The following is a 57671-nucleotide window of genomic DNA, read 5'->3' on the forward strand; positions in this document are numbered from 1 at the left end:
AGGATCGGTGTGACGAGCAGCATGATGATGATGGCACTTGCCGACCCCACGCCCCAGTCATTGGCGCGGAAAAGCTTGTCGTACATGTAGTTGGCCAGAACCTGGGTCTCCCACTGACCGTTGGTCATGGCGAAGACGATGTCGAACACCTTGAGCACGGTCAGCGTGATCGTGGTCCACACCACCACGATGGTGCCCATGATCTGCGGCACCTTGATCTTGAAGAAGATCTGGAACGGGTTGGCACCATCAACAATGGCGGCTTCCACGGTTTCCTCCGGAATGCCGCGCAGAGCCGCCGACAGGATCACCATGGCAAAGCCGGTCTGGATCCAGATCAGCACCACCATCAGGAAGAAGTTGTTCCACAGCGGCAGCGTCAGCCAGGTTTGCGGTTCGCCGTATGGCACATCCGTAATCCAGAGGCTGAGCGCGGAATTCAGAGAAATCCAGATCAGCCAGACCCCGGCGACCGCGATCAGAAGGCGCAGCGGCAGAAGCCAGACCGACTTGTCCTGACCCTGCGCAACGATCCCGCGCACAAAGGTCCAGGCCACATAGGCGACGACCAGGGCGAAAGCCAGCAGAAGAAGGGTTGGCAGGAGCTGGAGAAAGACAATGGAACCGATGCCGCCGTCGAACTTCAGCCAGATCGCGTTCAGAACACCGATCTGGTTTTGATCGGCTGCGCGCGTGTCATAGATCAGCTTGAAGATGACCGACGCGCCAACGAAGGAGATCGCCATCGGCATGAAGATCAGAGACTTGGCGAAATTGCCCCATCTGATCCGGTCCGTAAGCTGGGCAACCAGCAGACCGAAGGCTGTGGAGGCGGCAGGAACCACGATGAGCCACAGCATGTTGTTGCGCACCGCTTCCCAGAACTTCGCCTCGTTCATCATCTGACGATAGTTGGCAAGTCCGACGAAAGCGCCCCCTTGCGAACGGTCCGTCAGCGACAGGCGCAAGGTCTCGAACACCGGATAGGCAAGGTATAACGTCAGCGCGAACAAGGCCGGAAACAGAAACAGCCACGGCCGGATCATGTTGGCCCGGTTGATGTTCCTGCCAGCATTGGGGCCACGGGCCGGAAACAGAACCTTGTCGATGAAGACATTCGAGAAGAAGAAATAGGCAAGGCAGGCGCCAACGCCAATTACGATGGTTGTGAGCCCTAACAGTGCCGGATTATCCGATAGCATGGCCGTTCCCTCCCATTATTGATTATGGGGTGGCACCCGGAAGACCGGGGGCCTCCTGCGTTTAGGAACTGTGTTTCTTGACCGTTTCGCCCATCCGTCAGAAAAACGGCCAGTCTCCCTGAGGAGACCGGCCGCCTGGAGGATTACTTGAGGGCGTCCCAGCTTTTCTGGATTTCCTCGGCGACGGCTTTTGCGTCCTTGCCGCCGGTATAGTCGACCATCCCGGTCCAGAACGTCCCTGCACCGACGGCGCCTGGCATCAGGTCGGAACCGTCAAAGCGGAAAGTGCTGGCATTGACCAGGATTTCGCCCTGCTTGCGCAGCGTGTCGTCCTTGTAGGCTTCGGGGTTGGCCCCCTTGTGCGGCGTAAGGAAGCCGGTCTGCGCCATCATCACTTCATGGGCGAGCGGCAGTTCGAAGAACTTCATCAGTTCGTTCGTCGCATCGGACGGATTGGTGATCGCCATCAGCGTACCACCGCCAAGAACCGGGTTGCCGAGGTCCTTGTCCGCATAGGCCGGGAAGTAGAAGAAGTCGACATCGGTGCCGAATTCCACACCATCCGGGAAGAAGGCCGGCACGAAGGACGCCTGGCGGTGCATGTAGCACTGCGGCGGTGAGGAGAAGAGGCCTTTCGGGCTGTCGCGGAAATCGGTGGAGGCAACTGCGCCCGCACCGCCGGCAACCTTGGCATCGTCGCGGGCAAACCAGCCGAATTCTTCGATAGCGGCCACGACGCGGTCATCATCGAAGGGGATCTCGTTGGTGGTCCACTGGTCGTAGACTTCAGCAGGCTGCGTGCGCAGCATCATATCCTCGACCCAGTCAGTCGCCGGCCAACCGGTGGCCGCGCCTGACCCCAGGCCGATACACCAGGGCGTTTCGCCATCGGCGACGATCTGCTCCGTCAGCGCCTTCAGCTCTTCCATGGTTGTCGGCACTTCATAGCCGGCATCCTCGAAGTTTTCCGGAACATACCAGACAAGGCTCTTGACGTTGACGTTATAGAAGAAGCCGAACAGTTGATCCTTGCCGTCCGCATCCTTGTAGGTGCCAAGGTCGACCCAGCTTTCACCGGCACCGTAGTTGTTGGCAATCCAGTCGCCCATTCCCTCAGGCAGCGGCTTAAGGAGACCGCGCGCGGCCATGTCGGCAGCAAGGCCCGGCTGCGGGAAAACGGCAATGTTCGGAGCTGCGCCGGCTTCGGCATCAATCACGATCTGCTGCTCGAAGGAATCCGACCCGGTGTAGATGACTTCAGCGCCGGTGGCTTCGGAGAAATAGGCAAGCACGTTCCGGAAATAGCCGTCTTCAGGCTGCAGCCACGGACCGGCGATCGTCACGGTCTGACCCGTGAGGTCAGGAGCGCTCTTTGCCCACTCGTTGTAGCTGTCCCAGTTAAAGGGGCCTTCCCCCGGAGTGAATTTCAGGTCAGCCGCGAACGCAGCGCCCGCGCAAAGGCCAATAGCCAGCGCGAGGCCAGCCGTGCAGGCTTTCAAACGTAATTTCATATCTGTCCTCCCAGATTGTCCCTATTCCGGAACGCTCCATTCAAGGTGGCACACCTTGCCACCTTGCAGCAATACCCGCCCGCATCACCGGGCCGGCAATTCTACCAGAAACCTCCATCCAAACCGCTTTGGATTTGGCCCTAACCATGTCTTCAGGCTTCAGTCTTGTCAAGCGTGCTGCTCGCGAATTAATGTTGCATTTCAATAACAGCCTGTCGGGAGGGCGCTTTCAAAGCGTTTTGGGCCAAAATGAGCAATGGCGTGAACCTGAAAGAACTGTCGCAACGGCTGAACCTGTCTCAGACAACGGTCAGCCGCGCGCTTAACGGCTATCCCGAAGTCAGCGAGGAAACCCGCAAGCGCGTGAGCGAAATGGCCGCCAAGCTCGGCTATGCGCCCAACAGCCAGGCACGGCGGCTTGCGACCGGACGCGCAATGGCGATTGGCCACGTCATCCCCCGCTCAATTCACGAGATGATGAACCCGATCTTCCTGGAGTTCATCGCAGGGGCCGGAGAGACCTATTCGCGTCATGGCTACGACATGATCATTTCTGTGGTCGATGACGACCACGAGGAAGACGCCTACCGGCAGATTGCCTCGCGCAAGAAAGCGGACGGCGTGATCATTCACGGCCCTGCCAACGAAGAGCATCGGCACAAGCTTCTGAAACAGCTCAACCTGCCCTTCGTCGTCCACGGCCGCATTCCCGGCGCGGAGCAGGAAACCTCATGGATCGACATGAACAACAGGCGCGCATTCGAGCGCGCCACCAACCTGCTTCTGGACCTTGGTCACACCCGGATCGCATTGCTGAACGGCCTTGAACACATGGATTTCGCCAACCGGCGCCGCCGCGGGTTCGAGGGAGCGTTGGCCGCCCGAGGACTGACACCAGACCCTGCCCTCATGCGCAGCGCCGATATGACGGAGCCCTTTGGCTGCGACAATGCGATGGAAATGCTGAAGAGCGACAATCCACCGACCGCCTTCCTGATCTCATCCATGATATCGGCGATCGGCGTTGCACGCGCGGTCGGCCAGTGCGGGCTGACAACCGGCAAGGACGTTTCCATCATCACGCATGACGATGCCTTGTCCTTCCTGCCGAACAGCGGCGAGGTGCCTATTTTCACCTGCACACGTTCCTCGGTCCGTTACGCCGGGGAGAAGGCCGCCGAACTGCTCCTGAACATGATCTCCAATCCGGCCAGCAAACCGGTGTCCATGCATCTGGACGCGGAGCTGATCATCGGCCAGTCCACTGGCCCGGCGCCTGCAGCATCGCGATGATCAGACGTGGTTGAGACCGCAGTTCTGGAGCAGGTCTTCCATCCGGGCCAATCCGTTGAGACGGTGAATCCGCGCCAGTTCCGTGGCCTTGTCTGATTTGCCTTCCCGGATCGCCTCGACGATCACGCGATGGTCGGCAACATTCGCGGCCGGGGCCTTGTTCAGACGCAGCAACACGAGGTTCGCCCGGTACACCTGATCAAGAAGACCTTCGATCTTCGACTCCAGACGCAAATTGCCGCTCGCCCTGGCAATCAGCCTGTGGAACCTGTCGTCGCAAATCGCCCAGGCCTCGATATCTTCACGTTCCAGTGCCTCGTCAGCGCGGGTCAACACACCCTGGATTTCTTCAAGGGTATCAAAGCTCATCTTGCCGCATGCATTGCCTGCTGCAAGCGCTTCAAGCGCTGAAAGGATCTGGTAAATCTCGCAGATATCCTGCCGCGAAATCGGCAGGACCTTGGCACCGCGGCGCGGCACAAGATCCACAAGACCATCTGCTTCCAGTCGGATCAGCGCTTCGCGCACCGGTGTCCGGCTCATGCCCAGCCGGGTTGCAATGTCCGGTTCCGGCGCCTGAAAGCCCGGCGGCAATTGTCCACTCAAAATCTCTGTTTTCAGCCGCTCATATGCGTTGTCGACGCGGGTGAATCTGGCTTTCGTTGACATTGCGGGGTGCACCCGTTCTCCTGACGTGTCTTAAAATATTTGTGTTATCCCGCACCTCTCGAATGAGGTCAGCGCGGCTTGCCCAGGGCGCCGAAGGCAATTCCCTCCGACGCGGCCGCCCTTTTCTGAAAGCAAATCAATGCCGTATTGCTAATTAATTCGATAGAATTTTAATCACCGACCTTCCGTCAGAGCACCCGAGGTGAGCGCTCCCATCGACAGACCGCGCATTTCCTCGATTTCTTGCAGATTTGCGGCTTTCTTCCGGCGGAAAAAATACTGTCAAAAATTACGGTGACAGCCGAACAGGCCGCCATTTCCTTAACGTAATCTCAGCTCTATCCAACCCGATAGCGTCCGAAAAACCCGGTGAAATTGCAGCAATCGTTTACCGTTTCTCCGAGTCGGATGACCTTGGATGCGGACCCTCAAGAGACTCGCGGCCATTTCAATTCTTCGACCGCCCTCCTTCCGGGTCGAAAGGTCGAAGGTTCAACATTTCATAACGCACCAAAGAAACCGAGCCGATTCCGGCAACCGCAGATCACGTAACAGGTCGCGTCAGCAAGGGAGAAATCCCTGTAAACAAAACATCTACCGCCTGCAAAGGTGAAAAAAATTCTTTCAAGACGAAATCGAAAAGAAGCCAGCATTCCCTCAGGACGGAGAGAAATTTCCCAGGACTACTCTTGAGATAATCCGCCGGCATAAAAATTCATAAGTAATTTCCAAATATTACGCTAAGTGACAAACAAAATCGCAAACGCGACCGCCGGTCTCAACTTACCTTTGATTAACTATAAAATTTTAGCTTGGGCACTGACAATAATCGTGGTGCCACTGTGACGACTGCCCCTGCCAAAATGATGCACGGATTGAAAGCCCGTCTTGCCAGTCTTCTGGCGAGTGCGTCAGTTGTCACCCTGTTTTTCGCCGGTGCCCCCGTATCCGCACAGTCGCTTGAAGAAGCCATGAGTGCCGCCTATGCCATCAATCCGGGCCTGAAGGCGGAACGCTCGCGCTACGAAGCGATCAACCAGGATATCTGGACCGCAAGGTCCGAGTTCTTGCCCACCGTGACCGGCACCTATGTGGGTGAACAGAATGCCCTGCTAAGTGATCGGAATAACAACAGCGACAGATCGTTTTTCCACGAACTGGGCATTTCCATGTCCCAGACCGTGTTTCAGGGATTTGCCGGCGTCAACCGGCTGAACCAGGCGCATGAAGAAGCGAATTCGGGTCGCAACCAGCTGATTGGCACCGAGCAGACACTGCTTTTCAACACGGCCGATGCCTATCTGCGCGTCGTTCGCGACAAGGCCATCCTGTCTCATCTGCGGGCCTACACCAACGTGGTGCAGCGGGAGGTGACTGCCGCCCGCGCACGGTTCAAATCGGGCGACGCCACCCGCACCGATATCGAGCAGGCCCTGGCCCGCCTGGGCGAGGCACAGGGAAACTCCGACCAGGCCACCGGCGATCTGGAAGCTTCTGAGGCGGCCTATGAGCGCCTGACCGGCCAGAAGCCGGGCAAGCTCGGCTGGCCCGGCATTCCGCGAACGATCGAACCCGATGGACTGGACGATGCGATCTCCGTCGCGCTGCAGAACAACCCCTCCATCCGCGCTGCGACTGCCGATGCCCGGGCAGCACACTATGCCGCGCGCGCCGCAGTCGGCGACATGCTGCCGCGCGTCTCGCTGGAAAGCGAATGGCAGACCGGATACCGGGGCAACCTTGGCAATCAGGACGAAGAGGATTTCCGCTTCGGCGTGCGCGTCACGGCCCCCTTCTTCACTGGTGGCCGCAACATCGCCGCCGTCAAGCGCGCGAACCATACCGCCGCGCAGCAGGAATACGAACTGGACGACACCCAGCAGATCATCCGCGAGAACGTTGTCCGCGCCATGAAGCAGCGAGCGGCCTTGAGGCTCAAGGTCAAATCGGTCAAGCGCGCAATTTATGCAAACAAGCGTGCGGTCAAGGGCCTGCAGGTGGAATTCGACAGTGGCCAGCGGTCCCTGCTCGACGTTCTCAACGGCGAACGCGAACTGCTGCTCAGCAAGGTTGACTATGTGAGGGCGCGCTACGACAGCCGCATCGCGGATTTTTTCCTGCTGGCCAACATCGGTCGCCTGGCACCTCAGCATTTCGGGATCATCGAGGAACGACCAGCGCCGATCCCCCGTATCATCCCCGAATTCAATACCTGGGACCTGCGCCTCGGGCCGTCGGAGAACGATCTCTTTCAGTCAGGCACCGTGGAAGTCGCGACCGGCGACACCATCGTGATCGAAACCCAGCCGTTGCCTCCGGTCAAATAACAAGCCGTACACGAAAAAACCCCGAAGCAAGCTCCGGGGTTTTATTGTTTTCAGACGTCGGCGGCTCAGTGAGTTGCCGGGGTCACCATGGCACTGATGGTGTCCTGAACGTTCAGAACGCCAATCGGCTTGCCGTCATCATTGACCACCGTCGCTTCACCCTGACCGCTTTCGGCGAAGGACTTGGCCGCCTCTTCCAGCATGATGCCGCTGGAAATGGTCAGCCCGCCGTCCAGCGTCCGCGACGTGTCCATGACCGTATCGACCAGGATCACCCGGCCACGGTTCACTTCCCTGACGAAGTCGGAAATATAGGCATCTGCGGGCCGGAGAACGATCTCCTGGCCTGTTCCCTGCTGGATCACTGCCCCGTCGCGCAGCACCGCGATCCTGTCGCCGAGACGCAGGGCCTCATCCAGATCGTGGGTGATGAAGACGATGGTCTTCTGCAGCTCTTCCTGAAGATCCAGAAGCACGGTCTGCATGTCCATGCGGATCAGCGGATCGAGTGCCGAGAACGCCTCGTCCATCAGCAGGATGTCGGCATCGTTGGTCAGCGCGCGGGCAAGGCCCACACGCTGCTGCATGCCACCGGAAAGCTGGTTCGGATAATGATCCTCGAAGCCTTCCAGTCCCACCCGCGCGATCCAGCGGGCTGCACGCTCCTCGGCTTCCTTGGCCGGCACACCCTGGATCTCCAGGCCATAGACGGCATTCTTCATGACGGTGCGATGCGGAAGGAGAGCGAACTTCTGGAACACCATCGCGGTCTTGTGCCGGCGGAATTCCCGCAGTTCCTTCTGCGACATCTTGCAGACGTCTTCACTGCCGTAGAGCACTTCACCCGCCGTTGGATCGATCAGCCGGTTGATGTGCCGGATCAGCGTGGACTTACCGGATCCCGACAGCCCCATCACCACCTGGATCTTGCCACCCGGCATGGAGATGTTGATGTCGTTCAGGCCAAGAACATGGTTGAACTTCTCGTTCAGCTCGGTCTTGGACATGCCGTCCTTGACCTTCTGCACCATCTCCTCTCCGCTCGGGCCGAAGATCTTGTAGAGGTTCTTGACCTCGATACCCTTAGCTTCAGCCATGGACCACCTCCGAATGCTTCTGAAGGCGCTTGCCGTAGGCCTGAGTCGCGCGATCGAAGATGATGGCGATGGCGACGATGGCGAGGCCGTTCATGATACCCATGGTGAAATACTGGTTGTTAATGGCGTTCAGAACTGGCTGGCCGAGCCCCTTCACGCCAATCATCGACGCGACAACCACCATGGCAAGCGACATCATGATGCACTGGTTGATACCGGCCATGATGGTGGGAAGTGCCAGCGGAAGCTGCACGTTGAAGAGTTTCTGACGTGGGCTCGAACCGAAAGCGTCGGCCGCTTCCAGAACATCGGGGTCGACAAGCCGGATACCGAGATTGGTAAGCCGTATCATCGGCGGGATCGCATAGACCACCACCGCGATCATGCCCGGCACCTTGCCCAGACCAAAGATCATGACGACCGGGATTAGGTAGACAAAGACCGGCATGGTCTGCATGAGATCCAGCACCGGATTGAAGAAAGCCTGAACCCGATCCGACCGCGCCATGAGGATACCGATAGGGATACCCAGGACAATCGAGAGCAAGGTGCAGACAGTTACCATCGCGATGGTGCTCATCGTATCTTCCCACATGCCGAAAAGGCCGATCAGAAAGAGTGCGATGGTTGCTCCCGCGGCAATCTTGATGCTGCGGCTGAGGAGGTAGACAAGTCCAATAAGGACCGCCAACACGATCGGCCAGGGAGAATCGATCAAGAGATGCTCGAGGGAGACCAGAAAATGCTTCAGCGGGTCGGTGATCCTCCCAAGGAAATCGCTGTAAGCGTTGACAAAGGCCTTGAACTCACCGTCGATGGTAATCCTCATGTCCCGCAAGGTGCCCCTGCTGAGCGAGGGAAATTCTATCCAGTCCATCTTTATTGTCCCGATGGTTTATTGTGTGCCCCTAAGTGAAGAGCCCGCACCAATGTGCGGGCCCTGTTATCGAGTTCGGCAGATCAGAGGGCTGCCTTCACTTTTTCCGCCACCTCTGGGCTGACCCACTTGGTCCATACGTCCTCGAAGTTTTCGAGGAAGTAGTAGGCGCCGTCTTCGTTTGTCGCCTGGTTTTCCTGCATCCAGGCCAAGACCTTGCCTGCAGTGCGGTTGTCCCAGGTACGGCCCTTGACGTAGTCCATGGTCGGTCCGGCCTTTTTGGCGAAATCATCCGTCACGACGGTAAAGACTTCGGACTTCACCCAGGAGTTCGGCTTCGGATCCGGGCAATCTTCCACGACCGTGCAGTTGTCCCATTCTGCCTTGTCGTGCGGGACTTCGAAGTCGAGCAGTGTCATGTCGTATTTGCCGAGGAGCGCGGTCGGCGCCCAGTAATAACCGAGCCAGCCTTCCTTGCGTTCGTTTGCGCGCGCCATGGAACCGTCGAGACCAGCGGCGGAGCCGGAATCAACAAGTTCAAAGCCGGCATCCTCGAAGCCGAAGGCGCGGAACAGGTTGCCGGTGGTGATACGGCAGTTCCAGCCGGTCGGGCAGGTGAAGAAGCCGCCCTTGCTCTCGTCTTCCGCACCCGGGAACAGCTCGGGATGCTTCTTGGCGTCCTCGACCGTGTAGATGTCGTGCTCTTCGGCGATATAGGTCGGAATCCAGAAGCCTTCGATACCGCCTTCGTTCAGGATTTCGCCGCCGATGATCAGGGATCCTTCCGCAACGGCCTTGTCGAGCGGTTCACGCACGGCGTTGATCCAGAGTTCCGGCGCCATGTCCGGCTCGCCCTTGGAGTTCATGGACGTGAAGGTCGGCATGGTGTCACCGGTGACCAGTTCGACGTCGCAGCCATAGCCATTTTCAAGAATGATCTTGTCGATCTGCGCGATAGCGCCGGCCGACGCCCAGTTCATTTCCGCAACGGTGACCGTGCCGCACTCTTCTGCCATGGCAGACGAGGCCATGCCGATAAGGGCGGTCGCGGCGACCGAGACAAACAACTTCTTCATGAGGGTGCTCCTGTGCAGTCTGTTTGCTTGAGTTTGAATTGGACGCGGCGCGCGAAAGCTTCCGTGAAAGCAATCACCGTCCTGCGTACCCAATGGAAAAGAATAACGAGCTGAGAACAGAAGTTAGCCGAGAAGGCTTTTAGATTAACTATTATTAGTTCTGCCTTCATTTGACGCATATACGATGTTCTTGCTCGAAACAGCCGTAACCATCCTCTCGGATTGAAAAGAAGGTCATACCCGGTATTTGCACCGAGCTCAGGCTCAACGGCCAATACAATTGCATTAAGACGCCACTAGCACAACAGCATAGTCTCAATTCCTATGTCATTCATACGGCATATTTCGCAGCAAAGCCTGTAGGCGACATATTAGTGCTCGTATTCGTCAAATAACCTAATTTTCTTACTATCGAAGCGATTCTTTTTTCCCCTAAAAAGTGTTTAAACTCAATAGCATCAACTATTGAGTGCTGCATATGGGATGTCACGTCACGACCTGTTGGCGCAGCACCTCGTGCACGAGGTCAGCAAGCACCGGCGCGGCACAGGCGTGTTTCCGCAAGAAGACCATTTCGCGGCCTGTGCCGCCCGGAAGGTCTTTCAAGGTCATCGCGGGGCCGTGCATCCGCAAACCCTGCCAGACGGGTAAAATCGCTTGCCCTGCTCCTTGTGAGACCATCTGAGCAATCGTTTCAGGGGCATCGAGTTCGCACAGGATGTGCTCTTCACCAACCAGCCCGCCAAAGTCGGACCAAAGTTTCCGGCCGCCCCACGACTGTCTGTCGTAGACGATCCAGGGCAGGTCCTCGGCGGGTGCAGAGGTGTCGCGGCCTGGCGGCAAGGCGTGAACGGCTGTTTGAACCTCCAACGTTCGGCTGATGATGTCCTTGGGCAAATCAAAGGGAGCGGCAACCGCAATGACCGCGTCCAGTCCCCCACTGCGCAGCCCCTCGTAAAGGTCTGCCGACGTCCCGGGCCGGACCGTCAGCACCGCCTGAGGCGCCTTCACCCGGAATTGTTGAATGACAACAGGCACCGTGTCTGAAAGTGCCGTGGACACCGCCCCCAGCCGAAAGGGGCCCCTTAGGCCGGTGGCATCTATGTCACTGGTCAGCTTTTGCGCGTCCCGCACCAGACGGCGCGCCGCCGGCAAAAGCCGGAAGCACGTTTCGGTCGGCAAGGCCGCATGCGCTGTTCGGTTGAGCAGCGCCGCTCCGAATTCGGCTTCCAGGACACGGATGCGCTGGCTTACGGCAGCTGCCGTAAGTCCTTGCTGTCGGGCCGCCGCGGCAATGGAGCCGGTTTCGGCGACGGCCAGCAAGCTTTCGAGAAAACGGATATCCAAAACAATTTCCTTCGCTCAGAAGCAAAAAAACATCTTAAATGTTTTGGACAGGATCTGCTACTCAACACAGGTTTTCAAAGGAGCCGATTGATGCAACCCTGTTTCCATCTTGCCTATCACGTAACCGATCTGGACGAAGCCCGAGCTTTCTACGGCGGCCTGCTGGGCTGCAAGGAGGGTCGCAGCACGGACACCTGGGTCGATTTCAATTTCTTCGGTCACCAGGTTTCGCTCCATCTCGGCAAACCTTTCGAGACGTCCAACACAGGCAAGGTTGGGGATCACATGGTGCCGATGCCGCATCTGGGGGTGGTGCTGGACATGGAGACCTGGAAGGCGCTTGCGCAAAAACTGACAGACGCTAACCTCGCCTTCGTCATCGCCCCGACCGTCCGGTTCGAGGGCCAGCCCGGCGAGCAGAGCACCATGTTTTTCAGAGACCCTTCCGGCAACCCCATCGAAATAAAAGGCTTTGCAGATGAAGCCGGGGTTTTTGCCGCATGAGGCCGGTTGTTCCTTTCGTGTCTTCCGCCAGTCCCGATGAGCGCCAGGCCTGGCGCGAGGCCCTGCCGCAGGCACTTGACGGCATCGCCGACGTCAAGCCGTTCGAGGACCTGACGGACGACGAACGCACCGCTGCGCGGGTTGCCATTGTCGCCAATCCCGATCCCGCCAATGTGGCAGCTCTTCCCAATCTGGTCTGGGTGCAAAGCCTGTGGGCCGGCGTGGAGCGCCTGATGGGCGAACTTCCTGCGGACGGCCCGAAGATCGTCCGCCTGACCGATCCGCAAATGGCGGAAACCATGTCGGAAGCAGTTCTCGCCTGGACGCTTTACCTGCACAGGGGCATGCCCCGATATGTCGCCCAGCAGCGGCAGAAGATCTGGCAGGATCATGAACTCAAGCGTCCCCAGGAGCGCACGGTCGGCATCCTGGGTCTTGGCAAGCTCGGCGCAGCGGCCGCCTTGCGGATGAAAGCCAACAGCTTCAACGTGATAGGCTGGAGCCGAACCGAAAAGTCGATTGACGGTATTGCATGCCGCCATGGCCGAGACGGGCTTCTGGAAGTTCTCGGCAAATCGGATTTTATCGTACTGCTGATGCCGCTGACAGATGAGACCCGTGGCTTGCTCGGTCGGGACGAACTAAGCGCCTGCAAAAAGGGCTCTTCCATCATCAACTTCGCCCGTGGCCCGATTATCGACAAGGCCGCTCTCCTCGACGCACTGGATCAGGGCCCGCTCGGCCACGCCGTTCTCGACGTCTTCGATGTAGAGCCCTTGCCGCCCTCTAGTCGGCTTTGGGACCATGCGAAAGTCACCGTACTGCCGCATATTTCCGCGCCGACCATCATCAGCACCGCCTCCGGGATCGTTGCCGGCAATATCGGCCGGTATTTTGAAGACGGCACAATTCCCCCGGCAGTCGACCGGGACCGTGGATACTGACATTTGATCCGGCCGCCGTCGCAATAGTGTCAAGGATCGGGCTCTATTCAGGCGGCAACCGTTTCGTCTTCTTCAAAAGGTGTTTGATGACCGACCTCCCCATTCTCGGTGCCGCGCTGACAGTCGACACACTGGAAACACACCGCAAGCTGATGCTGGAAAAACCGCGGGATCTGGAGTTACAGGACTTCTGGCCAGCGGAAGTCCTCAACGGCGACTGGAAGCCGATTGTCGAAAAGGCCAGGAAGCTGCTGGATGGCCATCAGGGCCGTGTGGGCATTCATGGCCCTTTCTTCGGCTTCACCGTGGACAGCATGGATGTGGATGTGCGCGAGATCGTGCGCAAACGCCTGTTGCAGGGGCTGGAAGTCTGTGAAGCCCTGGGCGGCACCCACATGGTGGTGCACAGCCCCTATACGACCTGGGACTACAACAACCTCGACAATTATGAAAATGCCCGGCAGCGCAAGATAGAGCTCTGCCACCTGACCATGGCGGACGCCGTCAAGCGCGCCGAAGACATCGGCTGCGAACTCGTTATCGAGAATATCGAGGACAAGGACCCCTATGCCCGGATAGTCCTGGCCGAGAGCTTCGGCTCGGATGCGGTGAAAATCTCGATCGACACTGGCCACGCGCATTATGCCCACGGCACGACCGGCGCCCCGCCGGTCGATCAATACGTCAAGGCCGCCAGCAACCGTCTGCGCCACATTCACCTGCAGGACGCGGATGGCTACGCCGACCGCCACTGGACGCTTGGGCAGGGCACCATCAACTGGCACTCAGTGTTCGATGCGCTGTCCAAACTCGACAGCGACCCGCGCCTGATCATCGAACTGCGCGACCACTCCGGCCTGCCGGCATCGATCGCCAACATGGCAAAGCTGGGGCTAGCGCAGTAGCCGCGAAGACACCACGGCCGGACGGCGCATATCAGTGCGCCGTCATTCCGGAAAAGCGCGGTGCAAGGTGCACTTCTCCGAAAGGACGCCCAGGCGTAAGCCCGGGCACACAATTTCTGATGAACGTCAGCCCATCGCCCAGGGGCCATGGTATCCACCACCGGCCTTGTCGGTGCGCTCGAAACCATGGGCTCCGAAGAAATCGCGTTGACCCTGGAGCATATTGGCGGTGGACCGGCCGGTGCGCATGATGTCGAAATAGGACAGCGCTGCCGAAAGCGCCGGCACCGGCAAGCCGTGCAACGCGGACTGGGCAACAACCTGGCGCAGCATTGCTTCGGTTTGCTTCAGCTTTTCCGAGAAGAACGGCGCCAGCATCAGGTTGCGTTCGGCATTGTCGGAAAGTGCAGACGCCATGTCGTTCAGCATGGAAGAGCGGATGATGCAGCCGTTGCGCCAGATCCTGGCGATTTCCGGCAGAGGCATTGCCCAGCCATATTGTTTGGCCGCTTCCAGGATTAGGCCGAAACCCTGCGCGTAACAGATGATCTTGCCGGCAACGAGCGCAGCTTCCAGAGCATCGATCGTCACCGCCTCCCGGTCCATGCCGCTCGGTGCCGCACCAAATTCGGCTTCGCCTTCCTCGCGTTCAGCATACCGCGCGGACATGTTGCGCGCGGCAACCGCCGCCTCGATGGCGCTTGCCGGGGTGCCCAGCATCAGGGCCTCGATAGCCGTCCAGCGGCCGGTGCCCTTCTGGCCCGCCTTGTCCAGGATGATGTCGAGCATCGGTTTGCCGGTCTCCGGATCCGCCGTCTTGGCAACCTTTCCGGAAATCTCGATCAGGTAGGACTGCAGGATGCCGCCGTTCCACTTCTCGAAGACATCCCCGATCTCCGACGACGACATGCCGAACCCGTCGCGCATGACACCGTACACCTCGGCAATCATCTGCATGTCGGCATATTCGATGCCGTTGTGGACGGTCTTTACCAGATGGCCTGCACCCGCTTCGCCGAGATAAGCCGCGCAGGGCGTGTCCTCGTGCTTGGCGGAGATTGCTTCCAGAATGTGTCCGACCTGGTCCCAGGCGTCTTTCGCGCCGCCGCCCATGATGGACGGACCAAAGCGCGCGCCTTCTTCACCGCCGGATACGCCGATGCCCATGAAGCGCGGGCCCTTCTCGGCAGCATCCGCCGCCCGGCGGTTGGTGTCGTGGTAATTGGCATTGCCCGCATCGATGATGAGATCGCCGGCATCGAGCAGCGGCCGCAGGGCCTCGATCTGCGCATCGACCGCGTCGCCAGCCGGCACCATCAGGATGACGGCACGCGGGGTCTTGATGGCAGCTACAAACTCTTCCAGCGTCTTGGTCGGCACCAGTTTCGGCGCGAGTTCCCCGGCCTTTGCAATGAACTGGTCGGTCTTTTCCGTGGTCCGGTTGAACACCGCGATCTGAAAGCCATGTTCGGCGATATTGAGCGCCAGGTTGCCGCCCATGGTACCGAGACCGATCAGGCCGATTTCCGCGGCCGCGCCGTTTGAGCTCATGAACATGCCTTTCATAAATCGATTAATGTCTGGTGGGGCGGTGATAGCCGACAAGCTGCTGAACGGCAATGTCTGGATGGGGCAAGATCGCGTAAAATCCGATCAGCCGAAAGCACTTGCCAGATGATCCACCAGCAGTCGAACGCGCTTGGGGATGAACCGTCGTGACGGCAGGACCGCAAAGAGCGGCAGCTCCGGCAGATCGACCGGACACGGAGCCTTCCTGATATGCCCATCCGCCAGGGATTCGACACACATCGATTTCGGCAAGATACCCGCCACACTGCCTTTCAATACAAGGGCTCGCGCAAGCTGCAGGTTTCGCGTCCTGTAAAGAGGCACGCCCCCCTCTTTGCCTGCCTGCATCAGAATTTCTGCAGGATCGATCACCCGTCCTGACGTCAGCAAGTCGTCGAACGTCGCCCCTTCCAACAGATCCGGACAGGCGACAAGGACCATGGGACTGGACGCAATCTTTCGGACGATGACACTCTCCGATGCAACCCGGTTTCCGCGAAGGGCGAAGTCGAACCGCTCTGCGGTCAGATCCACAGGGCGATCACTGACATGCACGTCAATCTGAACGTCCGGAAACCGTTCGTTGAAGCTGGCCATCGCCTCTGCCAGAACATCCAGCGGCAGGTCGACCGGCACGGACACACGCACGATCCCTTGCGGTGCCTGCGCCGACTTCAGCTGTTCGCCAGCCTCCTCCAGAGCCCGCAAAGCCGGCTGAACCTTTTCCCGGTAGGCCTCGCCCTCCACCGTCAGCCGCACCTGCCTGGTCGTGCGCCGGAACAAGGCAACACCCAGCTCCTCCTCCAATGTCTTGATACGAGCCGTGACCGTCGACCTCGGCAGATCAAGCTGACGCGCGGCAGCGGCAAAACTGCCAAGACTGGCGACTTCGACAAAGGTTTCCAGATGTGCAAGCGTTGTCATTGAGCGATAATTTCAGCCAGAGTGTTCACGTTTAAACAGCTACACTGAATAATAGTATCGGTCTACCTCCTGTGCACCATCAACGGCACCAAGAGGCAATCCCATGAAACGGCGCAGTTTTCTGAAATCAGCTTGCACCATGACGCTGGCTGCTCCGGCAATCTTTACCGTAGTTTCGGCCGCCCCCGCACAGACCACAACAAAGTCTCCCCGGCTCGACATCACCTGGCTTGGCGGTGCAACCATGCTGATCGAATGCGGTGACCTCACCCTCCTGACCGACCCGGCCTTTGGCGTAGGTAAGCAGGCGTTCCGCATGGGAGATCCCAACAAGATGTTCGATCTCGCCAAGGGACCCGATGTGGTGCCGCACGAACGGCTGACCCCGTTTCGCGGTGTCGATCTTTCCAGGGTGGATCAAGTTGTCCTGTCCCACTTGCACGAAGATCATTTCGACCAGAAGGCGGAAAGCGCAATTGCCCCGGACATGCCGTTTCTCGTTCCCTCTCATGACCGGGAACGCCTTGCCGCAAAAGGCTTCACGCAGGTTCAGGTGGCCGACTGGCTGAAACCTCACATGATCACCAGGGGTGACGTCACCCTCACACTGACCGCTCTGCCTGCCGAACATTCGGAAAATCCTGAGATTGCCGCCCTGCTTGGTCCCGGCAACGGTTACTGGCTGGAGATACGAAAGGGCGACTGGGCAAAGTCGGTCTATTGGACCGGCGACACTTTCCCGACGCCAAATGTGCTCGACGCGCTCGAAGGCTTCGGGTCACCGGACGTGTTCATTCCCCATCTTGGCGGCGTCGGCACTTCAGGACCTCTTGGGCAGATCAGCATGGGCGCCGGTCATGCCGCCGTCTTCGTGGATCGGCTCCGGCCGGGCAAGGTGCTGCCGGTCCATCACTCCACCTACGCGCTCTATCTCGAACCTGTCACCAGCCTTCCGGCAGCACTTGCCGGCAAAACCCAGGGGCTGGATCTTGTGTCGGAAGGCACCTGCGCGAGCTACACCTGACCTTGAAAGCAACCGGCTGCCGGCCTCACCAACAGGGCATCGGTAGCCACGCAGCACACGGCGGGCTAAATTTAGCCGGCTAATTTACCCATAAAAATAGCGGCTGGCCGAATAAAACTGTCATGTAGAGCTGATAGGCGATCTTCATCCGCAACCCTTTTGCTGCTCTGTGCAAAGGATCTGTCACATGAAAAAGCTTCTGATTGCAGCCGGTCTTCTGGCCGCGGCATCCGCCTCTGCCTACGCCGAAGATGTTACCGGCAAGCTCGTGCTCTACACCTCGCAGCCGAACGCCGACGCGCAGGCGACCGTCGATGCCTTCACCGCGGCCCATCCGGGTGTTGAAGTCGAATGGGTGCGCGATGGCACCACCAAGATCATGGCGAAGCTGCTGGCCGAATTCGAAGCCGGTGCACCGAAGCCGGACGTGCTGCTGATCGCTGATATGGTGACCATGGAAAGTCTGAAGCAGGAAGGCCGCCTGATGGCCCATGAGGCGGCTGATGTTTCCGCCTACGATCCGGCGATCATGGACAAGGACAAGACCTACTTCTCCACCAAGCTGATCACCACCGGCATCATGTACAACACCAATGCGCCGATGAAGCCGACGTCCTACAAGGACCTGTTGAAGCCGGAAGCCAAGGATAAGCTGGCCATGCCGTCGCCGCTGACCTCCGGCGCCGCGACCATCCACATGACCGCGCTGACCTCCAACCCGGACCTCGGCTGGACCTATTATGAAGGCCTCGCGGACCAGGGCGCTAACCCGCAGGGCGGCAACGGCGGTGTCTACAAGGCGATTGCCGGCGGCGAGAAACTCTACGGCTTCGTCGTCGACTTTCTGCCGATCCGTGAAAAGGTAAAAGGTGCCCCGGTTGAGTTTGTCTTCCCGGAAGAAGGCGTTTCCGCCGTCACCGAACCGGTCGCGATCCTCTCCACCGCGCAGAACCCGGATGCGGCCAAGGCATTCGTCGACTTCCTGATCTCCGAAGACGGTCAGAAGCTTGCTGCCTCTCAAGGCTATCTGCCGGCCCACCCGGGCGTCCCGGCCCCGGAAGGCTTCCCGGCCCGCGACCAGATCAAGCTCATGAAGTTCGATCCGGCCGAAGCCCTGAAACAGGACCAGGCCAACAAGATGAAGTTCTCCGAGATCTTCGGCGGATAAGGCTGTCTACGCAAAACAAGTTCGGCTGCGCGGTACTCGTTTCCCGCGCGGCCTTCCATTCTTTTCACGTCATTCCGGACAAATGCAGCTCTGCTGCCTGCTGATCCGGAATCCAGAAATCAGCATGAGCAAAGCGAATAATTTTCCGTTTGGAATTTGGCCGCGCCTCCAGCGCGAAGTGTGTCTGGATTCCGGATCAGCGTTCGACTGCGTCTCGCTTGTTCGGAATGACGGCGGGAAGCAACGGTAAATCCCTGTGCAGCTATCAAAGCTTTCCGAAAAGACCACCCTCCTCGCACTCGTTCTCGGCGCAACGCTGATCTGCGGCCTGCCGTTGCTGCTCTTGTTCAAGACCGGACTGACGAGCGAGCACGGCCTGAACGTCGGCCCGCTTTTGGAGGCGCTGCAAAGCCGGTCAGTCTTGCGCGCCTTGTGGCACTCAATCGAGAGCAGCTTCTGGTCTGCAGTTGCCGCAACCGTGCTCGGCACCCTGCTCGCTCTGCTCATCGGCCTCACCGACATACGTGCCAAGGGGCTACTGGTCTTTCTGATCCTGCTGCCGATGATGATCCCGCCGCATGTCACGGCAATTGCCTGGATCCAGGCACTTGGCCCGGGCAGCCCGGTGCTGCGATGGCTCGGGCTGGCACCGGAACTCGGCTCCACGCATCCGCTTTATTCCCGCGAAGGCCTTGTCCTGCTGCTGACCCTGCAACACAGCCCGCTGGTGTTCCTGCTGGTGCGCGCAGCGCTCCGGTCTTTCCCGCGCGAACTGTCGGACGCAGCTCGTGTTTCCGGCGCCGGGAGCCTGTTGATGCTGCGCCGGATCACCCTGCCGCTTCTGGCCCCCTCGCTGCTGGCCGGGTTCGCTCTGGCTTTTGTGGCCGCGCTCGGCAACTTCGGCATCAACGCGCTGATCGGCATTCCGGCGCGCTACACCACCTTGCCCGTTCTGGTCTGGCGCAGGCTGGCAAGCTTCGGGCCGGACGTGCTGCCCAATGTGGCGGTGATTTCGGTCATTCTCTCAACCGTTGCCCTCGCAGCCATTCTTTTGCAAGGCGTCCTGCAGCGGCGCATGCGCACCAGCCTTATCGGCCTGCCGCAGGACCCGCTGGCGATTTCGCTTGGCGGCAAGCGTCCCCTTGTCGAAGTTGCGCTCTGGCTGTTCGTCGCCTTCGTGCTGCTGCTGCCGACGGCCTCGCTGCTGGCAACGTCCCTGGTGCGCACCTACGGCCTGCCGCTTTCGGCCGAAACCTTCACATTCGAAAACTTCACCGAAGTGCTCTGGCGCCAGTCGGTTACCCTGCGCGCCTTCGCCAACTCCACGATCATCGCCGCATCGGCCGCACTTGCCATTGCCTGCGTCAGCCTGTTCCTGGCCTATTTCCTCGCCCATCGGAAACGGGCCCATCGGAACTGGGCAAACCTTGCACTCACACAATCGGAAATCGCGTTTGCGGTTCCCGGCCTGGTGATGTCGATTGCATTCATCCTGGCGTTTATCCGACCTTTGCCGGTCCTGAATATCTCGCTCTACGGCACGCTCTGGATCATTCTGCTGGCCTATATCTCCGTCTTCCTGGCCGTCGGCCTCAAACCGGTCACGGCCGCCTTCCTGCAGATGGACGGTTCGCTGGAGGATGCTGCGCGGGTGGCCGGGGCCGGTTTCTTCCGGCGCATGACGCGGATCTTCACCCCGCTCGCAGCTCCGGCAGCGGCCTCCGGAGCCATCCTCGTGTTCCTGACCGCGTACAACGAAGTCACGGTCTCCGCCCTGCTCTGGTCCACAGGCAACGAAACCATCGGCACCACAATCTTCAACTATGAGGACGGCGGCTACACCACCTTAGCCGCCGCGATGTCGGTAATCGTCGTGGCGGCAACGATTTTCATCATGCTGGCAATGAACGCCCTTGCGAAGCGGGTGCCCGTCGGAACAATCCCCTGGAAAGATTGAGCGCGTTTCAACCTCTCGTCATCCCGGTTTGGCATCGCCAAGACCGGGCCGGGAGGACGACAACGAACAAGACTCACTCCGGCAGCACCCAGCCCCGCAGGATCGCAAGCCGAAGAACCTCGCCCGGCTCCGCCTTGCGGGGGAGCATCATGAGAAGAGGCTGTGAAAGACCATCGAGACGGACAAAGACCTCCCAATACCCGCCCCGGTAGATCGTTCGCTCAACCGTTGCCTTGAAGCCGGACGCCCCCGTCGCCAGCACCAGATGCTCCGGCCGAAGCAGCAGTGTTGCGGAACCAGGCAACAGGTGATGCGGGCAATCGATGACCGCGGAAATCCTGCCGAAGCGCACATGTGCCTCACCGCCTTCCACCTGTGTGACGTCCACGGGTATCAGCGTGCTGCGGCCGATGAAACCGGCGACCTTTTTCGAATTCGGCCGGCGGTAAAGCGTGTCGGGGTCCGCCACCTGCAGGATGCTCCCGTCCCACATCACGGCCACCTTGTCGGCAAGGGCCATCGCCTCGCGTTGATCGTGGGTGATGAACAGGGTTGTCGCGCCGCTCGCCCTGTGGAAGGCCGCCAGTTCCTCTTCCATCGCGCTGCGCAGATGCGGGTCGAGATTGGCGAGTGGTTCGTCCATCAAAACGGTACGCGCATCTTGTGCAAGGCACCGTGCCAGCGCCACCCGCTGGCGTTGTCCGCCGGAAAGTTCCGCCGGTTTACGCTGGCCGTAAGGTGTCAGGGCAACCGTTTCCAGACACTCCGCCACACGGGCGGCCACCGCGCCCCGCTTTCCGCCTGCCGTCTCCAGCGGAAAGGCGACATTGCCCGCAACATTCATATGCGGCCACAGCGCATAGGACTGAAACACCACCCCCACCTGGCGCTGCTCGGGTGGCAGATGCAGGCCCTTGCCGGCAACAGCCTGCCCACCGAGCGTGATCTCACCCGCATCGACAGGCTCCAGTCCGGCAATGGCACGCAGCAAGGTCGACTTGCCGCACCCGGAGGGGCCAAGCACGACAAAGAACGTGCCGTCCTCAATGGAAAGCGACACATTGTTCAGCGCCTTATGCGCACCGAAGGACTTGGAAACGGAAGCAAGCTGGATGGACATGCCTCCCGTTAGCGCTCTCCCATGACAGATTGATTACAAGCGCTGCGAACGCCCGTCATCGTCCGCGCAAACGCAACAGCAGGTCGACTTCCTCTTCCAGCGCACGACCATAGGCGCGTGCAGCCGGAGCGTTGGAATGCATCAGGGTTTCATGCCGGAACAGGCAATAGGCCGCCAGGCACCAGTGATAGGCGCTACGTTCCTTCAGGAAATGCTTGACCGTCTCCTGAACCGGGTAGCGCATCAGAAACATTTCTTCTGCATGGGCAACCAGCGGATGAAGGCCATAGAGCGTTGCAAGACCGGGTGAGACGAAACAGGCGATATCCTCCACGGGATCGCCAAGACCGGCAAATTGCCAGTCGATCAGCCGCGCACCGTCTCCTGTTGCCAGGATCGTGCCGAGACAAAAACTGCGATGAACGAGCGACCGCTTGATCTCGCGTTTTTCGACCGCGGTGTCGGCAGGGCGCAGGCGTTTCAGGTTGGCTGCCTTGCGGCTGTCGGGAATGAGCGCCAGCATGGCATCGCCCCGCGCCAGCACTTCATGATACCCGGCCGGAAAGGTCTGGTGTCCCGCAATCGGTTCGCCTAACGCGGCAAACCGCCCAATCAGTTCAGCCGCCTCGCCGACATCGATCTCATTGTCGATCGGGGTCGGATAGCCATAGATCAAGAGCGGCGTATTCGCCGGGCTGCTGGTAAAAGCTTCCAGTTCCGGCGAAAGGCGATGGCGGAACAACACGGCAAGGGCATCGGCCTCCTGACGCGGCAAGGTCGGATAAAGCGGGTTGTCCTCGTTTTCGGGAAAAAACTCCTTGATGACGTAGCTTCGCCCCGGCGTGTCGAGGCGCCAGAACCGAGAGGTATAGGCAACTGGCAACGGCCGCAGCCGCGCTGCCGCCCAGTCCTTCACCGGCAGCAGCGTTTTCAAATAGGCCAGAAGGTCTGTATCCGACAGCGACAGGTGCACGAAGGGGTCCCTTCAAAAAATCTCCTTGTTCTGATCGCCGTGAAGGCCCTTTCCGTCAAGCCCCGTTTGATCCGCAAGGGCTGATGAGCCAGACACCGGACGCCGATGTCGGAGTTGTAGCACTGGCCGTCGTTCTGAGACCGCCCGCCGAAAGCGCCGTCTCAAGTAACGTCGGATGGAATGGCACCGGACCGCACTCCGGCTTTCAGGAACATGGGCGGACGACATGACGCATGACATCGAAACGGCCCCGCTTGCCGAGACGACCCCGGCACGGCGTGGGCGGCGGCGCAGGGGTGGCGACAAGGCCGGACCGGATCTCTTCCCGCAAAAGCCGTTCAAGCAGCCCCGACATATCTTCAAGCCACTGGAGGCCGTTTCCGCTGATGAACTGGAGGCGATCCACGACGCATCCATGCGCGTTCTGGAAGAGATCGGGATCGACTTCCTGCACGAGGAAGCCAGGCAGATCCTGAAAGACGCCGGTGCCGACATCACACCGGGTGCAGACCGTGTGCGCATGGACCGCGCGATGGTGGAAGAGCTTGTTTCAAAGGCGCCGGCCGAATTCACGATCCGCGCCCGCAACCGGGCACATGATCTGCACGTGGGCGGCGACGCCCTTGCCTTTTCCTGCGTTGCCAGCGCGCCCAACGCCGTCGACCGCGACCATGGCCGCCGACCTGGCAACCAGGAGGACTACCGCAACTTCCTGAAGCTGTCGCAGTTCTTCAACATCATTCACTGCATCATGGGTTATCCGGTCGAACCGGTCGATATCCACGCCTCGGTGCGCCATCTCGACTGCGTTGCCGACATGCTGCGGCTCACCGACAAGGTCTATCACATCTATTCACTCGGCAAGGAGCGCAACCTCGACGGACTGGAGCTGACCCGGATCGGCTATGGCCTCACGCGGGAGGAATTCGTCGAGACCCCATGCGTGGCAACGGTCATCAACACCTCCTCGCCGCTGCGGCTCGACACGCCGATGCTGCAGGGCCTGATCGAAATGGCCAGGGCCGGCCAGGTCTCCATCGTCACGCCCTTCACCCTCGCCGGAGCCATGGCGCCCGTAACAGTGGCCGGTGCACTGACCTTGCAGAACGCAGAAGCTCTTGTCGGGATCGCCTTCGCTCAGCTTGTCCGGGCAGGCGCACCAGTGGTCTATGGCGGCTTTACCTCCAACGTCGACATGAAATCCGGCGCGCCCGCCTTCGGCACGCCGGAGTATATGAAAGCGGCCATCGTCGGCGGCCAGCTTGCCCGGCGCTACCATCTTCCCTACCGCTCGTCAGGTGTTTGCGCGGCCAACACCGTCGACTATCAGGCGGCGCTGGAAACCACCTTGTCGGAATGGGGCGCGATCAATGGCGGTGCCCATATCATCAAACATGCCGCCGGCTGGCTGGAAGGCGGATTGAGCGCCGGGTTCGAGAAATTCATCACCGACATCGACCTGCTGCAGAAGATCGCCGAATACCTGACGCCGCTTGACGTCTCCGAAGCCGCGCTCGCGGTCGATGCGATCCGCGAGGTCGGGCCTGCGGGCCACTTCTTCGGCACCCAGCACACCCAGGACCGCTACAAGGACGCTTTCTACGCCCCCATCGTTTCCGACTGGCGCAACTACGAGACCTGGGCAGAGGCCGGCAGCCCGACCGCCTACGACAAGGCGAACAGGCTCTACAAGAAGGCTCTGGAAGCCTACGAGCCACCGCCGCTCGATCCCGCCATCGATGAGGAAATCGCAGCCTTTGTCGAAAGGCGAAAGGCCGAGGGCGGCGCCCCCACCGACTTCTGATCATTTCATGTCCAACGATTGAACACGGCCTGCCGTGCAAGAGCAGGCGCTTCCGGAGCAGATTGCATGAATACCCACACTCAGGTTGTTGTCATTGGCGGTGGCGTTGTCGGCTGCAGCGTTCTGTATCACCTGACCAAGCTCGGCTGGAAAGACGTGACGCTGATCGAACGTGACGAACTGACTTCCGGGTCGTCCTGGCACGCGGCCGGCGGTTTTCATACCCTCAACGGCGACCCGAACGTTGCCCAGCTGCAGAGCTACACCGTCGATCTCTACAAGGAGCTGGAGGAAATTTCCGGCCAGTCCTGCAGCCTGCACCTCACCGGCGGCGTGATGCTGGCCGACACGCCCGAGCGCATGGACTTCCTGCGTCTGGCCCAGGCCAAAGGCCGCTATCTCGGCATGGATCTGGAGCTGATTTCCGTTTCCGAAGCCAAGAAGATGTTCCCGCTTCTGGACGAGAAACACTTCATCGGAGCGCTCTGGGACCCGATCGAAGGCCATCTCGACCCCTCCGGCACCACCCATGCCTATGCCAAGGCCGCCCGCGTCAACGGCGCGACCGTGCTGCGCCACACCAAGGTAGAAGACCTGGTGCAGACGCCCGACGGCACCTGGGATGTCATCACCAACCAGGGCACCATCCATGCCGAACATGTGGTCAACGCCGGTGGCCTGTGGGCACGCGAATGCGGGCGCATGGTCGGTTTGGAGTTACCGGTGCTCGCCATGGAACACATGTACCTCCTGACCGACGAGATGGAGGAAGTGACGTCCCACAACGAAGCCACCGGCAAGGAACTGATCGGCGTGCTGGATTTCGGCGGCGAGATCTACACCCGCCAGGAAGGCAAGGGCGTGCTGCTCGGCACCTATGAGCAGAACTGCCGTCCGTGGAGCCCGCGCCAGACCCCCTGGAACTTCGGCCATGAACTGCTGGCGCCGGATCTCGACCGGATCGCGCCTGAACTGGAAGTCGGCTTCGAGCATTTCCCAGCCCTGCAGAAAGCCGGCATCAAGCAGATCATCAACGGCCCCTTCACCTTCGCCCCGGACGGCAACCCGCTGGTCGGCCCTGTGCGTGGCCTGCGGAACTACTGGGTCGCCTGTGGTGTCATGGCCGGGTTCAGCCAGGGCGGCGGTGTCGGCCTGACGCTGGCCAACTGGATGATCAACGGCGACCCCGGCTACGACATCTGGGGCATGGATGTTGCCCGCTATGGCACCTGGGCAACGCTCTCCTATACCAATGCCAAGGTGCAGGAGAACTACCGCCGCCGGTTCCGGATCCGGTTCCCGAACGAGGAGCTGCCCGCAGGACGCCCGCACCAGACCACACCGCTTTACGACAGGATGCTGGCGCAAGGCGCCGTCATGGGCGACAGCTGGGGCCTGGAAACCCCGCTGTGGTTCGCTCCGGATGGCGTGGAAGCCAGCGACGTCGTTTCCTATCACCGCTCCAACGATTTTGAGCATATCGGTACCGAGTGCCGGGCCGTGCGCGAGAGTGTCGGCGTGACCGAAACCGCCAACTTCGCCAAATACGAGATCACCGGGCCAGGCGCGGAGAGCTTCCTGTCGCTGATGATGACCAACACCATGCCGAAGGTCGGCCGCCTCATCCTGACACCAATGTTGAACGAGAACGGCAAGCTGATCGGCGACTTCACCATCGCCCGGGCCAGCGCGCAAAAATTCTTCATGTGGGGCTCGTCCCAGGCCGAGATCTATCACATGCGCTGGTTCGAGAAACACCTGCCTGAGGATGGCTCGGTGACGATCCGCGCAATCAATCTCGGCTGGGTTGGTCTCTCCATCGCCGGGCCGAATTCGCGCAAGGTTCTTGAGAAGGTTACCGGCGAGGATGTCTCGGGCGAAGCCTTCCGCTTCATGGACTTCCGCGAAATGGACGTCGCCAATGCGCCCTGCAAGGTCAACCGCATCACCTACACGGGCGACCTCGGCTACGAGATCTGGATGGCACCGGAGTATCAGCGCCAGGTCTATGATGCCGTGATGACGGCAGGGGCCGAATTCAACATCGTCAACTTCGGCATGCGCGCCCTGCTCTGCCTCAGGCTGGAAAAGAACTTCGGCACCTGGTTCCGCGAATTCCGCCCGATCTATGGTCCTTTCGAAGCCGATCTCGGCCGCTTCGTGAAGCTGTCCAAGGGGGCTTTCATCGGCAAGGACGCGGCCCAGAAGGAATTCGACGAAGGACCGAAGCGCCTGCGCGTCAGCTTCGTGGTCGACGCGTCGGACGCCGACGTCATGGGCGATGAGCCCGTCTGGCACGACGGCAAGGTAATCGGCTGGGTGACTTCCGGCGGCTATGCCCACTACCTGCGCAAATCCCTTGCCCAAGGCTACATTCCGGCGGACCTGGCAACAAACACACAGGAAGGTGCTTTCGAGATCGAAATCCTCGGCGAACGCCGCAAGGCCACGATCATCAGCGAGCCGCTGTTCGACCCGAAAGCCGAACGCATGCGCATGTGAGCGCTTGGTCTGGCCGGGCAACCCTGCCCTGCCTCACTCCGCCCCGGTGTACATCCTGCCGGAACACAGGCTGAAGTCTGTCAATGATTTGCGTACTTGGGACAATCCAACATTGCCCGAGACGTCCTGAGCCTCGTCCTCACGATCTCATCGCGTGGAGGCGCATTGCGCCATATCGAAGGATGGGCGGCAAACGCCCGTTCAATTGGCCATCCTTGGATTCGGGCTTCCAGCCCTCTTCAGGATGAGGCTCTCAGGGGATGGCGCAGACCTGCCGTGTGGCAGCGGCAAACCGACGGGACGAGCCTAACAGACCACACTCACAGACCGGCTCTCGACGTTTACTTCAGCCGAATGATTTTCGCACCGAGCGCCCGCGCGTAGTCGCTCTGGTTGGCGAACATCATCACGTTGGTTTCGGTCACTTCGGTCTGCTTCAGTTCCAGCGGCGTCTTGCCGCCCGGATTGACGATCACCTTGCGGGTCGGCGGCAGGCCGCGGAAGACCAGCACACCGGCTTCCTTGGTGACGATGGCACCGTAGGGTTCGTCATGGACAATGCGCGTCGTGCCGCTTTCGGCCTGTGCCGCGGCCCCAAGGGCGATGCTCATGCCGGCCGCAGCCAGCAGGGTTTTGCAGAAAGAATGCATGACACGTCTCGCTGTTAACGCTTCATTTACCATGAATCGTAACCGCTCGTTAACTTTTGCGCCAGAGCTTCTGCGGGTTTGTCCCGTAAAACGGCATTTATGGTTAACGCACGCGACGACCGTCAGGCAGAGACGCCGTGGCTGAGATCCTTGAAGCTATCGGCGACATGCTTGGCAAAAGCGTGCGTAGCCTTTCCCGCGTGGGCTCGTTCGGCCATCAGGATGTGGTAGTCGCCGATCTCCGGCAGGCCATGCCGTTCGTCCAGCGCCATCAAGGGGGCTTCAACAACGCTTGCCGGAAAGGGAGCTACCGCAAGGTCTGCCAGCAGCGCGGCTTCCTGACCGGCGCTGTGAAAGCTTGTGTAGGACACACGATAGGGCTTCTGGGCATCGTCCAGCGCAACCCGTGCGGCCCTGCGCCAGGGGCACCCGGGCGTGGAAACGGCAAGCGGCAGCGGATCGCGCTCATAAGCGATTCCGCCTTCCAGCCCCACCCAGACCAGAGGCTCGGTAAAGACGATTTCCCCGCCCCGCGCCAGCGCAGTGCCTGGACGGGCGGTAAAGAGCGCCAGGTCCAGCTCTCCTTTTTTCACCTTCTCATCCAGCATCGGACTGCCTTCCAGATGCACATCCACATTCACACCGGGGTGGGAGCGCGCAAAGCGCGACAGGATGTTGGGCAGAAACCTTGTGCCGAAATCCGACGGCGCCCCGAACCGCACCTCACCTTCCACCTCTGGAGATAGAAACAGGGAGACAGCTTCCTCGTTCAGCATCAGGATTCGCCGGGCATATCCCAGCAAAGCCTCGCCCTCCGGAGTCATACGTACTGTGCGCCCTTCGCGTGCAAAAACCGCGACACCGAGCATCGTTTCAAGTTTTTTGATCTGCATTGACACTGCCGAAGGCGTGCGCCCTACAAGATCGGAAGCCTTTGAAAAACTTGACGTTTCCGCAATCACCAGAAAGGTCCGGTAAAGGTCCAGATCGATAAGTGGCATGCCGCTGCCGGGCAGCTTTTCCATAGCGTTGGTATTCCGGTGCTTCAGATCAATTTTTTTGAACGAATGGATGAATACTATTCGATTGATTGAACTGCAAGACCCGCCCATACAGCAGGCAAGCGGCCTCGTCTTCAGGCAGTGGCCCGCGCTTTCTTGATACAACCGAACCAACTCAGGATTGGCAACGCCATGACCTATCTCGCACAAGCCCTCGGCGCTACTCTCATGGGTGTCGTCCATGGACTCTCCCCGGCAGAACTGGCTCGCATGAACCGGGCCCTGCAACAGCGCGAAGCCCAGAAGCCGAAGACACGCTGATCTGACGATCGGATTGAGTGTCGTTTGTCGGCCAAAGGCCGGCAATCAGGCATCGGTCCCAGGTATCGGAAACCAGCGTCAAGCCAGCTCGGGATAGCCGCGTTCGGTTGCCTCGGCTTCCATGTGCAAGATCACCGAATAATCGTCCGCAGACAGTTTTGAAAAGCCGTGAATGCCAAGGCGTTCGCGGCTTTTTTGCGTTTCAGGTGCGGTGAACACCTCGGCAACGGCCTCGGCAATACGGCCGTGTTCCGCATCGCTGAAGCGGCGGGACGTGATCAGCGGCAATCCCGGTGCGGATGCGGTTCGTGCTAGCGGGCGAACTTGCGCTGCCAATTCTGGCACCTCCCGGCAAGACAGATCCCAGCAGATTGCGTCAATGGAGGCAATGTCGGCCTTGCCGTCTGCAACAGCCTTCAACGATGCCAGATGGCTGCCGCTCTCACTCACATCTGAAAAGAAGCACCCGCCGTTTTCAATCTGCGCCACCGCATGACGAAAGGCGTTCATGCCCGACTGACTGTCCGGACCGTTGAAGACCGCCCGCTTTCCGCGCAAGTCTTCCAGGGTCTGATGTGCGCTGTCGCGCTTGACGATAAGCTGGCTGCAATAGCGCGGGCCATCACATCCTTCGGCATCATAATGCGGCGTCCCAACCAGCCTGACCTTGCCTGAAAGCGCATGGGTCAACGGGTAGCCGCAGGTTTGCGACAGGAGAAGATCCGGATCTGTCCAGGCCTCCACAAGGCTCCTCCCTTCTGGCCAGGGCCGGATGTTGTGCTCGGTCAGATTCAATGCACGGCAAAGCGCGTTCTGAAGCGCACCTTCAAGAGCCCGCGTCGCGTCGCGCACTTCCGGCCAGTCATACATCGGCAGCCGGACGGCGAGAAAAGAACGCCCGCTCAAGACACCGCCTTTTCCGCGACGGGAAAGGCGCTTGTTTCCTTGTGTTTGATCGGGTGCACGACGGGCTCCTTCACCTTGAAAAGATATTGTCTGGCCAACTGGAAGTAGCTGGAAAAGACATAGCCGCCGTTCCGCTCGTGCCATTGGGTTCGCGCAGCCCGATAAAGCGACGGCAGACGATACCAGGGCGCACGCGGGTTGGCATGGTGAACGACATGGAGATTATTGTTCAAAAACAGAAGCGAGAACACCGGGCAGAACTCGACGATGATGGATCGCGCTTCCGCCTTCTCATGCGCCCGGTGCTCCGCATAGGTGCGCAGCATCAAGAGGCTCATCCCCGGATAGGCGACACCAAGGACGTAAAGCCAGAGCGGCATGCCGCCGACCAGAGTGACAAAGGAGACCACCGGCAGCAGACCGGCGGCATGATGCGCCCAGGCTCGCATGACCGCCCTGTCCCCCGCCAGCATCATCCGGATTTCCGCCCCGACGAAACCGGTCACGGAAACCGCCGGACCGATCAGCAACCTGCCGATCAGCGTGTTGTTGATCGTCAGCACCAGTTGGATCGGACGCGGGAGCTTCTGCCAGTCAGCCCAGGCAAGATAGAAGCTTTCCGGGTCGTCATAGGGGTCCGTCAGCCGGTCGTTGTTGTGATGGCGAAGGTGAAGAGACTTGAAGCGGCGATACGGCACGCACAGGCCGAAGGAACAGTAGACAAGGGCCTCGTTGAGCCCTGGCCTGCGCGTTGGGTGTCCGTGCAGCACCTCATGCTGCAAAGAGGATTGCAGAGTGACCAGGATCGCCCCCAAGGGGCAGACCACCAAAGGACCAAGCTCGGAATAGAACCCGATCACCAAAACCCAGGCCAACGAGGTGGCCAGAACAAGGGCCAGTGTCGGCCACTCGCAGAATGTCGCGCGCGGCAAGGAAATCTCCAAATGTTTGAAAAATCGGCGCAAACCGAATCGAACAACTCAACTGTGCGCGCTGGGTATCGTCAGAACAATTTGAGACTTGGGAACAAATTCTACGTTATTTCTCAAATTCATCATCATGTTCTTAATTGTAAACATATGATGATTTTCCAAAAGAGATTGATGCCTTTCCGGCAAACTGGATGACCGGTTCGGAACATCAATTGGCGGTTTTGCTGCTAGACAAGAAAGCGGCTGTCCTCTGTTCTGGACGAAACGCCGGAAGGAAGGACAGTCATGCCAACACCGAACGAATCGCCGAACCATCATGATGTGATTATCATCGGCGCCGGCATTATCGGCTGCGCGATTGCCCTGTCGCTCACGCGCAAGGGCTACAAGACGCTGAATGTCGACGCGTTACCGGCCGCTGGCTATGGCTCCACCTCCAGCTCTGCCGCGGTGGTCCGCACCTATTATTCCACACGCGATGGCACCGCCATGGCCCTTGAAGGCTATCACGACTGGAAGAACTGGCAGGACTATCTGGGGGCCGAAGACGCGGAAGACCTCGCCCATTTCATCGAAACCGGAACCCTGGTGATGAAAACGGCGTCCGATAACTACCAGAAACATGTTCTGGAACATGCCGATGCACTTGGCATCCCCTATGAGCACTGGTCGGCTGACCGCATCACACAGGAACTTCCAGGCTACAATCTGGATTGCTTCGCCCCGGCCAAGACCATGGCAGATGATGACTTCGGCATGCCGACCGGCGGCGCGCTTCAGGGCGGTGTCTTTTTTCCGGCAAGTGGTTATGTCGACGATCCGCAGATTGCCGCACGCAATCTGAAGGACGCGGCTGCGAAGCTTGGCGCCCAGTTCCGCTTCAAGACCAAAATCGTCAAGATCCCCGTGGAGAACAACCGTGTTACCGGCGTGGTTTGTGAAAGCGGAGAACACCTTCCGGCAGGGATCGTCATCAATGTGGCCGGTCCGCATTCCGGCAAGGTGAACCTGCTTCTGGAAGGTGAAACCGGGCTCAGGATCGGCCATCGTCCGCTGCGCCAGGAAGTGGTCCAGATCGCTCCGCCTGAAAGCCTCAAATACTCCCGCGAAGGCCTGATTGTTTCCGACAACGATATCTCGGTCTACGTCAAACCGGGCGGTGGCGGCCAGTTGATGATCGGCAGCCAGAACCCGACCTGCGATCCGCATCTTGAAGAAGATCCTGACGATTTTGCCATGGACCTCACCGACCGCGGCCTCACCTATGCTTACCGCTACTCCCAGCGCGTTCCGGAACTGGGCGTCTCCCAGCACCCGGTTGGCGTGGCAGCACTTTATGACGCCACAGACGACTGGCTGCCGGTCTACGACCGGACCGACGTCGACGGCTATTACCTGGCCATCGGCACCAGCGGCAACCAGTTCAAGAACGCAACCGTTGCCGGGCGCCTGATGGCCGACCTGATCGGCTACTGCGAAGCCGGCAACGACCACGACGCCCAGCCACTGCAATTCAAGCTGCAGCATGTCGCCCACACGCTCAACACGGCCACATTCTCCCGCAAGCGCGCGCTGACGAAGGAAAGTTCATTCTCGGTGTTGGGGTAGAGTTTCCGATTATCAAACCTTACTCAGGCCGCTCAGGTCACTCATCCCAATCAACCTCATCCTGAGGAGCGTACGAAAGTACGCGTCTCGAAGGATGGGCCGCTTGCTCCGTCGCCTGCAGCCCATTCTTCGAGACGGACCTGAAGGTCCTCCTCAGAATGAGGTGGGGGTTGAGGCAAGTTTTCTTGTGACTGAGGTGAAAGTCCGGCAAATGCGCTCCAACAGCCGGCACCACACCTGAACTCTCGAACCACAAGCAAATCCACCGAGAGACCGACCTGTCGATTTCCGTCGTGGTCGAATCGCCCGTTTCGGGGTAAGCAACCGGGTCTGATCCTGAAGGAGCATTTCCGTGGCCTGGTCCCCACAACAAGACGAAGCCCTGAAAGAAGCCGCTGCCTGGCTGAAGCGTGGCGACCGGCAGGTGTTCCGCCTGTTTGGCTTTGCCGGCACGGGCAAGACAACACTTGCCCGGCATCTGGCGGAAGGCATCGATGGCGATGTCTGTTTCGGTGCCTTCACCGGCAAGGCTGCGCATGTGCTGCGCCAGAAAGGCTGCGAGGATGCGGGGACGATCCATTCGCTGATCTACCGTCCACGCTCGGCCAAGGAAGAAGAAGATAACGACGACGACGAAGACGACACTGGTCCGCAGTTCGCCATCAAGAGAGACAGCCAGGCCGCGACTGCGAGCCTGATCGTCATCGACGAATGCTCCATGGTGGACGAAGACCTGGGAAAGGATCTCCTGTCCTTCGGCACGCCTGTTCTGGTGCTCGGCGACCCGGCACAGTTGCCCCCGGTGAAGGGCGGCGGTTTTTTCACGGCAGCCGAACCCGATATGATGCTGACCGAGGTTCACCGGCAGGCGCAGGACAATCCCATCGTTCGCATGTCGATGACCATTCGCGACGGCGGCCAGCTCGACTACGGCACCTTTGGCGAAAGCCGGGTGATCCACCGGCGCGACATCGACAAGGACCAGATTCTTGCCGCCGATCAGGTGCTGGTCGGAACCAACAAGACGCGCAGGCTCTATAACGCCCGCATTCGCGAACTCAAGGATTTCTCCACCCCCATGCCCGCTGTCGGCGACAAGCTGGTGTGCCTGCGGAACGACAAGACCAAAGGGCTTCTGAATGGCGGTCTGTGGACGGTGAAACGCCTCCGGCAGCCCCGTGGCAACACGTTGCGGTTCGACGTCGTGTCCGAGGACGAACTCGCGAGAAACGCCGTGAAGGTGAAGGTGTTGCCGGCCATGTTCGAAGATGGCGCGGAAAGCATTCCCTATGCCATCCGCCGCAAGGCGGACGAATTCGACTACGGCTATGCCCTGACCGTGCACAAGGCCCAGGGCTCTCAGTGGGACAATGTGGTACTGTTTGATGAAAGCTGGGCTTTTCGAGAGCACAAGAGCCGCTGGCTCTATACGGCCGTCACCCGCGCTGCCGAGCAGATCACTGTTGTAAGATAGGCGCGTTTCCCGGGACGCCGGAAAACTCCTGCATGCCACCGGTTCCGGGAAGGGCCTGAAGACCTGTTTCGACAAAGGTTTTCAGATCGGCCTCGCTGCTACCGCTGCGCCCGAGCAGGGCAATCGCCGAAAACTGTCCGTCGATGAAGGTTGCCATACGGTCAATATCCGTGTCTTCGGATAACTCGCCGGCTGCAACCGCCTTCAGGAGACGATCCCTGATGGCGTGGAACCGGGCAGCCCGCAGGTTCAGGACAACCTCCTGATGCCGCTGCGCGCCGTAGGTGCAATCGACAAGGGCATTGACCAGAAAGCATCCCGCAGGCGTTTCCTTGTCCAGCGTCAGATCGGCGATTGCGCCGAGGAACTCCCGAAAGTCCTGTACGAAGTGTTTTTCGGCCCGTTTCAATTTGTCGAAAACCGGCCCGCCGTAGGTCTCGAAATAGTGCATCAGCGCTTTTTCAAACAGCGCTTCCTTATCGCCAAATGCGGCGTACAGGCCCGGTTTGGCCATGCCCGAAGCTTCGGCAAGATCGGTCATCGACGTTCCGGTGTAGCCGTTCTGCCAAAAAGCGATCATCACGGAATGAAGAGCGTCTTTGGTATTTACTTTTCTTGGCCGTCCGCGTGCCATCGGTCTGCACTCCTCATAACAAACCGTGTTATCTGGTTATAGAAGCTCGAGAAACCCGAGCACCGGCAGGTAATGCGCTCTTGCAAGAGTGCGCGCGCCGCCAACCAACCACGATATCTTGTGCAAAAATACCTGCTCGTTTCTAACGTAGAATACGCAATTTCCTGCAATTCGTACAGCAATTGCCTAGAACTCAACCTAGGAGTGTATATGAATTGTATCTCATTGCAATGCCTAGCCTGGCAGCCAAATTTCCTTTGAGGCAAGGCGGGGTATCCAGTCGCTTCTCTAATGACCTGATCCCGCCATTTCACAGTGGACGGAGCCCTCTTGTCCCTTTTCCGCCCGATTGTGGGAGCTTATCGTCTGCGGCTCAGTTTTTTCGACGGAAAGTACCTTTCGCAAATGGCAAGCGTAACGATGACCGACCCGGCGGCGCCCTCTTCCAAGGCTGCCCAATCCGCCCAGAGCGCTCAGACCGCCCTGCGTATCGCGCAGAGGATCGCGGATGAGATCGGCTGCAAGGCCGGCCAAGTGAATGCCGCCGTCCAGATGCTGGACGAAGGTTCCACGGTGCCTTTCATCGCCCGTTACCGTAAGGAAGCCACAGGCGGGCTCGATGACACCCAGCTTCGCAAGCTGGAAGAACGGCTGATCTATCTGCGCGAGATGGAAGATCGGCGCACCGCCATCACCAAATCCATCGAGGAGCAGGGCAAGCTCACCGACGATCTTGCCGCCAGTATCCAGGCAGCCGATACCAAGTCCCAGCTTGAGGACATCTACCTGCCGTTCAAGAAAAAGCGCCGCACCAAGGCGCAGATTGCCCGTGAAGCCGGTCTGGAACCGCTGGCGGACACGCTTTTGGGCGATGCGTCTCGCGACCCCGAAGCTGAAGCGGCCGCTTATGTCGATGAAGGCAAGGGCGTTGCCGACACCAAGGCGGCGCTTGACGGAGCACGCCAGATCCTGATGGAGCGCTTTGCCGAAAATGCCGAACTGGTCGGCCGCTTGCGCCGCCATGTCGAGGAACGCGGGGTCGTTCAATCGAAACTCATCGACGGCATGGCGGAAAAGGGGGCGAAATTCGCCGACTACTTCGACTACTCCGAAAAATGGTCGAAGATCCCCAGCCACCGTGCCCTCGCGCTGTTCCGCGGCCGCAACGAAGGCATCCTGTCCGTCGACCTGACAGTTGATGCGGACGACGTCTCCCCCGTCCTGCCGGCCGTGAAGATGGTCGCCGACACCTATGGCATCGCCGACCGGGGCCGGGCTGCCGACAAGTGGCTGATGGAAGCTGCCCGTTTCGCCTGGAAGGTGAAGCTCGCCCTGCACCTGGAACTCGACCTGATGGGTGTTCTGCGCGACAAGGCGGAAGAAGAGGCCATCCAGGTGTTTGCCCGCAACCTGAAGGATCTGCTGCTGGCAGCCCCAGCCGGCTCCAGAACGACGCTCGGCCTCGATCCGGGCATCCGGACCGGCGTGAAGGTTGCTGTTGTCGATGCGACGGGCAAACTGGTCGACACGGCCACCATCTATCCGTTCCAGCCGCGCAATGATGTCTCCGGCTCCCGCGCCGCCCTGCTTGCCCTGATCGCCAAACACAAGGTCGGTCTGATTGCCATCGGCAACGGCACGGCCAGCCGTGAAACCGACAAGCTGGCGGGCGACGTTCTGGCGGACATTCCAACCGCCCAGCGCCCGGTCAAGGTCATCGTCAACGAGGCTGGCGCTTCGGTCTACTCGGCCTCGGAACTGGCGGCAAAGGAAATGCCCGACGTCGACGTTTCCCTACGCGGCGCAGCCTCTATTGCCCGCCGTCTACAGGACCCGCTCGCCGAACTGGTGAAGATCGAACCGAAATCCATCGGCGTCGGTCAGTATCAGCATGACGTCAACCAGACCAAGCTGGCCCGTGCACTGGATGCGGTTGTTGAAGATGCGGTGAATGCTGTCGGCGTCGATCTCAACACCGCCTCGCCTGCCCTTCTGTCGCGCATTTCCGGCCTGTCGGACAGTCTGGCGAAGGCTGTTGTCGAGCACCGTGAAGCCATCGGCCGGTTCGACAACAGGAAGCAGCTCAAGGAGGTGCCGCGCCTCGGCGCCAAGGCCTTTGAACTCTGTGCCGGCTTCCTGCGCATCAACGAAGGCAAGGAGCCGCTGGACGCCTCCTCCGTCCATCCGGAAGCCTACCCGCTGGCCAAACGGATCGTGAAGGCCTGTGGCCGCGACCTGCGCCAGATCATGGGTGACGCCTCCCTGCTGAAGGGCCTCGAACCGTCTGAATTCACCGACGAGAAGTTCGGCTTGCCGACCGTGAAGGATATCCTGGCAGAACTGGAAAAGCCGGGCCGTGACCCGCGCCCGGAATTCAAGACCGCCACCCTTCAGGACGGCATCGAGGAAATATCCGATCTGAAACCCGGCATGAAACTGGAAGGCACGGTGACCAACGTGACCAATTTCGGTGCCTTCGTCGATGTCGGCGTCCACCAGGATGGGCTGGTGCATGTCTCCCAGTTGGCCGACCGTTTCGTCGACGATCCCCACAAGGTCGTGAAGGCCGGGGACATCGTGAAAGTGACGATCCTGGAAGTGGATGTTCCGCGCAAGCGCATCTCCATGACCATGAAGTCCCAGGCCGATTATCAGGGCCAGCGCGAGCGCGGCGGCCAGGACAGGGGCGGCCAGGATCGCGGTGGTCAGCATCGGGGTGGGCCGGCGGGCAGAGGCCCCGGTGGAAAAGGTCCCGGCGGTGGTAACGGCCCGCGCGGCGGCGGTGGCCCGAAATCCTCTGGCGGAGACAGCGGCAACAACGCGTTGGCCGCGGCCCTCGCCGCAGCCATGAACAAGAAGAAATAATCTCCTGATCCAGCGGTGTTTATGCGCGCCGCTGGATCAGCTCACTATTGGTTCTGACGACAGGTGTCGCTTCCATAGGGCGCTTCATGGACAAGGTCCGAACCCTTGCTGTGGATCGTATAACTTCCATCCGAGTAACGCGCTCCTGAACCGGAGACGACCTGCTCCAATCGTCTCGGTGGAGAACCGTCAAACGTATAGGTCACGTACCCGTTGCCACTTCTCACGTAGGTGACCGTCATCGGCAATCCTTCGGTGCACGTGTATTGGACAGTGACCGAGTCTCCGCCAATCGGCTGAGCCACGTTGCCGCCTGATACCGGCTGCTGGCCACGCATCGGAAAGGCGTCCGTGATGGCGTAAAGGTCAGACCGTGGGGCATCCCCTTGTGCGTAAAGGATCATGCGCCGATACAGATCCAGTTGCAGCGTCACATTTCGCGAGGAGTCATGGAGATACACCGACCACTCGTCCCGGCCGAATTCCTGAAAGTTGAAATTCACCGTGCCGTAGACGTCTGCCTCCTGCCACTGGCCATTCCCGACGTGTGTGAATGAGCCACCCGAATGCCGGACGACACCCACATTTCTGCCGTTCACGCCGGAAGCTGTTGATGGTTGACCCGCAGGTTGCTGCGGTACGGGATTTTGGACCTGAGGGCGACCTGCGCAGACCTCATAGATCCCGGGATAGGGACGTTCCGAGCAGAACAACCCACCCCAGTGATAGCCCGTCTGCCCGTTCCGGTACCTGATCTGGAACCATTCGTACCCATTCATCATGACCCCGGTTCCGGACAGGATCAAAATCGGATCTCCCTGAAAGAGACTGCCGCTCTGCCCGTACTGCATACCCGGCCCACTGCGGACCTTGCCACCGTAGGATGCCCCGTTCTGCGGAAAGTCGACATCCGGTGAGGCGAAAGCGAAATTCGCCGGCAAAACAATGGCTGCCAGCACGAGACAAGATGAAAACCTGTTCATCAAAAACCCTGTTCTATTGAAACTTCTTCAGTTGAAATGCGGCTTGTTCGCCAGGAACCACTGAACTTATCGAGTGACGTTAGGTTATATAAACGGGAAATGAAACCTCGATCCGCCTCCGCATGCGCGCAAATGGCTCACATGGCAGCGGCGTGTCGAAATCGCGTGGCTGAGACAACAGCAGCAAACCCGACAACGCTTCTCTTGGCAGGTATCAATTTCATCTCGAAAATCCATTTGATTTTTCAAGACAACCGATTGGGCGCGTTGCAAACAAATGGTGGCTTTGCCTGTGTTTACAAATACAAAGTCAGGCTGATTTTACTTGGCATTATTGACAGACCTCGACCCTTCATTTCTGAGGCTTTAAGCTTTCGAAACCCCCAAATGCGAGGCTGAGGGCATGACGGAGGAAGACGCCCAAAGAGAATGGCCGAAGCAGGACATGGAGTCCGGTACACTCGCCGCGCTTGCGCACCTTTACCGCGCCGAGGTGTTTCGCAGCACCCATTGGCGCACGCGCCTCGACAACACCACCAACTGGGCCGTGGTCACCACTGGCATCGCCCTGTCGGCGACATTTTCCAACAAGGATGCCTCGCCCCTGCCCATGGTGCTGGTCGGCCTGCTGGTGACTGTGTTTCTGATTTTTGAAGCCCGTCGCTATCGCTACTACAACATGTTTCGCGCCCGGGCGCGGTTGATGGAGACTGACTTTTACGCCCCGATTCTGGCTGGACGGAAGGTTCCGATGCAGGGGGGCTGGGCCACCATGCTGGCCGACGACTATGAGATGCCGCATTATCACATCTCTCTCGTCAGGGCGGCAGGGCGGCGGCTGCGCAGCAATTATTCCTGGATCCTGGCGATCCAGGCAGTCGCCTACTACGGCAAACTGGCCATTCATCCCATGCCGTTGAGCAGCCTTGCCGATGTGTTTCACCGGGCTGCCATCGGCCCAATCCCTGGATGGGCAGTCATACTGGCAGGCCTTGTGTTTCATACAAGCTGGGTGGTGTTTGCCATCGTGACCTATCGACTGGACAAGCTCTACCGGGAAAAACGCCACTCTCCCATGCAGGCGATCTGACGGAGGAAAGGTCGGGGCAGACGCCCCGTTCTGTTTTCCCGGGGCTGCCGTGTGTGATAGGGGACATTCCATTCAAAGCGGAGATTTTATGTCCTGATCTGTCGGGCACCCGTCAGTGCCCAGTTGCAAACAACCTCCCCCGGCATTGCGGGCAGTGTTTGCCGAACCTCACGTGAGACAATACCCGGTCATGACCTCATGATCGGAACAGGACAATAGTATCCAGATGATCAGACCCTATGTCAGCCAGGACGCTGAACGGATTATCCATATCTGGCGCAAGGCCAGTGAATACGGGCATCCGTTTCTGAGCGACGACTTTCACGACATGGCAGCCACCCTCATCCGCGACATTTATCTGCCGAAGGCGGAAACCCATGTCACGGAGATCAACCGCACTGCCGTGGGTTTCATATCGCTGCTGGACAGCCACATAGGCGGCTTGTTTCTCGACCCGCAATTTCACGGACAGGGCCTTGGAAGGGCCCTTGTGGAGCATGCGGTGAAACGGAAGGGACCGCTCACCGTTGAAGTCTTCAAGGAAAATGCACGCGCCCGGCGCTTTTATGCCGCCTGCGGCTTTGAGCCGACCGGAGAATACTTCCACGATATGGCGCAGCAGATCAGCATTAAAATGGCCATGAAATCCTGAAACGACTGCGGCGGCTTCCGGGCCGCCGCAACTGTTCCTCAAAAGCAAGGACGGGCTTTGGCTCAGAACCGGCTTGCCGCGAAGGGAGCCGGATCGATAGTCGGTCGCGCGCCCTCTATCATGTCCGCAATCATCTCACCTGTGACAGCGGACTGGGTCAGACCGTGATGGGCGTGGCCAAAAGCATAAAAGACACGGCTGTGCCCAGTTGCCGGCGAAATCACCGGCAGGCTGTCCGGAATGGAGGGGCGGAAGCCCATCCAGCGCTTGCCACCCTCCGACCGGAGCTCGGGGAAAAACAGCTTTGCCTTGGCCAGCATGGCGTCCACCCGGCGCCAGTTTGCCGGCAGATCGAGACCGCCGAATTCAACAGCTCCCCCCACGCGCAAACCGCTGGACAATCGCGACATCGCGAACCCGTGCCCGGACAGCATGATCATACGGTTCACGGTCACACCGGGTTCCGGGATGGTAATGTTGTAGCCGCGTTCCGTATCCAGAGGGATGCTGTCTCCCATCTGCGCGGCAAGAGCTTTCGACCATGCTCCGCAGGCAATCACCAGCCGTTCGGCTGAAATCTTGCGGCCATCTTTCAGAACCACATCACAGCCACTGTCGTTAGGCTGCAGGCGGCTGACCTCGCCAACCTCGAATGAGACGCCTTGCGAGGACAGCCACTCGGCCACCGAAAGGCAGAGCACCTTCGGCTCGTCCATCTGAACCCAGTCCGGCACGAGCGCCCCGCCGACGACACGGGCAGAAAGGTCCGGCTCCAGATCGCGGACCGCAGATGCGTCCAGCTCTTCCACCTTGATGCCGTAGTCGCGTTGTTCGGCCCAGCCTGCGCGAGAGGCTTCAAGCGACTGCACCGTGTCGAACAGTTCCAGGCAACCGTCCCGGCGCACCTGGTTGTGGGTTCCTGTCACCCGCCAGAGCGCCTCCCAGGCCGGAAGCGCCCCACCGTTCAGCTCTGCCAGCGCCTTTGTACTTTGCTGAACCTTTGTAGGATTGGAGGCCGCCATGAACCGCAGCATCCAGGGCAGGATCTTGAGCGCATAGGCCGGGCGCACCGACAAGGGCCCCAGCGGATCCAGCATCCATTTGAAGGCCTGCTTCCAAAGTCCGGGCGATGCCAGCGGTGCGACATCCGTCCAGGCGATGGCGGCCGCGTTGCCCTGGCTTGCGCCTGCCGCCGGGCCTTCTCGGTCCAGCACCGTAACGCCGTAGCCCCGCTGCACCAGGGCAGCGGCGGTCGCCAGACCGACAATGCCGGCGCCTATCACATGGACATGTCCCTTGCTCATTCGGCTTGTCTTTTCTCGTATGTCATCAATCGCCCGCACTGCCGGATCGGACAGCAGCCGCTCACCGCAGTCAGTAGAACCTGGCACTTGTTTTCAGAGTTCAAGTCCTGCCAGACCCGGCTTGCCTCGTCTACCGCTTCGCCGTGTGATATATCATAAATACACTTGGAACATACAAAGGTCTTTTCCTTCATGTCCGCAGAGTCCAGCCGATCCGCACAGGCTTATCGCCTGCTGGAAGAAGAGATCGTTACCTTGAAGCTGAAACCCGGCAGCACGGTAACCGAAGTTGCCCTCACCGAAAGACTGGGCCTTGGGCGGACCCCCATCAGGGAGGCCATCCAGCGCCTGTCCTGGGAAGGTCTTCTCAACATCCGGCCGCGTCTCGGCATCGTCGTCGCCGAAATGAACCCGTCCGATTTTCTGAAAGTCCTCGAGGCCCGCCATGCGCTGGAACGCCTGGTGGCCGGTTTGGCTGCACGGCTTGCCAGCAAGGACGAGAGAAGAACCCTGGAAGCGATTGCGGAAGACATGCGCGAAGCTGCCGCAAAACCGGATGTCGAGGATTATCTGCGCCAGGACAAGGCCTTCGACGAAGCCGTTTCGGCTGCCGCCTGCAATCCCTTTGCCGCCAAGGCTCTTGCTCCCTTGCAGACGCAAAGCCGCCGGTTCTGGTACCGCCATTTCGGCGAGGAAGACCTGACCCCGGCGGCCTGGAGCCATATGGAAGTCATGCGCGCCATTGCCGCGGGAGACAAGGCCGCCGCAATGGATCACGCTGAAAACCTGATGCTCTATCTGCGTCGCCAGGCAACGACGCTGGTCAGCGGCTCCGGCTAGGCATTTTCAGGCTTTCGCAAAGCTGAGGAAGGCCCAGCCTAGGCAGACACCGGAAAATGAGACCGCGTCCTGTTGGCAAAGGCGACCAGGGACAGCATCACCGGCACCTCCACAAGAACACCGACAACCGTCGCAAGGGCGGCACCGGAGTTCAGGCCGAACAGGCTGATGGCAACGGCAACGGCAAGTTCGAAGAAGTTGGACGTCCCGATCAGCGCTGCCGGAGCGGCGGTGTTGAACGGCACACGCCACAAGTATCCCCAGGCGTACGCCACGAAGAAAATACCGTAGCTCTGGATCAGTAGAGGCACGGCGATCAGCACGATCACCAGCGGCTTCTCCAGAATGGTCTGCGCCTGAAATCCGAACAGCAACACAACGGTCGCCAGAAGGCCCATGACCGAGAAGGGTTTGACCTTCGCCGTAAATTCGGCGATGCGCTCGTCATTGCCTGATCCATCCAGCGCCTTGCGGGTGAAATACCCGGCCACCAGCGGAATGATCACATAGAGGATCACCGAAAGAAGGAGGGTCTGCCACGGCACGACGATATCGGTGACACCAAGCAGCAGCGCCGCGATGGGGGCAAAGGCGAACACCATGATGATGTCGTTGATGGAGACCTGCACAAGCGTGTAATTGGCATCGCCCCGCACCAACTGGCTCCAGACGAAGACCATGGCCGTACACGGCGCGACCCCGAGCAGGATCATGCCGGCGATATATTCCTTCGCGGTCTGCGGATCCACAAGCCCGGCAAACACGTGCTCAAAGAACAGGATCCCGAGAGCGGCCATCGTGAACGGCTTGATCAGCCAGTTGACCACGATCGTGATGCAGAGCCCCTTGGGCTTGCGGCCCACATCTTTCAGAGAGGCAAAGTCGACGTTGACCATCATGGGATAGATCATCACCCAGATGAGCACGGCGACGACCAGATTGACGCTGGCATATTCCAGCGATGCGATCGCCTCGAAGACACCGGGATAGACCGCCCCGAGCCCAACCCCGGCAGCAATGCACAAGGCAACCCAGAGCGACAGGAAGCGCTCGAAGATCCCCATTGGTGACGTTTCCTGTGTCATTCCAACTCTTTCTCAACTCGGATTTTCAGAAAACCGGATGCAAGGTCGCCCCGGCTTGTCAGCACGCCCCACCTGGTTCACAACCGCCACCGGCGACAAGGGACGCAATCGGTGCGCAGAGTTCCGGATTGCCGCCGCAGCAGTCCTGCAGCAGATACGTCACGAGACCCTGCATCGCTTCCAGGCTTGCGCGATAACAGATCGAGCGCCCGTCCCGTTCGGCTTGCACAAGCCCGGAACGGGACAGGACACCCAGGTGGGTCGACAGGGTATTCGGACGCACGCTGAGGTCATCTGAAATGGCACCGGCGGTCATGCCTTCTTTTCCGGCCTTCACCAGCAGGCGAAAGACGTCGAGGCGGGTTTCCTGGCCAAGCGCTGCCAATGCATTCAGGGCATCTTCTTTTTCCATATTTCGAGAATACTCGAAATACCGAAGCATGCAAGCGCAATTTACCGGCTTTGCGGTTTGGCTGAGCAATTCCCCGGAAGCCGGCGGAACGACCACCTGACAAAATGGGCGTTACTTCCAACTCCGTTTCCAACCGAAACCAATCACCCAGAGCACAGCAAAACACGCCAGGGTGAGAATGATGCTCAGCACAAACGAGTCGAGATGGAGGAATTTCTTGAGCGGGTAGGATGCGAAAATCGCCAGGCCAATAAGGGCCCCTGTCGCGAGGTTTGATTGCGGTATTCGATGAATGGCAACCGGTGAGAGCGCCACGGCGACAACTCCAAACAGGATCGATGAGTGGAGGTAACTCAAGCCCAGGAAAGCGGCGCAGAAAACGACGGCCAGAACAATTGCCAATATGATGATGAAATAGGAATTCAAGTCAGCTCCCTCCAACGAAAAGAACCCTGCCCGATCTGGGCAAGGTTCTGTTATTCGCGACGACGGACTGCAATCTTGCGCTGGCTCAGGCAGCCTTGGCAGCCAGGCGTTTCCTGATGCTGTCCACATCCGCCCGCGGCGTCGCAGCGAACAGTGTCTTGGTGTAGTCGTGCTGCGGGTTTTCGAACACTTCATCCCGCGTGCCGTATTCCACCACTTCACCGAAGTACATCACCATCACCTTGTCGGCGATGTAGCGCACCACTGACAGGTCGTGAGAGATGAACACATAGGTGAGACCCATCTCTTCCTGAAGATCGGCAAGAAGGTTCAGGATCTGGGCCTGGACCGACAGATCGAGCGCGGAAACTGGCTCATCGAGCACCAGCAGCTTCGGCTTCATCATGATTGCCCGCGCAATCGCGATGCGCTGACGCTGTCCGCCGGAGAACATATGCGGATAGCGGCCGTAGTGTTCCGGCTGCAGACCAACCTTCTCCAGCATCTGAAGTGCCAGATCGCGGCGCTCTGCCGACGGCATGTCGGTGTTGAGCAGCAGCGGCTCTTCCAGCACATGACCGATCTTCTGACGCGGGTTCAGCGACCCATAGGGGTTCTGGAACACGATCTGCACCTTCTGGCGCATTTCCTTCGAAATCCCGGTCTGCGAGATATCGATCGGCAACCCGTCGATCTCGATCAGGCCGGAGGTCTGCGCGTCGATCATGGTGAGCATCCGGGCAAGGGTCGACTTGCCACAGCCGCTTTCACCGACCACCGCCAGGGTGCTTCCGCGTTCCACGTCCAGGCTCACACCCTTGACGGCCGTCAGGGTCGACGCCTTCTTGAACATGCCACCCTTGATGTCATAGGTCCGGTAGAGATCGCGGACCTTGAGGATCACATCGCCAGCCATCTCAGAAACCTCCTGCTTCGGCAAAGTCACTCACCGTCGGCAAGCGGTCGCCTGTGGCATTTTCCGGCAGGGCCGACAGCAATGCCTTCGTGTACGGGTTCTTGGGATTTTCGAAGAGGGTCAGCACGTCGGCCTCCTCCATCTTGCGGCCCTTGTACTGCACGATGACACGGTCGGCGGTTTCGGCAACCACGCCCATGTCGTGGGTGATCATGATCAGCCCCATGCCGCTGTCCTGCTGAAGCTGGACCAGAAGATCCAGGATCTGCTTCTGGATCGTGACATCCAGGGCTGTCGTCGGCTCATCGGCAATCAGCAACTTCGGGGCGCAGGCAATCGCCATGGCGATCATCACGCGCTGGCACTGGCCGCCGGACATCTGGTGCGGAAAGGCGGACAGACGCTCGCCCGGGTTCGGAATGCCGACGGAGGTCAGAATTTCCACCACCCGGTCCCGGGCCTGACGGCCTTTCAGCCCCATGTGGGTCTTCAGCGTTTCGCCAAGCTGAAAGCCTACGGTGAAACACGGGTTGAGACTGGCGATCGGCTCCTGGAAGATCATCGAGATGTCCTTGCCGATCACCCGGCGCCGATCCCTGGACGACAGGGTCCGCAGGTCAAGACCCTCGAATTCCATCTTGTCGGCGGTGATCGTTGCCGTATCCGGCAACAGACCCATGGTTGCCAGCATGGCAACGGATTTTCCGGACCCGGACTCGCCGACGATGGCCAGAACCTCACCCCCATCGACCGTATAATCGACCCCGTCCAGGGCCTTGAACGGGCCCTTGGCGGTGTCGAACTCGACCTTCAGGTTTCTGATTTCAAGAAGCGGCATCGCTTAGCTCCTCTTCAGCTTCGGATCGAGCGCATCACGCAGGCCGTCGCCGACCAGGTTGATGGCAAGAACGGTGACCAGGATCGCAAGGCCCGGGAAGGTGACCACCCACCAGGCGCGCAGAATGAATTCGCGCGCCTCGGCCAGCATAGTGCCCCATTCCGGGGTCGGCGGCTGCGCGCCCATGCCCAGAAAGCCAAGCGCGGCCGCATCCAGGATCGCGTTGGAAAAGGACAGCGTGGCCTGAACGATCAGCGGTGCCAGGCAGTTCGGCAGGATCGTCTTGAACATCAGCCGTATGTGACCGGCTCCAGCCACCTTGGCCGCGACGACATAGTCTCGCGTGCGTTCGGACAAAACAGCCGCACGGGTCAGCCGCACGAAATGCGGCTGCAGGACGATGGCAATCGCGATCATGGCGTTGATCAGCCCCGGCCCCAGGATGGCGACGAGCACCAGAGCCAGCAGGAGCGACGGGAATGCCAGAATGATGTCCATCACACGCATGATCAGCGTGTCGGTCATGCCGCGCACGTAGCCCGCAACAAGGCCGATCACGACACCGCCCACAAGGGCGATGGTGACCACGACGACACCGATGAACAGCGAGAAGCGCGCACCGAAGATGAGACGCGACAGCATATCGCGGCCAACTGCATCCGTTCCCAGCAGGAATGCGGCCTTGCCGCCCTCCTCCCAGAAGGGAGGAACGAGGAAACTGTCGCGGTACTGGAAGTCGGGGTCATGCGGCGCGATCAACGGTGCCAGGAGGGCCATGAGGACCAGAAGCACGAAGATCACGAGACCGATCACGGCGCCCTTGTTCTGCGAGAAGTAGTACCAGAACTCCAGAAGCTGCGCCTTGGTGGCGTTGCGGCTCTCGGCCTGGAGCTTGGTCGGATCGGCTTTCGAAGCCGGCGAGGTATTTGTCATTTTCCTTGTCCCCGGCTCAGTTGTAACGAATTCGCGGATTGATCAGGCCGTAGAGCACGTCAACGATCAGGTTGACCAGCATGATGATCCCGGCGATCAGCAGCAGACCGCCCTGGACCACGAAGTAGTCGCGGCGGGAGATACTGTCGACAAGCCACTTGCCGATGCCCGGCCAGGAGAAAATCGTCTCCGTCAGGATGGCGCCTGCGAGAAGCACCCCGACCTGCAGACCGATGGTGGTCACCACCGGGATCAGGGCATTGCGCAGCGCATGCAGACCGATGACCGCACGCGGCGGCAGCCCCTTTGCCCGGGCGGTGCGCACATAGTCTTCTCCCAGAACCTCGAGCATGGCGGACCGGGTCTGTCGCGCGATGACGGCCATCGGAATGGTCGCCAGCACGATGGAAGGCAGGATCAGGTGACTGACAGCTGACAGGAACGCCCCCTTCTCGCCGGACAGCAGACTGTCGATCAGCATGAACCCGGTGACCTGCGGGAAGAAGAACATCAGTGATATGCGCCCGGAGACCGGTGTCCAGCCGAGCGTCCCGGAAAACAGGATGATCAGCAGCAGGCCCCACCAGAAGATCGGCATCGAATAGCCGACCAGGGCTGTTCCCATGATGGCCTGATCGGCGATCGATCCGCGCTTCACGGCCGCGAAGATGCCGGCGGGAATGCCAAGGCAGATGGCGATGATGATGGCGCAAAGAGCCAGCTCGGCAGTTGCCGGAAACAGCGTCAGGAATTCATCGAGCACAGGCTTCTTCGACACGAAGGAGATGCCCAGATCTCCGTGGAAGATGCCGGTGATGTAGTCGAGATATTGATGCCAAAGCGGTTTGTCGAACCCAAGCTGGCCAAGGACCTGAGCCCTCCGCTCATCAGATATACCGCGCTCGCCGGCGAGCAGCTCGGCGGGATCGCCCGGCAGCATGCGGATAAACGAAAAGGCGACGAGAGTGACACCAAAGAATGTCGGTATCAACAGACCGAGACGGCCTAGAAGAAAGCGAAGCATGTCAGGTTCCAGATACAAAGAGCCAGCGGAAGCGACCTGATGTCAGGAGGGCATCCGCCGGCCAGAATGTCTGAAGGCGCCGGCATTGCTGCCAGCGCCTCCTTCGACTTGGGCGGACTTATTCCGCGACGTCCACACCTTCAAAGTTGTGACCGCCAAGCGGGTCCATGACGTATCCGGTGACCTTGGAGGACATCGGCATGAAGACGACCGAGTGGGCGATGGTTGCCCACGGAGCCTGCTCCTTGAACACGACCTGCGCTTCTTCGTAGAGCTTGGTACGCTCTTCCTTGCTGGTCACGGACTTTGCCTTCATGATCAAGGCGTCGAACTCTTCATTGCACCACTGGGCGCGGTTAGAGCCGCCGACACCGTCACAGCCGAGCAGAACAGCCAGGAAGTTGTCCGGATCGCCGTTGTCACCGGTCCAGCCGAGAAGCACGGCACCGTCACGATCTTCCGCCTTGGAACGGGACAGGTATTCACCCCATTCGTAGGAAACGATCTCGACGTTCACACCGACGTTCGCGAAATCGGCCTGCATGACTTCAGCCATACGGCGGGCGTTCGGGTTGTACGGACGCTGTACCGGCATTGCCCAGATCTTCATGGAAAGATCGGAGACACCGGCGGCTTCCAGCATTTCCTTGGCCAGTTCCGGATTGTAGTCGTCGTCTTCAACGGCGTCGTTGTAGGACCACATGGTCGGCGGGATCGGGTTCTTCGCAGCCTGGCCGGAGCCCTGGAAAACTGCGTCGAGGATCGCCTGCTTGTTGATCGCGTGGTTCAGCGCCTTGCGGACTTCCGGCTTGTCGAACGGAGCCTGCTTGGTGTTGTAGGCAAGGTAGCCCACGTTCAGGCCTTGCTGTTCCAGCAGGGTCAGATTGCCATCATCCCTGATATCGGCGATGTCGGCCGGTGCCGGATACGGCATGATATGACATTCACCGGCCTTCAGCTTCTGAAGGCGCACGGCTGCATCCGGAGTGATCGCGAAGATCAGGTTGTCGACCGGCTGCTTGCCACGCCAGTAATCCGGGTTGGCCGCATAACGGATCACGGCATCTTTCTGATAACCCACGAAAGAGAACGGACCGGTGCCGACCGGCTGCTGGTTGAGCAGTTCCTTGGTGCCGGCAGCTTCGAGCTGATCAGCATATTCGGCGGAGACGATGGAAGCGAAGTCCATCGCCAGGTTGGCGATCATCGGAGCTTCCGGGCGGTTCAAGACGAATTTGACCGTGTAATCGTCAACCTTGACGATTTCCTTGATCAGATCCGGCATGGACATGCCGTCGAAATACTCCCACGAGCTGCCGGCGGTGTATTCGTGCCACGGATTGTCCTTCTTGAGCTGACGCTCAAAGGTGAAGACCACGTCGTCTGCATTGAATTCACGGGTCGGCGTGAAGAAGCTGGTGGTGTGGAACTTTACACCCTTACGCAGCTTGAAAGTGTATTCCAGGCCATCTTCGGAAACTTCCCAGCTCTCAGCCAGGCCCGGCTGTACTTCGGTCGTACCGGGCTTGAACTCGACAAGACGGTTGTAGACCGGCTTGGAGGAAGCGTCGAACGTCGTACCAGCGGTGTAAAGTGCAGCATCAAAGCCTTCAGGTGACCCTTCCGAGCAATAAACCAGGTTTTTTGCAGAAGCACCGGTTGCTGCAATCACAGCAAGGCTTACGCCAAGAAGGGATGCCTTCAAGGTTTTTTGGAAATTCATCAAACTGTTCTCCCCTTGATGAAGTGCAAGGGCCTTGCGTCGTTGAATCGCGCAATGGAGTTAAGCCCAAGCCAGCGCAAACTAAGGCGTTTTTTTGTTAGAAAATCAACTACCAACATATTTCTAATTTGACGACCTTATTGAAATTATTTTGCTAGGTAAGAGTTACTGCCGTAAATTTTTAACACGCTCCTTTGAGCAAAGGAGAAACAAATACCGCCATGGCAGTTTTTCCACCTATCTGCTAACCGACTGAAAATTATAGGCTCCCGCGACATCAGGAGCCTACGGAATTGTCAGTCCTGCGTGGAACGCGTTCGTTTGACGGCATCCTGCCATCCGGCAAGCAATCTTGTCCGCTCACTTTCCTGTAACTGTGGTTCGAAGCGCTTTTCCAGCTTCCACTCCGCCGAAAAAGCCTCGGCACCGGGCCAGATTCCCGCCTTTGACCCGGCAAGCCACGCCGCGCCGAGGGCGGTTGTTTCCGGCACCGTAGGCCGGTCGACCGGCGCTCCAAGAATATCAGCCAGAAATTGCATCGTCCAATCGGATGCCGTCATGCCGCCATCGACACGCAGAACCGGCTGCTCGGCTTCCGGCCAGTCCGCCCGCATGGCCTCGATCAGATCGCTTGTCTGATAGCCGACGCTCTGCAGCACGGCGCGGGAAATTTCCTTCGGACCCGTGTTGCGGGTCAGACCGAACAGCGCCCCCCGCGCGTCCGCATCCCAGTAAGGCGCTCCCAGACCGACAAAGGCGGGCACAAGATAGACGTCCTGGTTCGGATCCGCCTGCTCGGCAAGCGACTGGGAGTCGCCGGCGTTTTCGATGAGCCCCAGACCATCCCGCAGCCACTGGACGGCAGCACCGGCAATGAAGATGGATCCTTCCAGCGCATAAGTGGTTTCGCCATTCAGCCTGTAGGCAATGGTCGTCAGCATGCGGTTGCTGGACTGGACCGGTTTGGAACCGGTGTTCATCAGCGCAAAGCAGCCAGTGCCGTAAGTGGACTTGACCATACCTGGCTCGAAGCAGGCCTGCCCGACCGTTGCGGCCTGCTGGTCGCCGGCAACACCCGTGATCGGTATCGCCCGGCCAAACAACTCGGTGTCGGTGACGCCGAATTCATCAGCGCTGTCCTTGACGTCGGGCAGCAGGCCATGCGGGATGTTGAGAAGCTTGCAGAGCTCCTCGTCCCACGTGTTGTCGTGAATGTTGTAGATCAGTGTCCGGGAGGCGTTGGTGGCATCTGTTGCATGCACCTTTCCGCCCGTAAGCTGCCAGATCAGCCAGGTATCGACGGTTCCGAAAGCGAGCTCTCCACGCTCGGCGCGCTCACGCACACCATCGACGTTGTCCAGGATCCAGGCGATCTTGGTTCCGGAAAAATAAGGGTCGAGCAGCAGGCCGGTCTTGGCCGCGAAGGTGTCTTCCCGGCCGTCAGCCCGCAATTTCGCACAGAAATCCGCGGTGCGCCGGTCTTGCCAGACAATGGCGTTGTAGACGGGCTCGCCTGTTGACCGGTCCCAGACAAGCGTGGTTTCGCGCTGGTTGGTGATCCCGATCGCGGCAACGTCCGCTCCGCCGGAGGGCGCTTTTTCCAGGGCTTCGCGGCACACGCGCAGCGTGCTCGCCCAAATGTCGGCCGGGGAATGTTCCACCCATCCCGACTTCGGGAAATGTTGCGGAAATTCCTGCTGCCCCACACTGACTGGTTGGAAATCGTCGCCGAAGACAATTGCCCGGCTCGACGTCGTGCCCTGGTCTATTGCCAAAACACATCCGGCCATGGCGCACCTCCCGTTTTCTTCTTGTCATGAAAACTGCCGGCAAGGCCGGCAGGTCCCCTGGTTCCCTTTGACGAAACTATGCCGCAGCGCCGGCCTGCTCTGCAAGATACGCCGACAGATAGGTATCCAGCTCAGCCGCTTCCTCCCGGTTGAGCCGCAACCCCAGCTTCGTCCGGCGCCACAGAATGTCCTGCGCGGTGCGAGCCCATTCGCGGCGGACCAGCCACTTCACTTCCGCTTCATGGAGATTGTAGCCAAAGCAGCGGCCGAGATCTTCGAGCGTCTTCGCCTCTCCCAGGATGAAGCGTGCATCCGTGCCGTAGTGACGGATCAGACGGGTGGCGAAAACCTTGTCCAGGAACGGAAAATCAGCCTCAAGTCGAGCGACCTCGGCCTCAAAGTCGCTCACCTTGAAATCACCGCCGGGCAGGGGCGCATAGGCGGTCCACACCCCGCGTTTCAACGGGAGATACGGCTCCAGCTTCTCCAGAACATGCTCTGCCAGCTTGCGGTAGGTCGTGATCTTGCCACCGAAGACGGACAGGATCGCCGGTTTGGCGTCGCCGACATCCAGTTCCAGCACATAGTCGCGCGTTGCCGCCTTGGCGTCCTTTGCGCCATCGTCGTAAAGCGGGCGGACGCCGGAATAGGTATGGACCACATCTTCAGGCGTGATCGCGTTTTCCAGATACTCACTCGCCGCCTTGCACAGATAGGCAATCTCGTCCTTCGAGATCTCCACCTTGCCCAGATCGTCGTGAAAATCGACATCGGTCGTGCCGATCAGCGTGAAGTCGTTTTCGTAAGGAATGGCGAAGACAATCCGGCCATCGCCGTTCTGGAAGATAAAGCAGCGGTCATGCTCGAACTGGCGCTTGACGATGATGTGGCTGCCCTTCACCAGGCGAACGCTGGAACTGTTGTTCGCGCCGGTCACACCGTTCAGCATGTCGGCAACCCAGGGGCCCGCCGCATTGACCAGCACGTTGGCGGTAACGGTCTTCTCCTCGCCGCTTGCCAGGTCCTTCAGCACGACCTGCCAGAGATCTCCCTCCCGCCGCGCGCTGATGCATTTGGTCCGGGTCAGGATGTCCGCTCCACGATCGGCCGCATCCCGTGCATTGAGAACGACGAGACGGGCGTCGTCCACCCAGCAGTCCGAATATTCGAACCCCTTTTTGAAAAGCTTCTTCAGCCCCTGCGAGAACGGTGCCTGGTCCAGACGAACGGTCCTGGTGGCCGGCAGCAGTTCGCGGCCACCCAGATGGTCATAGAGGAACAAGCCAAGCCGCAGGAGCCATGCCGGGCGCAGGTCCTTGTGGTGCGGCAGGATAAACCGCAGAGGCCAGGCGATATGGGGCGCGGCCCGCCACAAGACTTCTCGCTCTTTCAGCGCTTTGCGCACCAGGCCGAACTCATAATATTCCAGGTAGCGCAGGCCGCCGTGGATGAGTTTGGTCGAGGCCGATGACGTTGCGCCGGCAAGGTCACCCATTTCGACCAGAAGAACCGAAGCCCCCCGGCCGACCGCGTCGCGGGCGACGCCCGTTCCGTTGATGCCCCCACCGATGATCAAAAGATCGTAATCCGCAGCCATAACTATTCCCGGCCTGTGTTTTTGCGTCTCAGGATTGAAAATGAAAATAAAACGAAACTTCTCGAAATTCAATCAACAATTTATCGCACCAAGACGAAAGACCCCGACAAGAGGCTCGCACCTCCATCGGGGTCAGACAATCTACCTGGAATACGCAAGGCATTGAATCAACGACTATTCTCAGTCTTCAGCCGGTGCATCGTCCTCAAGCGGACCCGATGACACGTCAACCTTCTTGCTCTGTTTCGGTTTGCTGCCGTCCTCGACGAAAGGCGGCGTCGCCGAATGGTAGGTAACCTGCGGGAACGGAATTTCGATATCCCGCTCATCGAACACCTGTTTGATAAATTCGTTATACGCCCGCCCGACGCTCCACTGATCTCCGGGAAGGGTCTTGATACGGCCACGGATATCGATGGAGCTGGCACCAAAATTGGTGACGCCGTGCATTTCGAAATCGCCGATGATGCTGGATCCGAGATCCGATTTCTGCAGCCTGCGGAAAGCTTCCAGCATGGCCTCCTTGGCGTCGGTGATATTCGTGTCGTAGGAAACACCGATCAGCGCGACATAATAGGCGAAGCCGCGCATGAAGTTGGACACCATGTCGACCGAAGAAAACGGAATGATATGGGTCGTTCCGTCAAGATCGCGCATGCGCACGGACCGGACGGTGAGCCCTTCGACTGTGCCCGTTATTCCGGCAACGGTAACAACGTCGCCTTCGTTGATGGCATTCTCGATCTGGATGAAGGCACCGGTGATGATGTCCTTGACCAGGGTCTGCGCACCGAAGGAAATCGCCAGACCGACAACACCGGCACCGGCGATCAGCGGGCCGATATCAACGCCGACTTCCGACAGGGACAAAAGCAGCGCCATCACGACGATGACGACCGTCGACGCGTTCCGGAACAACTGAAACAGTGTGCGCTCGCGGGCGGTCACGATGTGTCCGGAACGCGATTGCAGCCTGAGATCCACCCAGGACATGACAGCCAGCCAGATCAGGAAGGCGACGAGCAGAACCAGGAAGGCGGATCCGTAGCTGCTGAGAAGCTGCACACCGGCTTCGCTTACCAGCCACTCGGCTATCGTCAACACACCCCAGATTTCCAGAAGCAACAGCACGGTTGCCAAGAACACGGCAAACCGGATGAACTTCAAAAGGCGCGGCACGAAAGCGTTCAGCCGGCTCTGAAGCGCCGGAAGGGTCCGGTTCAAATCGTCCGGCAGGCGGATCCCGCCCTTGATGGCTTTGGTAACGACCAGCGAAATGGCCATACCCGCCATGATGGTCAGGATCGACAGCCCCGTCGCTCGCAAGATGATGGTCGTGGCGTCGAACGGCCGGGTGATCCAGATGATGAAGACCGCCGCGATATATCCAAAGGCAGCCAGATGCCAGAGCTTGCCGACCAGAACGAGCGCGCGCTTGGCAAGAACGCTCTGCATGTGTTCGGCGTAATCCCGGGCACCCGCGTTAACGCGCTGCCTGTTCCGGTACACCAGAACCAGCAGATAGACCATGCCAAGAAGCACGACGATGAACCGCAAGGCGTTGCCCAGAACGAAGGAGACTGCAACATTGGCAATCGGCACCGCCAGAAACACGCCGTAGATCATCCAGTACATGAACAGCCGCAGACGACCGTACCAGTAAAGCGAACTCTCATCGGTGAACGGCAGAAGACGCAGCTCCGGACGGCCCGGCGCAAAGATGAAGCGCAGCGAGACATTGGCCATTCCGAGAATGAAGAATGCGTTCAGCGCCAGGCTTTCCTGCAACGTGACGCCGGCCTTTATTTCACCCAGATTCGCCAGTGCGGCCGCGTTGCCGACCGCCCACCCGATGCCGACCGTAATCGCATCGACAACCGACGTCAGGACCAGAACGAAAGTCCGGGTCAGCCCGCCGCCATAGCGCGCATAAACCGACATGCGCGGATAGAGCCGTTTGGCAATCAACTGGCTGACAAGAAAACCTGCATAGGCAGCGAAAAGAACGACGACCACCTGAAGCGCAATATCTTTCACCCGGTCCCATTTGACGGGAATATCACCACGCGCAACAAGCACCAGTCCATTCAACGAACGCACGGCCTGTTGCAGCAGATAGCTCGCATCATCCACGAGCGAGCGCGTGTATTCGCCGATCCGCAAGGCGAAGTTATCCTGCTGCAGGGGCGGCGAGGCTCCCTCTGCGGGAGTTGCGGCTTCGCTTCCGGGAACCTGCCTGTCACCATCGGCGGGCGGCTTGCTGCCGGCATTCTTTTTCAACAGGTCAATCAGCTCGGCCCGGCTTTTGGGGTCGTTCAGGACTTTTATCAGCTCCTGGTTCGCCTGTTCGACATCAGCGGGTGAGGACTGCTCCTGCGCCGCGGACTTGCCTCCGCTTTCTTGAGCCAGAACAGGAGCCATTCCGGCGAAGATCATCATCAGTGCAAAGAGGCAGCAGCGCAAAATCGTCATTTCCAACCCTTGTTATTTTCCAAAAGGCCAGTGGGCATCCGGCCATGGCAGGGACAATATGGAGGAACGACGCACGATGAAAAGGCTCAGTCTGCTGCCTGTGGAAATTTTTAATTATTATTACGGAATGCAAGTTGACCGAGTAGTAAGCGGTCAACCAATTCCAGCAGAAGTAGAGTTTCACTGGAAATCTGGAAAAGATCTCGCACTAACGCAAGGTAATATGCCACGCTCGGACTATCGGGTAACGTAATAATAACGATGTGGGCGCCAATCTGGCCGTGGAGGAGGAAGGATGCCCAGGTCCTTGATCAAGCTCGCCCTGGAAGGCACCGAGGACGCGCGGCGAAGGCTGTTCGCGCAGGTGAGCGAACTCGTGATCTCGAACCTGGAAGAGCGGACTGATCGGGAACTTGCGATCTTCTCCGAAGTGATCATCAAGCTCTACAGCGTCGGCACCCCGAAAGACCGGGCACAACTGGCGCACAAACTGGCGTCACACGTCAACACGCCGCCGGAACTTGCCCGCAAGATCGCTGAAGACGATGTCAATGTGTGCATGCCGCTGCTCGCCCAAAGCCCGGCACTGACCCAGGACGACCTGATCGATTTCGTTGAACGGCTGAGCAACGCCCACCTGCAGGTGATCGCGCGCCGCACAGACCTCTCCACTGAGGTTTCCGATGCCATTGCCGAAAAAGGCGACCGACCGGTACACCGTATTCTGGTTGGCAACCGCGAGATCAAGCTGTCACGGGATACGATGCTCTCTTTCGTCAAATATGCCACGGAAGATGTGGTCCTGCGTGAAGACCTTTGCCTGCGCTCCGATCTTTCCCCGGCGGTTTGCCGGGCCCTGCTGCCACTCGTCAATGACGAAACCAAGAAGCGGCTGCGCAGCATTATCGAAGGCTCCCTGTCGCAGGAACAACTCGACCAGATCGCAAGGCTGAAAGTGCTGCGCCGGGAATTCGGCGACACGCTGAACAATGCCGATATGGCCTTGCTGTGGCGGGAAGCCGAGCGCGCGGACATCACCATGAATGAACTGATGATCCTGCTTTTGCAGGATGGTCGCTTCAATCACGCGATCGAACTGCTCAGCGCACGCGGGCGAACAGCCCAGAAGGCTCTCAAGGATGCAGTCTTCAACGGCAAGAAGGATGTGGTTTTGAGAACAGCTGCGAAAGCCGGCCTCGACACCCCGACCTTTGCCCTGTTCGCCAAAGTCCGCTGCGACCACATGAAGATCCCGGCGGCACAGGCGTCCGAATGGACCGTGAACTACAAGAAACATCTCGAAAGCGCGGCGCAAGACAGACAGTCGCGCTGCGGTGACTTTCAGGCAAACCGGCGGGACAAAAAAACAAGAACCGCTATTGACCGGACAGCGAGCACTGCGGCGGTGTAGCAATAAATACGGCTGACGGAGACCAGCACAGCAAACTGGGGTGGCCACCCAGATTCTCCGGACTGAAGACCGGCCATGACGACACCAGCCTCAAGAAGCCGCGCTTTTCAGAGCGGTCACACCGATGGGCGCCGACTTGGTGCTTACCGAAGGGTTCGGATCGGGTGGGATCTCAGCTTCTTGAGCAAAGCGTCGCGGCAATTGCCGTCGACAGGGTCGCGACGGCATAGAACCACAGTCCCGGCAAAATGGCGGCCGCAGCCAACCCGCTTGTCTTGGCCGCGAACAGGACCAGCGCCACCAGCATGACATCCAGCATAGACCACTTGCTGACCATCGACAGCAGGGCCAGCGACCGGGTCTTTGCGCCGCTGAGCACAGCCACATGGATCAACAGGATCTTCAGTGCGGGAAATCCGATCGAGAACAGCGCCACGATCGCTGCGAGAACGGCATCGCCCTCATAGTAGAGGCTCGTCACCATTTCGATCAGCGTAGGACGGTCTTCCAGAAAATAGAGACGTTCGAACCGCATCAGCGGCTGGGTCAGTCCGAGAGCAAACGAAAATGTGGAAACCGGAAGCAGGAAAGCCAGAAATAATCGCATAGAACCTGCCGTACCCTGGCTATGGCTTGAACTTGAAAGGAGACCTGCGCCCGGCAAGGCCGGGAGGAGCTGTATTCCCTATATCACCCGGATCGGGAAGCACAAAACCTGACCGCCGCAAGCAACGATCAGGTATATAAGAACATCCATCCAAAGCCGCCAGCCCCCTGTTGGGGACCAGCCGTTGCAGGGGAAGGTTTGAGGGCCGCTAGCGCCCGCGTGCCCGCGCGGCGACCTCGTCGAGCAGATCCTGCTCCGCCATTTCCTGGGCGGTGCGTTCGCGCTGCTGGTCTCGCTCTTCAAGCTGCTCGAACTTTTTCAGTTCTTCAATCGCCTCGCTAAGCTCGTCCCGGGCGCGTTGAAGCTGATCGTCCAGTTCATGCG

General features: G+C 59.5%; 49 protein-coding genes (2 of these 49 only partly in view). 18 read left to right on the forward strand and 31 right to left on the reverse strand.

What is annotated here, in order from left to right; genetic code table 11:
* Both AC2A6O_RS06605 and AC2A6O_RS06610 read right to left on the reverse strand, forming a co-directional pair.
* Positions 1 to 1202 carry the 5' portion of a carbohydrate ABC transporter permease gene (locus tag AC2A6O_RS06605; RefSeq protein ID WP_148582858.1) on the reverse strand. It extends 40 nt beyond the left edge of the window, so 1202 of the gene's 1242 nt are visible here — the first part of the coding sequence; its start codon is at positions 1200 to 1202; its stop codon lies beyond the left edge, outside the window.
* Between the two features lie 143 nt (positions 1203 to 1345).
* Entirely contained in the window at positions 1346 to 2713 is a 1368-nt protein-coding gene (locus AC2A6O_RS06610) for an ABC transporter substrate-binding protein (RefSeq protein WP_498926220.1), read from the reverse strand.
* A gap of 261 nt (positions 2714 to 2974) precedes the next feature.
* Here AC2A6O_RS06610 and AC2A6O_RS06615 point away from each other — a divergent pair, with 261 nt between their 5' ends.
* Positions 2975 to 4006, forward strand: a complete 1032-nt coding sequence (locus tag AC2A6O_RS06615; protein ID WP_498926221.1) for a LacI family DNA-binding transcriptional regulator — start codon at positions 2975 to 2977, stop codon at positions 4004 to 4006.
* Here AC2A6O_RS06615 and AC2A6O_RS06620 read toward each other — a convergent pair whose 3' ends face one another.
* Positions 4007 to 4675 (reverse strand): GntR family transcriptional regulator, encoded by a 669-nt coding sequence (locus AC2A6O_RS06620; RefSeq protein WP_498926222.1) that lies wholly within the window; start codon positions 4673 to 4675, stop codon positions 4007 to 4009.
* An 842-nt stretch (positions 4676 to 5517) separates the two neighbouring features.
* On the opposite strand from AC2A6O_RS06620, the gene AC2A6O_RS06625 reads away from it, so the two are divergent.
* Positions 5518 to 7002 carry a TolC family outer membrane protein gene (locus AC2A6O_RS06625; protein ID WP_498926223.1) on the forward strand — a complete coding sequence of 495 codons (1485 nt, stop codon included), beginning with the start codon at positions 5518 to 5520 and terminating at the stop codon, positions 7000 to 7002.
* Between the two features lie 65 nt (positions 7003 to 7067).
* Here the strand turns inward: AC2A6O_RS06625 and AC2A6O_RS06630 are convergent, their stop codons facing one another.
* From AC2A6O_RS06630 to AC2A6O_RS06645, 4 genes are all read right to left on the reverse strand, one after another.
* Complete coding sequence (locus AC2A6O_RS06630; protein WP_498926224.1) at positions 7068 to 8099, reverse strand: quaternary amine ABC transporter ATP-binding protein; 1032 nt, start codon at positions 8097 to 8099, stop codon at positions 7068 to 7070.
* Positions 8092 to 8976, reverse strand: a complete 885-nt coding sequence (locus AC2A6O_RS06635; protein WP_498926225.1) for an ABC transporter permease — start codon at positions 8974 to 8976, stop codon at positions 8092 to 8094. Before AC2A6O_RS06635 ends, AC2A6O_RS06630 begins: the two co-directional genes overlap by 8 nt.
* Positions 8977 to 9059: 83 nt before the next feature.
* On the reverse strand, positions 9060 to 10052 hold the full coding sequence (locus tag AC2A6O_RS06640; protein ID WP_498926226.1) for an ABC transporter substrate-binding protein: 993 nt from the start codon (positions 10050 to 10052) through the stop codon (positions 9060 to 9062).
* A 486-nt stretch (positions 10053 to 10538) separates the two neighbouring features.
* Positions 10539 to 11399, reverse strand: coding sequence for a LysR family transcriptional regulator (locus AC2A6O_RS06645; protein WP_498926227.1), 861 nt, complete (start codon positions 11397 to 11399; stop codon positions 10539 to 10541).
* 90 nt (positions 11400 to 11489) lie between these two features.
* Here AC2A6O_RS06645 and AC2A6O_RS06650 point away from each other — a divergent pair, with 90 nt between their 5' ends.
* The 3 genes from AC2A6O_RS06650 to AC2A6O_RS06660 all read left to right on the forward strand — a co-directional run bounded on the left by AC2A6O_RS06650 (position 11490) and on the right by AC2A6O_RS06660 (position 13752).
* Complete coding sequence (locus AC2A6O_RS06650; RefSeq protein WP_498926228.1) at positions 11490 to 11903, forward strand: VOC family protein; 414 nt, start codon at positions 11490 to 11492, stop codon at positions 11901 to 11903.
* Positions 11900 to 12847 carry a 2-hydroxyacid dehydrogenase gene (locus tag AC2A6O_RS06655; RefSeq protein WP_498926229.1) on the forward strand — a complete coding sequence of 316 codons (948 nt, stop codon included), beginning with the start codon at positions 11900 to 11902 and terminating at the stop codon, positions 12845 to 12847. The genes AC2A6O_RS06650 and AC2A6O_RS06655 overlap by 4 nt, the downstream gene beginning before the upstream one ends.
* An 86-nt stretch (positions 12848 to 12933) precedes the next feature.
* Positions 12934 to 13752, forward strand: coding sequence for a sugar phosphate isomerase/epimerase family protein (locus AC2A6O_RS06660; protein WP_498926230.1), 819 nt, complete (start codon positions 12934 to 12936; stop codon positions 13750 to 13752).
* A 126-nt stretch (positions 13753 to 13878) separates the two neighbouring features.
* Here AC2A6O_RS06660 and gnd read toward each other — a convergent pair whose 3' ends face one another.
* Both gnd and AC2A6O_RS06670 read right to left on the reverse strand, forming a co-directional pair.
* Positions 13879 to 15303 carry an NADP-dependent phosphogluconate dehydrogenase gene (gene gnd, locus AC2A6O_RS06665; protein WP_498926231.1) on the reverse strand — a complete coding sequence of 475 codons (1425 nt, stop codon included), beginning with the start codon at positions 15301 to 15303 and terminating at the stop codon, positions 13879 to 13881.
* A 102-nt stretch (positions 15304 to 15405) separates the two neighbouring features.
* The gene (locus tag AC2A6O_RS06670; protein WP_498926232.1) at positions 15406 to 16245 is read right to left on the reverse strand and encodes a LysR family transcriptional regulator; all 840 of its coding nucleotides are present in this window, start codon (positions 16243 to 16245) and stop codon (positions 15406 to 15408) included.
* Positions 16246 to 16348: 103 nt separating this feature from the next.
* On the opposite strand from AC2A6O_RS06670, the gene AC2A6O_RS06675 reads away from it, so the two are divergent.
* The 3 genes from AC2A6O_RS06675 (at position 16349) to AC2A6O_RS06685 (ending at position 20394) form a co-directional block, all read left to right on the forward strand.
* Positions 16349 to 17269 (forward strand): MBL fold metallo-hydrolase, encoded by a 921-nt coding sequence (locus AC2A6O_RS06675; protein WP_498926233.1) that lies wholly within the window; start codon positions 16349 to 16351, stop codon positions 17267 to 17269.
* A 187-nt stretch (positions 17270 to 17456) separates the two neighbouring features.
* A complete protein-coding gene (locus AC2A6O_RS06680; RefSeq protein WP_498926234.1) occupies positions 17457 to 18437 on the forward strand; it encodes an ABC transporter substrate-binding protein in 981 nt (326 codons plus the stop codon).
* A gap of 256 nt (positions 18438 to 18693) precedes the next feature.
* A complete protein-coding gene (locus AC2A6O_RS06685; protein WP_498926235.1) occupies positions 18694 to 20394 on the forward strand; it encodes an ABC transporter permease in 1701 nt (566 codons plus the stop codon).
* 73 nt (positions 20395 to 20467) lie between these two features.
* Here AC2A6O_RS06685 and AC2A6O_RS06690 read toward each other — a convergent pair whose 3' ends face one another.
* Positions 20468 to 21514, reverse strand: a complete 1047-nt coding sequence (locus AC2A6O_RS06690) for an ABC transporter ATP-binding protein (protein WP_498926236.1) — start codon at positions 21512 to 21514, stop codon at positions 20468 to 20470.
* A gap of 55 nt (positions 21515 to 21569) precedes the next feature.
* On the reverse strand, positions 21570 to 22487 hold the full coding sequence (locus AC2A6O_RS06695; protein ID WP_498926237.1) for a phosphotransferase: 918 nt from the start codon (positions 22485 to 22487) through the stop codon (positions 21570 to 21572).
* Positions 22488 to 22713: 226 nt separating this feature from the next.
* Between AC2A6O_RS06695 and AC2A6O_RS06700 the strand changes: the two genes are divergently transcribed.
* Both AC2A6O_RS06700 and AC2A6O_RS06705 read left to right on the forward strand, forming a co-directional pair.
* Positions 22714 to 24291, forward strand: a complete 1578-nt coding sequence (locus AC2A6O_RS06700; RefSeq protein WP_498926238.1) for a trimethylamine methyltransferase family protein — start codon at positions 22714 to 22716, stop codon at positions 24289 to 24291.
* A gap of 66 nt (positions 24292 to 24357) precedes the next feature.
* Positions 24358 to 26793, forward strand: a complete 2436-nt coding sequence (locus AC2A6O_RS06705) for a GcvT family protein (protein WP_498926239.1) — start codon at positions 24358 to 24360, stop codon at positions 26791 to 26793.
* Positions 26794 to 27134: 341 nt separating this feature from the next.
* Here AC2A6O_RS06705 and AC2A6O_RS06710 read toward each other — a convergent pair whose 3' ends face one another.
* Positions 27135 to 27443 carry a hypothetical protein gene (locus AC2A6O_RS06710; protein WP_148582877.1) on the reverse strand — a complete coding sequence of 103 codons (309 nt, stop codon included), beginning with the start codon at positions 27441 to 27443 and terminating at the stop codon, positions 27135 to 27137.
* A 122-nt stretch (positions 27444 to 27565) separates the two neighbouring features.
* Positions 27566 to 28468, reverse strand: coding sequence for a LysR family transcriptional regulator (locus AC2A6O_RS06715; RefSeq protein WP_498926240.1), 903 nt, complete (start codon positions 28466 to 28468; stop codon positions 27566 to 27568).
* Between the two features lie 168 nt (positions 28469 to 28636).
* On the opposite strand from AC2A6O_RS06715, the gene AC2A6O_RS06720 reads away from it, so the two are divergent.
* Complete coding sequence (locus AC2A6O_RS06720; protein WP_286192545.1) at positions 28637 to 28765, forward strand: hypothetical protein; 129 nt, start codon at positions 28637 to 28639, stop codon at positions 28763 to 28765.
* 78 nt (positions 28766 to 28843) lie between these two features.
* Here AC2A6O_RS06720 and AC2A6O_RS06725 read toward each other — a convergent pair whose 3' ends face one another.
* Together AC2A6O_RS06725 and AC2A6O_RS06730 are read right to left on the reverse strand one after the other, a co-directional pair.
* Positions 28844 to 29671: a phosphate/phosphite/phosphonate ABC transporter substrate-binding protein gene (locus AC2A6O_RS06725; protein WP_498926241.1), complete on the reverse strand. Its 828-nt coding sequence runs from the start codon at positions 29669 to 29671 to the stop codon at positions 28844 to 28846.
* Positions 29668 to 30603, reverse strand: coding sequence for a fatty acid desaturase (locus AC2A6O_RS06730; RefSeq protein WP_498926242.1), 936 nt, complete (start codon positions 30601 to 30603; stop codon positions 29668 to 29670). Before AC2A6O_RS06730 ends, AC2A6O_RS06725 begins: the two co-directional genes overlap by 4 nt.
* Positions 30604 to 30888: 285 nt before the next feature.
* Between AC2A6O_RS06730 and AC2A6O_RS06735 the strand changes: the two genes are divergently transcribed.
* Positions 30889 to 32211: an NAD(P)/FAD-dependent oxidoreductase gene (locus AC2A6O_RS06735; protein WP_498926243.1), complete on the forward strand. Its 1323-nt coding sequence runs from the start codon at positions 30889 to 30891 to the stop codon at positions 32209 to 32211.
* Positions 32212 to 32563: 352 nt separating this feature from the next.
* A complete protein-coding gene (locus AC2A6O_RS06740; RefSeq protein WP_498926244.1) occupies positions 32564 to 33685 on the forward strand; it encodes an ATP-dependent DNA helicase in 1122 nt (373 codons plus the stop codon).
* Here the strand turns inward: AC2A6O_RS06740 and AC2A6O_RS06745 are convergent.
* Positions 33669 to 34265, reverse strand: a complete 597-nt coding sequence (locus AC2A6O_RS06745; protein WP_498926371.1) for a TetR/AcrR family transcriptional regulator — start codon at positions 34263 to 34265, stop codon at positions 33669 to 33671. The two genes, AC2A6O_RS06740 and AC2A6O_RS06745, sit on opposite strands and share 17 nt — an antisense overlap.
* Positions 34266 to 34739: 474 nt before the next feature.
* On the opposite strand from AC2A6O_RS06745, the gene AC2A6O_RS06750 reads away from it, so the two are divergent.
* Positions 34740 to 37184, forward strand: a complete 2445-nt coding sequence (locus AC2A6O_RS06750; protein WP_498926372.1) for a Tex family protein — start codon at positions 34740 to 34742, stop codon at positions 37182 to 37184.
* A 44-nt stretch (positions 37185 to 37228) separates the two neighbouring features.
* Here AC2A6O_RS06750 and AC2A6O_RS06755 read toward each other — a convergent pair whose 3' ends face one another.
* Positions 37229 to 38167, reverse strand: coding sequence for an MliC family protein (locus tag AC2A6O_RS06755; RefSeq protein WP_498926245.1), 939 nt, complete (start codon positions 38165 to 38167; stop codon positions 37229 to 37231).
* Between the two features lie 403 nt (positions 38168 to 38570).
* Between AC2A6O_RS06755 and AC2A6O_RS06760 the strand changes: the two genes are divergently transcribed.
* Positions 38571 to 39257, forward strand: coding sequence for a DUF2270 domain-containing protein (locus AC2A6O_RS06760; protein ID WP_498926246.1), 687 nt, complete (start codon positions 38571 to 38573; stop codon positions 39255 to 39257).
* Between the two features lie 226 nt (positions 39258 to 39483).
* Positions 39484 to 39909 (forward strand): GNAT family N-acetyltransferase, encoded by a 426-nt coding sequence (locus AC2A6O_RS06765; RefSeq protein WP_498926247.1) that lies wholly within the window; start codon positions 39484 to 39486, stop codon positions 39907 to 39909.
* Positions 39910 to 39971: 62 nt separating this feature from the next.
* Here the strand turns inward: AC2A6O_RS06765 and AC2A6O_RS06770 are convergent, their stop codons facing one another.
* Positions 39972 to 41213 carry an NAD(P)/FAD-dependent oxidoreductase gene (locus AC2A6O_RS06770; protein ID WP_498926248.1) on the reverse strand — a complete coding sequence of 414 codons (1242 nt, stop codon included), beginning with the start codon at positions 41211 to 41213 and terminating at the stop codon, positions 39972 to 39974.
* Positions 41214 to 41405: 192 nt separating this feature from the next.
* Here AC2A6O_RS06770 and AC2A6O_RS06775 point away from each other — a divergent pair, with 192 nt between their 5' ends.
* A complete protein-coding gene (locus AC2A6O_RS06775) occupies positions 41406 to 42053 on the forward strand; it encodes a GntR family transcriptional regulator (protein ID WP_148582888.1) in 648 nt (215 codons plus the stop codon).
* Positions 42054 to 42091: 38 nt separating this feature from the next.
* On the opposite strand, the gene arsB is transcribed toward AC2A6O_RS06775, so the two are convergent.
* From arsB to AC2A6O_RS06830, 11 genes are all read right to left on the reverse strand, one after another.
* Complete coding sequence (gene arsB / locus AC2A6O_RS06780; RefSeq protein ID WP_498926249.1) at positions 42092 to 43138, reverse strand: ACR3 family arsenite efflux transporter; 1047 nt, start codon at positions 43136 to 43138, stop codon at positions 42092 to 42094.
* Positions 43139 to 43196: 58 nt separating this feature from the next.
* Positions 43197 to 43550 (reverse strand): ArsR/SmtB family transcription factor, encoded by a 354-nt coding sequence (locus AC2A6O_RS06785; RefSeq protein WP_498926250.1) that lies wholly within the window; start codon positions 43548 to 43550, stop codon positions 43197 to 43199.
* 111 nt (positions 43551 to 43661) lie between these two features.
* Positions 43662 to 43976 carry a hypothetical protein gene (locus AC2A6O_RS06790; RefSeq protein ID WP_498926251.1) on the reverse strand — a complete coding sequence of 105 codons (315 nt, stop codon included), beginning with the start codon at positions 43974 to 43976 and terminating at the stop codon, positions 43662 to 43664.
* An 85-nt stretch (positions 43977 to 44061) separates the two neighbouring features.
* Positions 44062 to 44892: a dipeptide ABC transporter ATP-binding protein gene (locus tag AC2A6O_RS06795; protein ID WP_148582892.1), complete on the reverse strand. Its 831-nt coding sequence runs from the start codon at positions 44890 to 44892 to the stop codon at positions 44062 to 44064.
* Position 44893: 1 nt separating this feature from the next.
* Complete coding sequence (locus AC2A6O_RS06800; protein ID WP_148582893.1) at positions 44894 to 45730, reverse strand: ABC transporter ATP-binding protein; 837 nt, start codon at positions 45728 to 45730, stop codon at positions 44894 to 44896.
* A 3-nt stretch (positions 45731 to 45733) separates the two neighbouring features.
* Positions 45734 to 46663, reverse strand: a complete 930-nt coding sequence (locus AC2A6O_RS06805) for an ABC transporter permease subunit (RefSeq protein ID WP_162854993.1) — start codon at positions 46661 to 46663, stop codon at positions 45734 to 45736.
* A gap of 16 nt (positions 46664 to 46679) precedes the next feature.
* On the reverse strand, positions 46680 to 47687 hold the full coding sequence (locus AC2A6O_RS06810) for an ABC transporter permease subunit (RefSeq protein ID WP_148582894.1): 1008 nt from the start codon (positions 47685 to 47687) through the stop codon (positions 46680 to 46682).
* A gap of 118 nt (positions 47688 to 47805) precedes the next feature.
* The gene (locus AC2A6O_RS06815) at positions 47806 to 49410 is read right to left on the reverse strand and encodes an ABC transporter substrate-binding protein (protein ID WP_148582895.1); all 1605 of its coding nucleotides are present in this window, start codon (positions 49408 to 49410) and stop codon (positions 47806 to 47808) included.
* A 296-nt stretch (positions 49411 to 49706) separates the two neighbouring features.
* Positions 49707 to 51200, reverse strand: a complete 1494-nt coding sequence (gene glpK, locus AC2A6O_RS06820) for a glycerol kinase GlpK (protein WP_498926252.1) — start codon at positions 51198 to 51200, stop codon at positions 49707 to 49709.
* Between the two features lie 76 nt (positions 51201 to 51276).
* Complete coding sequence (gene glpD, locus AC2A6O_RS06825) at positions 51277 to 52797, reverse strand: glycerol-3-phosphate dehydrogenase (protein WP_148582897.1); 1521 nt, start codon at positions 52795 to 52797, stop codon at positions 51277 to 51279.
* A 180-nt stretch (positions 52798 to 52977) separates the two neighbouring features.
* The gene (locus tag AC2A6O_RS06830) at positions 52978 to 55269 is read right to left on the reverse strand and encodes a mechanosensitive ion channel domain-containing protein (protein ID WP_498926253.1); all 2292 of its coding nucleotides are present in this window, start codon (positions 55267 to 55269) and stop codon (positions 52978 to 52980) included.
* A gap of 295 nt (positions 55270 to 55564) precedes the next feature.
* Between AC2A6O_RS06830 and AC2A6O_RS06835 the strand changes: the two genes are divergently transcribed.
* Positions 55565 to 56680, forward strand: coding sequence for a DUF2336 domain-containing protein (locus AC2A6O_RS06835; protein WP_498926254.1), 1116 nt, complete (start codon positions 55565 to 55567; stop codon positions 56678 to 56680).
* Positions 56681 to 56852: 172 nt separating this feature from the next.
* On the opposite strand, the gene AC2A6O_RS06840 is transcribed toward AC2A6O_RS06835, so the two are convergent.
* On the reverse strand, positions 56853 to 57287 hold the full coding sequence (locus tag AC2A6O_RS06840) for a paraquat-inducible protein A (RefSeq protein ID WP_148582899.1): 435 nt from the start codon (positions 57285 to 57287) through the stop codon (positions 56853 to 56855).
* 208 nt (positions 57288 to 57495) lie between these two features.
* Positions 57496 to 57671: the 3' end of a flagellar export protein FliJ gene (gene fliJ, locus AC2A6O_RS06845; RefSeq protein WP_006932052.1), read on the reverse strand. 232 nt of this gene lie beyond the right edge of the window; 176 of the gene's 408 nt are visible here — the last part of the coding sequence; its start codon lies off the right edge, out of view — the gene reads right to left on this strand; its stop codon occupies positions 57496 to 57498.

Source organism: Labrenzia sp. ATLA3, assembly GCF_057180185.1.

Coding starts and splice junctions, on each gene's coding strand:
- AC2A6O_RS06840 (WP_148582899.1), bottom strand. CDS start 57,287: ATGCGATTATTTCTGGCTTTCCTGCTTCCGGTTTCCACATTTTCGTTT.
- AC2A6O_RS06755 (WP_498926245.1), bottom strand. CDS start 38,167: ATGAACAGGTTTTCATCTTGTCTCGTGCTGGCAGCCATTGTTTTGCCG.
- AC2A6O_RS06640 (WP_498926226.1), bottom strand. CDS start 10,052: ATGAAGAAGTTGTTTGTCTCGGTCGCCGCGACCGCCCTTATCGGCATG.
- AC2A6O_RS06715 (WP_498926240.1), bottom strand. CDS start 28,468: ATGGAAAAGCTGCCCGGCAGCGGCATGCCACTTATCGATCTGGACCTT.
- AC2A6O_RS06620 (WP_498926222.1), bottom strand. CDS start 4,675: ATGTCAACGAAAGCCAGATTCACCCGCGTCGACAACGCATATGAGCGG.
- glpK (WP_498926252.1), bottom strand. CDS start 51,200: ATGGCCGGATGTGTTTTGGCAATAGACCAGGGCACGACGTCGAGCCGG.
- AC2A6O_RS06675 (WP_498926233.1), top strand. CDS start 16,349: ATGAAACGGCGCAGTTTTCTGAAATCAGCTTGCACCATGACGCTGGCT.
- AC2A6O_RS06690 (WP_498926236.1), bottom strand. CDS start 21,514: ATGTCCATCCAGCTTGCTTCCGTTTCCAAGTCCTTCGGTGCGCATAAG.
- AC2A6O_RS06735 (WP_498926243.1), top strand. CDS start 30,889: ATGCCAACACCGAACGAATCGCCGAACCATCATGATGTGATTATCATC.
- AC2A6O_RS06610 (WP_498926220.1), bottom strand. CDS start 2,713: ATGAAATTACGTTTGAAAGCCTGCACGGCTGGCCTCGCGCTGGCTATT.
- AC2A6O_RS06775 (WP_148582888.1), top strand. CDS start 41,406: ATGTCCGCAGAGTCCAGCCGATCCGCACAGGCTTATCGCCTGCTGGAA.
- arsB (WP_498926249.1), bottom strand. CDS start 43,138: ATGACACAGGAAACGTCACCAATGGGGATCTTCGAGCGCTTCCTGTCG.
- AC2A6O_RS06800 (WP_148582893.1), bottom strand. CDS start 45,730: ATGCCGCTTCTTGAAATCAGAAACCTGAAGGTCGAGTTCGACACCGCC.
- AC2A6O_RS06795 (WP_148582892.1), bottom strand. CDS start 44,892: ATGGCTGGCGATGTGATCCTCAAGGTCCGCGATCTCTACCGGACCTAT.
- AC2A6O_RS06720 (WP_286192545.1), top strand. CDS start 28,637: ATGACCTATCTCGCACAAGCCCTCGGCGCTACTCTCATGGGTGTCGTC.
- AC2A6O_RS06810 (WP_148582894.1), bottom strand. CDS start 47,687: ATGCTTCGCTTTCTTCTAGGCCGTCTCGGTCTGTTGATACCGACATTC.
- AC2A6O_RS06660 (WP_498926230.1), top strand. CDS start 12,934: ATGACCGACCTCCCCATTCTCGGTGCCGCGCTGACAGTCGACACACTG.
- AC2A6O_RS06805 (WP_162854993.1), bottom strand. CDS start 46,663: ATGACAAATACCTCGCCGGCTTCGAAAGCCGATCCGACCAAGCTCCAG.
- AC2A6O_RS06770 (WP_498926248.1), bottom strand. CDS start 41,213: ATGAGCAAGGGACATGTCCATGTGATAGGCGCCGGCATTGTCGGTCTG.
- AC2A6O_RS06760 (WP_498926246.1), top strand. CDS start 38,571: ATGACGGAGGAAGACGCCCAAAGAGAATGGCCGAAGCAGGACATGGAG.
- AC2A6O_RS06655 (WP_498926229.1), top strand. CDS start 11,900: ATGAGGCCGGTTGTTCCTTTCGTGTCTTCCGCCAGTCCCGATGAGCGC.
- AC2A6O_RS06710 (WP_148582877.1), bottom strand. CDS start 27,443: ATGCATTCTTTCTGCAAAACCCTGCTGGCTGCGGCCGGCATGAGCATC.
- gnd (WP_498926231.1), bottom strand. CDS start 15,303: ATGAGCTCAAACGGCGCGGCCGCGGAAATCGGCCTGATCGGTCTCGGT.
- AC2A6O_RS06835 (WP_498926254.1), top strand. CDS start 55,565: ATGCCCAGGTCCTTGATCAAGCTCGCCCTGGAAGGCACCGAGGACGCG.
- AC2A6O_RS06815 (WP_148582895.1), bottom strand. CDS start 49,410: ATGAATTTCCAAAAAACCTTGAAGGCATCCCTTCTTGGCGTAAGCCTT.
- AC2A6O_RS06670 (WP_498926232.1), bottom strand. CDS start 16,245: ATGACAACGCTTGCACATCTGGAAACCTTTGTCGAAGTCGCCAGTCTT.
- AC2A6O_RS06635 (WP_498926225.1), bottom strand. CDS start 8,976: ATGGACTGGATAGAATTTCCCTCGCTCAGCAGGGGCACCTTGCGGGAC.
- AC2A6O_RS06750 (WP_498926372.1), top strand. CDS start 34,740: ATGACCGACCCGGCGGCGCCCTCTTCCAAGGCTGCCCAATCCGCCCAG.
- AC2A6O_RS06705 (WP_498926239.1), top strand. CDS start 24,358: ATGAATACCCACACTCAGGTTGTTGTCATTGGCGGTGGCGTTGTCGGC.
- AC2A6O_RS06680 (WP_498926234.1), top strand. CDS start 17,457: ATGAAAAAGCTTCTGATTGCAGCCGGTCTTCTGGCCGCGGCATCCGCC.
- AC2A6O_RS06830 (WP_498926253.1), bottom strand. CDS start 55,269: ATGACGATTTTGCGCTGCTGCCTCTTTGCACTGATGATGATCTTCGCC.
- AC2A6O_RS06745 (WP_498926371.1), bottom strand. CDS start 34,265: ATGATCGCTTTTTGGCAGAACGGCTACACCGGAACGTCGATGACCGAT.
- AC2A6O_RS06785 (WP_498926250.1), bottom strand. CDS start 43,550: ATGGAAAAAGAAGATGCCCTGAATGCATTGGCAGCGCTTGGCCAGGAA.
- AC2A6O_RS06650 (WP_498926228.1), top strand. CDS start 11,490: ATGCAACCCTGTTTCCATCTTGCCTATCACGTAACCGATCTGGACGAA.
- AC2A6O_RS06630 (WP_498926224.1), bottom strand. CDS start 8,099: ATGGCTGAAGCTAAGGGTATCGAGGTCAAGAACCTCTACAAGATCTTC.
- glpD (WP_148582897.1), bottom strand. CDS start 52,797: ATGGCTGCGGATTACGATCTTTTGATCATCGGTGGGGGCATCAACGGA.
- AC2A6O_RS06765 (WP_498926247.1), top strand. CDS start 39,484: ATGATCAGACCCTATGTCAGCCAGGACGCTGAACGGATTATCCATATC.
- AC2A6O_RS06700 (WP_498926238.1), top strand. CDS start 22,714: ATGACGCATGACATCGAAACGGCCCCGCTTGCCGAGACGACCCCGGCA.